The organism is Halobacillus litoralis (assembly GCF_009856445.1).
Classification (GTDB): domain Bacteria; phylum Bacillota; class Bacilli; order Bacillales; family Halobacillaceae; genus Halobacillus; species Halobacillus litoralis.
In genome coordinates this window covers 1-57671 of record NZ_WMFA01000003.1, presented here as the reverse complement: position 1 = coordinate 57671, position 57671 = coordinate 1, and the positions used below count along the sequence as shown (strand labels likewise).

51 protein-coding genes and 3 riboswitches (1 of these 54 running past the window's edge) are annotated in these 57671 nt (G+C 46.3%); of the genes, 5 read left to right on the top strand and 46 right to left on the bottom strand.

The features are described 5' to 3' along the window. Positions 1-60, bottom strand: the 5' end (the start) of a protein-coding gene (locus GLW00_RS10765) for an adenine deaminase C-terminal domain-containing protein (RefSeq protein ID WP_160913922.1). The gene continues 1686 nt to the left of window position 1, outside the view; 60 of the gene's 1746 nt are visible here — the first part of the coding sequence; the start codon lies at positions 58-60; its stop codon lies off the left edge, out of view. Between the two features lie 73 nt (positions 61-133). On the opposite strand from GLW00_RS10765, the gene GLW00_RS10760 reads away from it, so the two are divergent. Next, on the top strand, positions 134-388 hold the full coding sequence (locus GLW00_RS10760; protein ID WP_160913920.1) for a YgaP family membrane protein: 255 nt from the start codon (positions 134-136) through the stop codon (positions 386-388). Between the two features lie 195 nt (positions 389-583). Continuing rightward, on the top strand, positions 584-691 hold the full coding sequence (locus tag GLW00_RS20895) for an EYxxD motif small membrane protein (protein ID WP_335808466.1): 108 nt from the start codon (positions 584-586) through the stop codon (positions 689-691). On the opposite strand, the gene purD is transcribed toward GLW00_RS20895, so the two are convergent. From purD to GLW00_RS10690, 14 genes are all read right to left on the bottom strand, one after another. After that, positions 653-1936, bottom strand: a complete 1284-nt coding sequence (gene purD / locus GLW00_RS10755; RefSeq protein ID WP_160913918.1) for a phosphoribosylamine--glycine ligase — start codon at positions 1934-1936, stop codon at positions 653-655. The two genes, GLW00_RS20895 and purD, sit on opposite strands and share 39 nt — an antisense overlap. Positions 1937-1954: 18 nt before the next feature. Continuing rightward, a complete protein-coding gene (purH, locus tag GLW00_RS10750) occupies positions 1955-3487 on the bottom strand; it encodes a bifunctional phosphoribosylaminoimidazolecarboxamide formyltransferase/IMP cyclohydrolase (protein ID WP_160913916.1) in 1533 nt (510 codons plus the stop codon). Continuing rightward, on the bottom strand, positions 3484-4062 hold the full coding sequence (purN, locus tag GLW00_RS10745; protein WP_160913914.1) for a phosphoribosylglycinamide formyltransferase: 579 nt from the start codon (positions 4060-4062) through the stop codon (positions 3484-3486). Before purN ends, purH begins: the two co-directional genes overlap by 4 nt. Further along, positions 4059-5063, bottom strand: a complete 1005-nt coding sequence (purM, locus tag GLW00_RS10740) for a phosphoribosylformylglycinamidine cyclo-ligase (RefSeq protein WP_160913912.1) — start codon at positions 5061-5063, stop codon at positions 4059-4061. Before purM ends, purN begins: the two co-directional genes overlap by 4 nt. Before the next feature lie 12 nt (positions 5064-5075). Next, complete coding sequence (gene purF / locus GLW00_RS10735) at positions 5076-6488, bottom strand: amidophosphoribosyltransferase (RefSeq protein ID WP_160913910.1); 1413 nt, start codon at positions 6486-6488, stop codon at positions 5076-5078. Next, the gene (gene purL, locus GLW00_RS10730; RefSeq protein ID WP_160913908.1) at positions 6464-8689 is read right to left on the bottom strand and encodes a phosphoribosylformylglycinamidine synthase subunit PurL; all 2226 of its coding nucleotides are present in this window, start codon (positions 8687-8689) and stop codon (positions 6464-6466) included. The genes purF and purL overlap by 25 nt, the downstream gene beginning before the upstream one ends. Next, positions 8673-9356 (bottom strand): phosphoribosylformylglycinamidine synthase subunit PurQ, encoded by a 684-nt coding sequence (gene purQ / locus GLW00_RS10725; protein ID WP_160913906.1) that lies wholly within the window; start codon positions 9354-9356, stop codon positions 8673-8675. The genes purL and purQ overlap by 17 nt, the downstream gene beginning before the upstream one ends. Position 9357: 1 nt before the next feature. Beyond that, positions 9358-9603 (bottom strand): phosphoribosylformylglycinamidine synthase subunit PurS, encoded by a 246-nt coding sequence (purS, locus tag GLW00_RS10720; protein ID WP_089651512.1) that lies wholly within the window; start codon positions 9601-9603, stop codon positions 9358-9360. Next, the gene (gene purC, locus GLW00_RS10715) at positions 9591-10313 is read right to left on the bottom strand and encodes a phosphoribosylaminoimidazolesuccinocarboxamide synthase (protein ID WP_160913904.1); all 723 of its coding nucleotides are present in this window, start codon (positions 10311-10313) and stop codon (positions 9591-9593) included. Before purC ends, purS begins: the two co-directional genes overlap by 13 nt. 130 nt (positions 10314-10443) lie before the next feature. Beyond that, a complete protein-coding gene (purB, locus tag GLW00_RS10710) occupies positions 10444-11736 on the bottom strand; it encodes an adenylosuccinate lyase (RefSeq protein ID WP_160913902.1) in 1293 nt (430 codons plus the stop codon). Positions 11737-11746: 10 nt separating this feature from the next. Continuing rightward, positions 11747-12874 carry a 5-(carboxyamino)imidazole ribonucleotide synthase gene (purK, locus tag GLW00_RS10705; protein ID WP_160913900.1) on the bottom strand — a complete coding sequence of 376 codons (1128 nt, stop codon included), beginning with the start codon at positions 12872-12874 and terminating at the stop codon, positions 11747-11749. Continuing rightward, a complete protein-coding gene (purE, locus tag GLW00_RS10700) occupies positions 12864-13355 on the bottom strand; it encodes a 5-(carboxyamino)imidazole ribonucleotide mutase (protein WP_160913898.1) in 492 nt (163 codons plus the stop codon). Before purE ends, purK begins: the two co-directional genes overlap by 11 nt. A 107-nt stretch (positions 13356-13462) precedes the next feature. Further along, positions 13463-13563: riboswitch (purine riboswitch) on the bottom strand. Between the two features lie 81 nt (positions 13564-13644). Continuing rightward, positions 13645-13845 carry an NETI motif-containing protein gene (locus GLW00_RS10695; protein ID WP_160913896.1) on the bottom strand — a complete coding sequence of 67 codons (201 nt, stop codon included), beginning with the start codon at positions 13843-13845 and terminating at the stop codon, positions 13645-13647. After that, positions 13814-14383, bottom strand: coding sequence for a DUF2179 domain-containing protein (locus GLW00_RS10690; protein WP_160913895.1), 570 nt, complete (start codon positions 14381-14383; stop codon positions 13814-13816). Before GLW00_RS10690 ends, GLW00_RS10695 begins: the two co-directional genes overlap by 32 nt. A gap of 143 nt (positions 14384-14526) precedes the next feature. Between GLW00_RS10690 and GLW00_RS10685 the strand changes: the two genes are divergently transcribed. Further along, complete coding sequence (locus GLW00_RS10685) at positions 14527-14952, top strand: Hsp20/alpha crystallin family protein (RefSeq protein ID WP_160913893.1); 426 nt, start codon at positions 14527-14529, stop codon at positions 14950-14952. A gap of 293 nt (positions 14953-15245) precedes the next feature. On the opposite strand, the gene GLW00_RS10680 is transcribed toward GLW00_RS10685, so the two are convergent. The 25 genes from GLW00_RS10680 to GLW00_RS10560 form a co-directional block, all read right to left on the bottom strand. Continuing rightward, entirely contained in the window at positions 15246-16580 is a 1335-nt protein-coding gene (locus GLW00_RS10680; protein WP_160913891.1) for an NCS2 family permease, read from the bottom strand. A 270-nt stretch (positions 16581-16850) separates the two neighbouring features. Then, positions 16851-16953, bottom strand: a riboswitch (purine riboswitch). A 79-nt stretch (positions 16954-17032) separates the two neighbouring features. Then, the gene (gene guaA / locus GLW00_RS10675; RefSeq protein ID WP_160913890.1) at positions 17033-18571 is read right to left on the bottom strand and encodes a glutamine-hydrolyzing GMP synthase; all 1539 of its coding nucleotides are present in this window, start codon (positions 18569-18571) and stop codon (positions 17033-17035) included. A 110-nt stretch (positions 18572-18681) separates the two neighbouring features. Continuing rightward, a riboswitch (purine riboswitch) is annotated at positions 18682-18783 on the bottom strand. A 34-nt stretch (positions 18784-18817) separates the two neighbouring features. Further along, positions 18818-21013: a transglutaminase TgpA family protein gene (locus tag GLW00_RS10670; protein WP_160913888.1), complete on the bottom strand. Its 2196-nt coding sequence runs from the start codon at positions 21011-21013 to the stop codon at positions 18818-18820. Further along, a complete protein-coding gene (locus GLW00_RS10665) occupies positions 21013-22278 on the bottom strand; it encodes a DUF58 domain-containing protein (RefSeq protein ID WP_160913886.1) in 1266 nt (421 codons plus the stop codon). Before GLW00_RS10665 ends, GLW00_RS10670 begins: the two co-directional genes overlap by 1 nt. Then, positions 22275-23240 carry an AAA family ATPase gene (locus GLW00_RS10660; RefSeq protein ID WP_160913884.1) on the bottom strand — a complete coding sequence of 322 codons (966 nt, stop codon included), beginning with the start codon at positions 23238-23240 and terminating at the stop codon, positions 22275-22277. The genes GLW00_RS10665 and GLW00_RS10660 overlap by 4 nt, the downstream gene beginning before the upstream one ends. Before the next feature lie 479 nt (positions 23241-23719). Beyond that, positions 23720-24793: a HAMP domain-containing sensor histidine kinase gene (locus GLW00_RS10655; protein ID WP_160913882.1), complete on the bottom strand. Its 1074-nt coding sequence runs from the start codon at positions 24791-24793 to the stop codon at positions 23720-23722. Further along, complete coding sequence (locus tag GLW00_RS10650; RefSeq protein ID WP_160913880.1) at positions 24780-25463, bottom strand: response regulator transcription factor; 684 nt, start codon at positions 25461-25463, stop codon at positions 24780-24782. The genes GLW00_RS10655 and GLW00_RS10650 overlap by 14 nt, the downstream gene beginning before the upstream one ends. 10 nt (positions 25464-25473) lie before the next feature. Further along, positions 25474-26037, bottom strand: coding sequence for a redoxin domain-containing protein (locus GLW00_RS10645; RefSeq protein ID WP_160913879.1), 564 nt, complete (start codon positions 26035-26037; stop codon positions 25474-25476). 16 nt (positions 26038-26053) lie between these two features. Further along, positions 26054-26806, bottom strand: coding sequence for a cytochrome c biogenesis CcdA family protein (locus GLW00_RS10640; RefSeq protein WP_160913877.1), 753 nt, complete (start codon positions 26804-26806; stop codon positions 26054-26056). A gap of 74 nt (positions 26807-26880) precedes the next feature. Then, positions 26881-27468 carry a hypothetical protein gene (locus tag GLW00_RS10635; RefSeq protein ID WP_160913875.1) on the bottom strand — a complete coding sequence of 196 codons (588 nt, stop codon included), beginning with the start codon at positions 27466-27468 and terminating at the stop codon, positions 26881-26883. Positions 27469-27594: 126 nt separating this feature from the next. Further along, positions 27595-28908: a class I SAM-dependent methyltransferase gene (locus GLW00_RS10630; RefSeq protein ID WP_160913873.1), complete on the bottom strand. Its 1314-nt coding sequence runs from the start codon at positions 28906-28908 to the stop codon at positions 27595-27597. Continuing rightward, positions 28905-29633 carry a hypothetical protein gene (locus GLW00_RS10625; RefSeq protein WP_160913871.1) on the bottom strand — a complete coding sequence of 243 codons (729 nt, stop codon included), beginning with the start codon at positions 29631-29633 and terminating at the stop codon, positions 28905-28907. The genes GLW00_RS10630 and GLW00_RS10625 overlap by 4 nt, the downstream gene beginning before the upstream one ends. A 13-nt stretch (positions 29634-29646) precedes the next feature. Then, entirely contained in the window at positions 29647-30381 is a 735-nt protein-coding gene (locus GLW00_RS10620; RefSeq protein ID WP_160913869.1) for a cytidylyltransferase domain-containing protein, read from the bottom strand. Between the two features lie 16 nt (positions 30382-30397). Then, positions 30398-31450: a pseudaminic acid synthase gene (gene pseI, locus GLW00_RS10615; RefSeq protein ID WP_160913868.1), complete on the bottom strand. Its 1053-nt coding sequence runs from the start codon at positions 31448-31450 to the stop codon at positions 30398-30400. Then, positions 31410-31982 carry a UDP-4-amino-4,6-dideoxy-N-acetyl-beta-L-altrosamine N-acetyltransferase gene (pseH, locus tag GLW00_RS10610; protein ID WP_160913866.1) on the bottom strand — a complete coding sequence of 191 codons (573 nt, stop codon included), beginning with the start codon at positions 31980-31982 and terminating at the stop codon, positions 31410-31412. Before pseH ends, pseI begins: the two co-directional genes overlap by 41 nt. Continuing rightward, positions 31975-33021, bottom strand: a complete 1047-nt coding sequence (pseG, locus tag GLW00_RS10605) for a UDP-2,4-diacetamido-2,4,6-trideoxy-beta-L-altropyranose hydrolase (RefSeq protein ID WP_160913864.1) — start codon at positions 33019-33021, stop codon at positions 31975-31977. Before pseG ends, pseH begins: the two co-directional genes overlap by 8 nt. Continuing rightward, positions 33018-34226, bottom strand: a complete 1209-nt coding sequence (pseC, locus tag GLW00_RS10600) for a UDP-4-amino-4,6-dideoxy-N-acetyl-beta-L-altrosamine transaminase (protein WP_160913862.1) — start codon at positions 34224-34226, stop codon at positions 33018-33020. Before pseC ends, pseG begins: the two co-directional genes overlap by 4 nt. Before the next feature lie 14 nt (positions 34227-34240). Beyond that, on the bottom strand, positions 34241-35185 hold the full coding sequence (locus GLW00_RS10595) for a dTDP-glucose 4,6-dehydratase (RefSeq protein ID WP_160913860.1): 945 nt from the start codon (positions 35183-35185) through the stop codon (positions 34241-34243). Between the two features lie 65 nt (positions 35186-35250). Beyond that, complete coding sequence (locus GLW00_RS10590) at positions 35251-36660, bottom strand: CDP-glycerol glycerophosphotransferase family protein (RefSeq protein ID WP_160913858.1); 1410 nt, start codon at positions 36658-36660, stop codon at positions 35251-35253. Between the two features lie 21 nt (positions 36661-36681). Next, a complete protein-coding gene (locus GLW00_RS10585) occupies positions 36682-37686 on the bottom strand; it encodes an SDR family NAD(P)-dependent oxidoreductase (RefSeq protein WP_160913857.1) in 1005 nt (334 codons plus the stop codon). 202 nt (positions 37687-37888) lie between these two features. Continuing rightward, the gene (locus GLW00_RS10580; protein WP_160913855.1) at positions 37889-39268 is read right to left on the bottom strand and encodes a hypothetical protein; all 1380 of its coding nucleotides are present in this window, start codon (positions 39266-39268) and stop codon (positions 37889-37891) included. Next, positions 39265-40503 (bottom strand): surface carbohydrate biosynthesis protein, encoded by a 1239-nt coding sequence (locus tag GLW00_RS10575; RefSeq protein WP_160913853.1) that lies wholly within the window; start codon positions 40501-40503, stop codon positions 39265-39267. The genes GLW00_RS10580 and GLW00_RS10575 overlap by 4 nt, the downstream gene beginning before the upstream one ends. Positions 40504-40629: 126 nt before the next feature. Further along, complete coding sequence (locus GLW00_RS10570) at positions 40630-42060, bottom strand: capsular polysaccharide export protein, LipB/KpsS family (protein WP_160913851.1); 1431 nt, start codon at positions 42058-42060, stop codon at positions 40630-40632. Between the two features lie 12 nt (positions 42061-42072). Further along, complete coding sequence (locus GLW00_RS10565; RefSeq protein ID WP_160913849.1) at positions 42073-43479, bottom strand: hypothetical protein; 1407 nt, start codon at positions 43477-43479, stop codon at positions 42073-42075. Positions 43480-43624: 145 nt separating this feature from the next. Further along, positions 43625-44602 (bottom strand): ring-cleaving dioxygenase, encoded by a 978-nt coding sequence (locus GLW00_RS10560; RefSeq protein ID WP_160913847.1) that lies wholly within the window; start codon positions 44600-44602, stop codon positions 43625-43627. A gap of 246 nt (positions 44603-44848) precedes the next feature. Here GLW00_RS10560 and GLW00_RS10555 point away from each other — a divergent pair, with 246 nt between their 5' ends. Further along, positions 44849-46243 carry an L-cystine transporter gene (locus GLW00_RS10555; RefSeq protein ID WP_160913845.1) on the top strand — a complete coding sequence of 465 codons (1395 nt, stop codon included), beginning with the start codon at positions 44849-44851 and terminating at the stop codon, positions 46241-46243. A gap of 92 nt (positions 46244-46335) precedes the next feature. On the opposite strand, the gene GLW00_RS10550 is transcribed toward GLW00_RS10555, so the two are convergent. The 5 genes from GLW00_RS10550 to pgsB all read right to left on the bottom strand — a co-directional run bounded on the left by GLW00_RS10550 (position 46336) and on the right by pgsB (position 52452). Beyond that, the gene (locus GLW00_RS10550; protein WP_160913843.1) at positions 46336-47445 is read right to left on the bottom strand and encodes a polysaccharide pyruvyl transferase family protein; all 1110 of its coding nucleotides are present in this window, start codon (positions 47443-47445) and stop codon (positions 46336-46338) included. Positions 47446-47602: 157 nt separating this feature from the next. After that, a complete protein-coding gene (locus tag GLW00_RS10545) occupies positions 47603-49450 on the bottom strand; it encodes a gamma-glutamyltransferase family protein (RefSeq protein ID WP_160913841.1) in 1848 nt (615 codons plus the stop codon). Between the two features lie 13 nt (positions 49451-49463). Then, positions 49464-50720 (bottom strand): CapA family protein, encoded by a 1257-nt coding sequence (locus GLW00_RS10540; RefSeq protein WP_160913840.1) that lies wholly within the window; start codon positions 50718-50720, stop codon positions 49464-49466. A 13-nt stretch (positions 50721-50733) separates the two neighbouring features. Continuing rightward, on the bottom strand, positions 50734-51183 hold the full coding sequence (gene pgsC / locus GLW00_RS10535) for a poly-gamma-glutamate biosynthesis protein PgsC (RefSeq protein WP_160913838.1): 450 nt from the start codon (positions 51181-51183) through the stop codon (positions 50734-50736). 21 nt (positions 51184-51204) lie between these two features. Further along, entirely contained in the window at positions 51205-52452 is a 1248-nt protein-coding gene (gene pgsB / locus GLW00_RS10530) for a poly-gamma-glutamate synthase PgsB (protein WP_202412472.1), read from the bottom strand. A gap of 367 nt (positions 52453-52819) precedes the next feature. On the opposite strand from pgsB, the gene GLW00_RS10525 reads away from it, so the two are divergent. Next, positions 52820-55339 (top strand): cyanophycinase, encoded by a 2520-nt coding sequence (locus GLW00_RS10525; RefSeq protein ID WP_160913834.1) that lies wholly within the window; start codon positions 52820-52822, stop codon positions 55337-55339. An 86-nt stretch (positions 55340-55425) separates the two neighbouring features. Here GLW00_RS10525 and GLW00_RS10520 read toward each other — a convergent pair whose 3' ends face one another. Then, entirely contained in the window at positions 55426-57429 is a 2004-nt protein-coding gene (locus GLW00_RS10520) for a penicillin-binding transpeptidase domain-containing protein (RefSeq protein ID WP_160913832.1), read from the bottom strand. Positions 57430-57671 lie beyond the last annotated feature (242 nt).

Here is a 57671-nt window from a genome sequence, read left to right as displayed (position 1 = left end):
AATGATGGCTGCATGTTCACGCAGCTGACGGTTCCGCCAACGGAAACGTGTTTCGTTCATGGAGCGTACCTCCCTGAGATCATTATGTTCTATGGTAACACAGGATATTCCATTCTGGTAAGGAGGAAGCACAATGAAACCGAATATCGGAATCATCAACAGTATGGTCCGTATCACCGCAGGTCTTAGTATGCTGACCTATTTGACCATCCGTGGTTCACGCAGAGAGTGTGATTCTTCTCATCCGCTTCTGATTATGTTGTCTGCATTGAAAGTTGCGGAAGGAATTGTACGTTTCTGCCCTTTGACCGCCGTCTATGAAGAAATGTCTACAGAAAAAGACGGCATCGAGCAAAGCTGGCAGCAGAATATTCCGCAGGACCAATAAACGCGGAGGTGTCCGGCATGTTTCTGCCGATGATTTTCTTGTTCCGTCGATATATTAAAAATTGGGCCGATAAAAATAAAGTTTAGCCGATATATCTATATTTTAATTGATATAACCAGATTTTAATTGATATATCACCATCACCAACAAAAGAAGAGCGGGCGGCCCCGCTCTTTCTTCAAAAGGATGAAACGTATGGATTTTATGGAATACTTCACAGATGTCGGTTTCGTCATTGTCACCATCATCGGATCGATTGCCGCTTTATTCTATGTCGGCATGAGAAGCCGCAGAAGAGACTGATGATCGTCCGATATCCCTTCGATAGAAAAAGTCGCTCTGATCCTCAAACGGCTGTAGCGATTGATACGTACGGTCCAGCGCTTGCGCCAAGTCTTCTCCTTTACTTCCAACTAGAAGAACGCGCCCGCCGCTGGATACATAGTTCCCGTCTTCCCAAGCGGTGCCTGCATGGACGACAAAGCCATCTTCCGCTGCTTTCAACTCAGGTAACGGACGCCCTTTTTCATAAGCCCCCGGATAGCCTTCAGAAGCGATGACAACCCCTGCACAGTAACCCTCCAACCACATCAGGTCAGGATTTTTCCCGTCCAGCACATCGATCATCACTTGTACAAGATCATTTTTCAGTAAAGGCAGGACAACCTGCGTTTCCGGATCACCGAAGCGCGCATTGAACTCAATCACTTTTGGACCTGTGGGAGTTTCGATCAGGCCTGCGTACAGGATGCCGGTAAACGATCGGCCTTCCTCTACCATCGCTGCCGCTACTGGTTTTACGATTTCCTCGACGGCAAACGCGTACGACCAATTATTCAATCCCTTTACAGGAGCAAAAGCACCCATCCCGCCTGTATTTGGACCCTGATCTCCATCATAGGCCCGCTTATGATCTTTCGCAGGGAGCATCGGATAGACTTCCGCACCATTCACAAACGCCATCAGGGAGAACTCATCCCCTGCCAAAAATTCCTCCACGACGATTTCCCGGCTCGCATCACCGAACTGGCCGTTTTTAAGCATATCCTCCACTGCTGTCAGCGCTTCGTCCACAGTTTCAGCTACGACCACACCTTTTCCAGCTGCCAGTCCATCCGCCTTCACCACAATCGGTGCGCCTTTTTCTTTAATGAAGGCTTGAGCGGCTTCTACTTCTGAAAAAGCAGCGTACCCAGCAGTCGGAATCTCGTATTTGTGCATCAGCTGTTTGGCAAAATGTTTGCTTCCTTCGATAAGTGCAGCCGCTTTGGTCGGACCGAATACCCGCAGGTCCGCTTCCTGAAAAGCGTCCACCAAACCATCAAGCAAAGGGTTTTCCGGCCCTACTACGGTCAGTTCTACATTGTTCTCGCGGGCAAAAGCAACCAGCCCTTCGAAATCTTGCTCACTCGTATCGATGCATTCAGCAACCGTACTCATCCCTGCATTTCCAGGGGCAGCGAAAATGCGCTCGACCTGATCACTTTCTGCAAACTTCTGCACAAGGCTGTGCTCACGGCCTCCTCGACCGACGACCAATACGTTCATAAGACTCCACCCTCTCCATTAATGTTTGAAGTGACGCATTCTAGTAAAGACCATCGCGATGCCATGTTTGTTGCAGGCATCAATGGAATCCTGGTCACGTTTGGAACCGCCTGGCTGGATGATCGCAGTCACGCCTGCTTCCGCTGCGGCCTCCACAGTATCCGGCATCGGGAAGAAGGCATCGGACGCCATGATGCTGCCTTCCGCGTTCTCACCTGCCTGTTCGAAGGCGATTTTCGCTGCACCGACACGGTTCATCTGGCCGGCGCCGACACCAAGTGTACGGTCCCCTTTTGCAACGACGATCGCGTTCGACTTCACATGCTTAACGACCTTCCAGCCAAGCTTCAAATCTTCAAGCTCCTGCTCAGACGGCTCACGTTCTGTCGCCACTTCAAGCTCGACATCATCCAGAGACCCTTCATCGGCATCTTGCACGAGCAGCCCGCCGTTGACGGTTACGAGTTTATGAGCCGGACGATCCGCTTTTTTCATATCCACTTTCAGCAATCGAAGGTTTTTCTTCGTCGTCAGGATATCCAGTGCTTCTTGACTGAAGGACGGAGCGATGATGATCTCAAGGAAAATTTCTTTCAATTTCGCCGCTGTATCAGCATCCACTTCCCTGTTCAAGGCCACGATGCCTCCGAAAATAGAAACAGGGTCGCCTTCATACGCTTTTACATACGCGTCATACAAGTTCTCACCAACTCCGACACCACACGGATTCATGTGCTTGACCGCGACCGCTGCTGGCTTATGGAACTCGAGCACGACTTCAAGGGCCGCATTGGCATCCTGAATGTTGTTGTAGGAAAGTTCTTTCCCGTTCAGCTGTTCCGCTTCGGCGAGAGAAGTTCCTGCGAAATTCGCTTTCTTATAAAAGGCAGCGTTCTGATGCGGGTTTTCTCCATAGCGTAACGATTGCACTTTTTCATAGGTCACAGAGTACGTCTCAGGAAATGGTTCTTCAGTTAAACCGGAAAAATATTCGGCAATCATCGCATCATAATTGGCGGTATGACGGAAGACTTTGGCTGCTAGCTTGCGTCGGGCCTCATAAGAAAGCGCGTCGTTCTTGAGACCTTCCACGACCTCATCGTAATCGGAAGGATCCACGATGACCGCCACGTCTTCAAAACTCTTTGCAGCGGAACGCAGCATCGTCGGTCCACCGATATCGATGTTCTCAATTGCATCCGTTTCTGTGACGCCTTCTTTCGCGATCGTTTCCTTGAACGGGTACAAGTTGACGGCCACAAGATCGATGGTCTCGATGTTCAGTTCTTCAAGCTGCTTCATATGTTCTTCATTGGAGCGCTTAGCAAGTAGTCCACCATGGACCGAAGGATGAAGTGTCTTCACACGTCCGTCCATGATTTCCGGAAATTCAGTGACCTCGGAAATGGATTGCACCGGGACTCCTGCTTCCTCAATGGCTCGTTTCGTGCCACCTGTAGAGATAAGTTCAAAATCGAGTTCATGTAGTTTTTTTGCAAAATCAGTCAATCCTTGTTTGTTGGATACGCTCAGTAAGGCACGTTTCTTCATTGAGATTCCTCCTTGATGAATAATGATTGAATCACTTGTGGGTAGAGACGGTGTTCGACCGTCTGGATTTTGTCTTTCACATCGTCCGCTGTGTCAGTCTCTTCGATATCGATGGCTTCCTGAGCGATGATCGGTCCTGTATCCATGCCGTCATCGACAAAATGGACCGTCACGCCGGTCACTTTCACTTTCTTCTCCAGCGCCTGACCGATGGCATCTTTCCCAGGAAATGCAGGCAGCAGGGACGGGTGGATGTTGACGATGCGGCGTTCATAAGGCTTCAGTAACGTAGGTCCGATGAGTCTCATATACCCGGCGAGCACGATGAATTCAATCCCCCGCTGCCGGCAGTCCTCCAGCACGGCCTGTTCATAAGCCGCCTTGTCTGAAAAACTTTTCGCCCGGTAAACGACGGTATCGATTTCATGCTTCTGTGCCTTTTCGATGACAGGGGCACCGATGCGGTCACAGACGAGCAGGGCGATGTTCGCTTCAAGCTCTCCGGATTCCACTTTACTGAAGATGGCATCGAAATTCGAACCGGTGCCGGAGGCGAAGACAGCGATGTTGATCATATGCCCTGCACTCCTTCCTCGTCCGTCACTTTTCCGATGACGACCGCATCATCACACGCTCCAAACGCGGCGTTCACATCAGAAGGATCAAGCACGACGACCATGCCGATGCCCATGTTGAACACTCCGAACATTTCCTCATCGCTGATCGACCCTTTTTCCTGCAAAAAGCGGAACACCTCTGGGACCTGCCAGCTGTCTGTATCGATTTCGCAGCCTAGTCCTTCCGGAAGTGTGCGTGGAAGGTTTTCGTAAAAACCGCCTCCCGTAATGTGTGCGATTCCTTTAATGGCAGTGTTTTTCTTCAGCGATTGAATTTCAGGAACATAAATCCTCGTCGGCGTCAGCAGGGCTTCCCCCAGTGTTCGGGTCCAGCCCACAGGTACCATATCCAGATCCAGGTCTGCGATGAGTTTCCTGACGAGAGAAAACCCGTTCGAGTGGACACCAGAGGAAGGAAGACCGACTAAGACGTCTCCTTCTTTGATTTCATCTCCTGTGATGATCTGCTTCTTTTCTGCCATCCCAACGACAAAACCGGCGAGGTCGTATTCCTCTTCTTCATACATCCCTGGCATCTCTGCCGTTTCTCCACCGACTAGCGCAGCCCCGGACTGTTCACAGCCATCCGAAATCCCTTTGACGATCTGCTCGATCCGGGCAGGGTCATTACTTCCACAGGCGATGTAATCCAGAAACAGAAGCGGATCTGCGCCTTGGGCGACGATATCGTTGACACACATCGCAACGACGTCCACACCGATCGTATCATGCTGATCCATCTCGAACGCCAGCTTCAGCTTCGTTCCGACTCCATCTGTTCCTGTCACAAGAACAGGTTGTTGATAGCTCATGCCGCTCAGGTCAAACAATCCAGCGAATGAACCGAGTCCACCCATCACTTCCGGCCGCATCGTGCGGGCGACATGTTTTTTCATCCGTTCGACCGCTTCGTAACCAGCTTCGACATCAACGCCCGCCTGTTTATACGATTGACTCATCTCGCTTCCCTCCTATGCTTTTTCATATGGATGCATCGTGTTCGGATAAATTTCTGTCGGATAATTACCTGTAAAACACGCCATGCAACCGCCGTGTTTCAACGACTCTTCTCCTTGATAAATGCTGTCGTTCAAGCCCTGGACCGATAAAAAAGCAAGGCTGTCCGCGCCGATCTGCTCTTCAATTTCCTCGACGGAATTGTTCGCAGCAATCAGCTCTCCGCTGTTGGATGTATCGATGCCATAATAACAAGGATTTTGAATCGGAGGAGACGCAATCCGCACATGGACTTCCTTCGCCCCCGCTTCCTTCAGCATCTTCACAATCCGGCGGCTCGTCGTTCCCCTCACGATCGAATCATCGACCATGACGACTTTTTTACCCTCGACAATACCCCGGACAGCAGAAAGTTTCATTTTCACCCCTTGTTCACGGAGCTCCTGGGACGGCTGAATGAACGTACGGCCGACATAGCGGTTTTTGATTAAACCGAGCTCATAAGGAATTCCGGAAGCTTCCGCATAACCGATGGCTGCCGAAATGCTTGAGTCAGGCACACCTGTTACGACGTCCGCTTCAATCGGAGCTTCTTCTGCCAGCGATTTGCCCATCCGTTTGCGGGAAGCGTGGACATTCTTTCCATCAAGGTTGCTGTCGGGTCTTGAAAAGTAGACATATTCCATGGAACAGAGCGTGCGCTGGATCGGAGCAGAGAACCGTTTGGATTCTATGCCCTCATCCGATATGATCAAGAGTTCACCAGGGTCGATTTCCCGGTCATACTCAGCGCCTACTACATCAAAAGCACACGTTTCTGAAGAGACGACCCATGATTCTCCAAGATGGCCAAGACTGAGCGGACGCAATCCACGCGGGTCATTGGCGACAAACATACGGTCCTCCGTCATGACAAGAAACGCATACGCGCCTTTGATCATCGAAAGAGCTTCCATAATCGCCTGCTCAAGAGGCAGATGTCGCGCGCGTTTGATTAAGTGGGCAACCACTTCGGTATCCGACGTCGTCTGCAAAATGCTCCCCTGTGCCTCCAGCTGATTTTTCAACGCCTGAGCGTTCACAAGGTTTCCATTATGAGCAAGGGCCAAGCCGCCTGTCTGAGAACGGAAGTGGAGCGGCTGAATATTCTCATAGCCGCCATCCCCTGCCGTTGCATAGCGCACGTGGCCGATTGACGCATGACCACTCAAATCTTCGAGCTTATTTTCAGAGAAAACTTCATTGATGAGGCCGTGTCCTTTGGCAAGCTTCAGCTGTTCACCGTCCGTTGTGACGATTCCAGCTCCCTCCTGACCGCGGTGCTGGAGGGCATGTAAGCCGTAATACGTCAGCTGGGCCGAATCCTGATGCCCCCAAACGCCGAAAATGCCGCACTCTTCATTTAACCCTTTGATTTCACCAAGCATCCGATCGCTCCTTTCCACGCTTCTTTTAACACTGATGTCTTTTCTTCCAGAACGACGTCTTCCTGCTTGATTCTGTACACCCCGTTTTCCGTAACGGTTCCGATCAGACGAGCGTCTGTGACACTCTGCTCGAACGCGCCCTTTTGTTCCGGCGCGACGGTGACGATAAAGCGTGACTGCGATTCTGCAAACAACGCTGTGACCAGTTCACCACCGAGAGTCACTTCACAACCGAATTCGTTTTCAAACAGCTTTTCTGCAAGAGCAACTGACAAACCACCTTCGGATACGTCATGAGCAGAGACGACAAGTCCTGCACGTATCGCGGTTAGCAGTTGCTTTTGACGGTTGTACTCTGTCTTCAAATCAAGCGCAGGAGCTTTGCCGAAATGTTTCCCTTCAAGCATCCCCTGCAGTTCACTACCACCGAATTCTGCGTGCGTCTCTCCAATCACATAAATCAAATCCCCGGCGTTCTGAGCATGAGATCGCGTGATATGGGCGACATCATCAATCAAACCGACCATACCGACGATCGGTGTCGGGTAAATCGCCTGACCTCCGAATGATTCGTTATACAAGCTGACATTCCCACCGATGACAGGCGTTTCAAGATCACGGCACGCCTCGCTCATTCCGTCGACGCTTTTTTCCATCTGCCAGAAGATTTCCGGATTTTCCGGTGATCCGAAATTGAGACCGTCCGTAATTCCCAGCGGACGTCCACCCGAACAGATGATGTTTCTTGCTGCTTCGGCGACAGCGATTTTCCCACCGACCTCAGGATCGACATAGAGATAGCGGGAATTGCAGTCGGTCGTCATCGCGAGCGCTTTACTCGTACCGCGTACGCGAAGCACAGCCGCATCGGATCCTGGAGTGACGACAGTATTGGTCTGGACCATGGAATCGTACTGATCGTACACCCATTCCTTACTGGCGATCGTCGGCTGTTTCAATAGATTCACCAATGTTTCCCGGTAGTCTGTGACTTCAGGTTTATAGTCTTCCATTCTTTGAAACTCTTCATAGTAAGCAGGAACGCGGGACGGCTGGTGGTAAACCGGTGCATCCTCAGCAAGAGAATCGACTGGAACATCCGCTACGACTCCCCCGTGATGCTCAAGGCGGAAGCGCTTCGTATCCGTCACTTCGCCAACAGCTACTGCTTCCAGGTTATACTTCTGGAAAACTTTCGCAATCTCATCTTCACGTCCTTTTTCTACGACGAGAAGCATGCGTTCCTGTGATTCAGAAAGCATCATTTCATAGGCTGACATATTTTCTTCACGCTGCGGGATGTGATCAAGGTTCATCGTCATCCCCGTGCCTGCTTTACTTGCCATTTCGCTTGCTGATGAAGTGAGACCCGCTGCCCCCATATCCTGAATACCGACAAGAGCATCGTGCTGAATGACATCCAAACAAGCTTCGATGAGCAGTTTTTCCATGAACGGATCTCCCACCTGTACGGATGGACGCTTTTCTTCGGACTCTTCCGACAACTCTTCCGATGCGAAGGTAGCGCCGTGGATGCCGTCGCGGCCAGTCTTGGCTCCTACGTACATGACAGTGTTCCCGATTCCTGCGGCAATCCCTTTTTGAATATCTTTATGATCGATCAATCCGACACACATCGCATTGACGAGCGGATTCCCATTGTACGCATCATCAAACTGGACTTCTCCACCGACCGTCGGGACGCCGACACAGTTGCCGTAACCGGCGATGCCGCGGACGACTTCTTCAAAAAGATACTTCACACGGGGCTGCTGCAAGGAACCGAACCTGAGTGAATTCAGAAGCGCAATCGGACGGGCCCCCATCGAGAAGACGTCACGCAGGATTCCGCCGACGCCTGTCGCTGCCCCTTGATAGGGTTCAACCGCTGAGGGGTGGTTGTGGCTTTCAATTTTGAAAACGACGGCCTGATCATCACCGATATCGATGATTCCCGCACCTTCTCCGGGACCTTGGAGCACGTGTGAACCTTCGGTCGGAAATTTTTTCAAAAGTGGTTTGGAGTTTTTATAGCTGCAGTGTTCTGACCACATGACCGAAAACAAGCCGGTCTCTGTGTAGTTCGGACGACGGCCGAGAATTGAGCAGATCGAGGCATACTCGTCATCCTTCAGCCCCATCTCTCTATAGACGTGCTGTGCTTCGATTTGTTCTGGACTGATCTCAAGCATTGATGGCATGGTGTTCCCTCCAGTGTGTCAAAATCGATTCAAATAGACGAAGACCGTCATCGTGACCAAGAAGCGCTTCGACCGCCCGCTCCGGGTGTGGCATCATGCCGAGCACATTTCCTTTTTCATTGGTGATGCCGGCTATGTCTCCGACGGACCCGTTCGGGTTCTGGTCATACGTAAAGACGATCTGCTTGTTGTTTTGGAGCTTCTGAAGCGTTTCTTCGTCACAAAAATAATTGCCGTCTCCGTGCGCAATCGGAATTTGGATTTTTTCCTTTTGCTCAAAATGACTGGTGAACATCGTGTCGGCATTTTCAACCGTCAAGGTTTCAAAATGGCACATGAACTTGAGCTTTTCATTCGGAAGCATCGCTCCTGGAAGAAGTCCCATTTCGAGGAGGATCTGGAATCCGTTGCAGACACCAAGGACTGGTTTTCCTGCCTCAGCCGCTTCCCTGATTTGTGCGATGACATCAGACGTCGAGGCAATAGCACCAGAACGCAGGTAGTCGCCGTAAGAGAAGCCGCCCGGCAATAGAATCCCGTCATAGTTTGCTAGATTCGCTTCCTTATACCAGACAAGATCCGCTTCTGCACCAAGCTGGTCCTTCACAGCAAAGTACATATCACGGTCACAATTCGACCCTGGAAAAACGATGACAGCGAATTTCACGTTAACCCGCCTCCTCAATCGTGTAGCTGTAATTTTCGATGACCGGGTTGGCAAGAAGCTGGTCACACATGCGGTCGATTTCCGCTTCAAGGTTGTCACTGTCTTCAACCATCACTTCCATGTATTTGCCGACGCGGACGTCCTGGACGTTGTTGTACTCCAGCGATTGCAGTGAATTGTGGACGGCTTTCCCCTGGGGATCAAGGACACCTTCTTTTAATGTGATGTGGATCTTTACTTTGCGCATATGTTCTCCTCCAGTCGATGTAAAATTTTTGTGTACGTATCGATCAAGTCACCGGTACTTTCCCGGAAGACGTCTTTATCCATTTTCTCGCCTGTTTCCTGGTCCCAGAGCCTGCACGTATCCGGGGAAATTTCATCAGAAAGGACGATGGTGCCGTCTTGGAGGCGGCCGAATTCCAATTTGAAATCGACAAGTGTCAGTCCTGCCGAGCGGAAAAGCTTTTGAAGTTCTATATTGATGTCTAGGGCCTGCTGTTTGATAAACGTGAGTTCTTGTTCTGTGATGTCCGTCAGATGATAGGCGTGGACATCGTTGATGAGCGGGTCATTCAATTCGTCTTTCTTGTAAAACAATTCAATGATCGGTGGAGTGAAGCTCGTTTTTTCTTCAATACCGAGCCGGCGTGTAATGCTGCCAGCCGCCTGGTTGCGGACAACGACCTCAAGAGGAATGATGTTCGTTCGTCTGACCAGTTGTTCGGTGTCGTTCAAAGCTTCGATAAAGTGGGTCGTAATGTTGTGCTGGTGTAAGTATTGGAATACTTTCGAGGTAATCAAGTTGTTGAGGCGTCCTTTGCCTGTGAACTCGTCTTTTTTCTTTCCATTAAATGCTGTAGCGTCATCTTTGTAAGATAAAACGAGCTGATCCGACTCATCTGTCGTATGATAAACCCGTTTCGCTTTCCCTTCGTACAATAAAGAACCCTTCATACAATAACACCTCGCTAAGGAATTGGGATTTTTTGTATGACCTGGTACACCAGTTTCTGGTGTACCAGGTCATACAGTATTTTCCATCATCATCTAACCTTCATCTCACGGTGATCTTTCCGCTTTCGTCTTATAGTCCGATGCGGTCGAAGATGCGGTCGACTTGTTTCAGGTGGTGCTTGTAGTCGAAGCAGGCATCCAGCTGTTCTTTGGACAGGGTGGATGTAATCTTGTCGTCTGCTTCAATCAGTTCACGGAACGGGATGCCACGTTCCCATGCCTCCATGGCTTTCGGCTGGACGAGGTCGTAAGCTTCTTCGCGCACGAGACCTTCATCGATGAGCGTCAGCAATACACGCTGGGAGAAGATCAGTCCGTATGTTTTCTCCATATTTTCCTGCATCCGTTCAGGGAAGACCGTCAAGTTCTTCACGATGTTGCCGAAACGGTTCAACATGTAATTCAAAGCAATCGTTGCGTCAGGCAGAATGATGCGCTCTGCAGAAGAGTGAGAAATGTCACGTTCATGCCAAAGCGGTACGTTCTCAAAGGCCGTCAGCATGTTACCGCGCAGCACGCGTGCCATTCCGGTCATATTTTCAGAACCGATGGGATTCCGTTTATGCGGCATCGCGGAAGATCCTTTTTGACCCTTCGCGAAGAATTCTTCCACTTCTCTTGTTTCCGTTTTTTGCAATCCGCGGATTTCCACAGCAATTTTCTCAATGGAAGTGGCAACCAAAGCAAGCGTGGATACATAATGAGCGTGACGGTCCCGCTGCAGCGTCTGCGTCGATACAGGTGCTGGCTTCAGGCCAAGCTTTTCACACACGTACTCTTCAACAAACGGATCAATGTTGGCATAGGTCCCAACCGCACCGGAAAGCTTTCCGAACTGGATGTGGTCCATGGCAAGATCCAAACGCTCCAGATTCCGCTTCATCTCTTCATAATAAAGCGCAAGCTTCAAACCGAACGTCGTCGGCTCAGCATGAACCCCATGGGTACGCCCCATCATGACCGTATGTTTGTGTTCCTTCGCCTTTTCACCAAGGATCTCGATGAAGTTGACAAGATCTCTGCGAATGATTTCATTCGCCTGTTTCAATTGATAGGAAAGCGCCGTGTCTACCACGTCTGTTGAAGTCAGTCCATAGTGGACCCACTTCCTTTCTTCTCCGACCGTTTCAGAAACGGCACGCGTGAAAGCTACAACGTCGTGACGGGTTTCTGCTTCAATTTCATGAATACGATCGATGGAGAAGGAAGCACCTTCGCGCAGCTTCTTCATGTCTTCTTTCGGTATGACCCCAAGTTCACTCCACGCTTCACACGCTAAAAGTTCAACCTCAAGCCATGCCTGGTATCTATTCTCTTCTGTCCAAATCGCACCCATTTCCGGGCGTGTATAACGTTCTATCATTGTCTTCCTCCTACCATAAATGGATCTGATTTTCTGTGATGATTTTGTCGATCTCTTCTAAAGTTTCGCCGATAAATGTAAGGTGTCCCATTTTACGGGTCTGACGAGCTTCCCCTTTTCCATAATCGTGAATATGAAAGCTGTGATAGTATTCCAGACGATCCAGCAAAATGCCTCGATGTTTGCCGAGCACATTCACCATCACCGCGGCCCCCAACGAATGGACCGGTAACAGTGGAAGGCCGCAGATCGCACGGACGTGCTGTTCGAATTGCGATACGCTGCACGCTTCAATCGTATAATGGCCGGAGTTGTGAGGACGCGGTGCCATTTCGTTGATGAAAATGTCATCACCCTTCACAAACATTTCCACAGCGAATGTACCGACCACTCCGATTCGTTCCGCCAAAACCTCGACAGCTTCACGGACGCGCTCTTCCACTTTCCCAGAAATGGTTGCCGGAACCCTAGATTCATGCAAAATGTGGTTCTTATGGATATTTTCCGCAATCGGGAACGGGATGATACGCCCATCCATCCCTCTTGTAAACACTTGAGAAATTTCCAGATCGAATTCAAGCCACTGCTCTACAATGTAAGTGCCGCCTTCTTTCATAAAAGAACGGACATCTTCAAGTTGCGTTTCATCTTCGATTCTCTGCTGCCCCTTGCCATCATAGCCTCCGCTCACCGTCTTGATGACAGCCGGATAGCCGGTGATGGTAAGCGCTTCTTCCACCTCTTCAAAAGTGTTCACAATGCGGTACTCGGGAACAGAGAGTCCTGCTTCGACCGCGATTTCTTTCTCTTTAGCCCTGTTCTGGGTTACTTCAAGCGCAAAAGCTCCTTGAGGCAGCTTCCCTTTTTCTTCAAAAAGCCGCGCCACATCGAGATCGACGTTTTCAAATTCGTAGGTGATCACGTCGCTGACGGTACTCAATCGCTCTGCTGCTTCTATGTCATCATATGGAGCTACAATATGTTTTTCAGCAATCGAGGAACAAGGGCAGTCTTCTGCAGGATCAAGAACAGCGATTTTATAGCCCATATGCCTTGCCGCGACCGCCATCATGCGACCGAGCTGGCCGCCTCCTAAAATCCCGATGGTCCTTCCTGGTCTTATCACATCAGGTTTCACGAAGGTCCCTCCTCATTCCGTCGACTTTATCAACCATCTGCCGACGATAGTCTGATAGTTTTGAAGCAACTTCCTGGTCGAAAGCCCCGATCATTTCTGCTGCCAGGAGACCCGCATTTTTCGCGCCTGCCTTTCCGATCGCAACGGTAGCGACAGGAACGCCCCCTGGCATTTGCACGATGGATAAAAGAGAATCCAGCCCTTGCAAAGCTTTCGATTCTACCGGAACGCCGATGACCGGTAGTGTGGTTTTGGAAGCGACCATCCCAGGCAGGTGAGCCGCGCCCCCTGCTCCTGCAATAATCACTTTCAACCCTTTTTCCAGGGCCGTTTCCGCGTATGTGAACATATCTTCAGGTGTACGATGTGCGGAGATGATTTCTTTTTCATAATCGATCGAAAGTTCATCCAAAACGCTGCACGCTTCTTTCATTGTCTCCCAATCTGAAATGCTGCCCATAATCACGCCTACATTTGCCATCGAATCCCTCTTCTCTTTCGTAGCATTAAAAAAGCCTGCTCGACGCCCCTCAAAAAAATGAGAGGAGTCAAACAGGCACACGTGTGTCCGGTCTGAGAAAGCTTCTTCACAGCTTAAACTCCCCTCATAGTCCGGAAATTTACGGTTCCCAGGTAGAGACGTACGGGCCATATCCCCGTCATATATGAGGTCGTCTATGCAATTCTGCCTTCATCATATCAAGTTCTGTTCACAGATGTCAACGCAAATGTCGAACATTGATGAAAACTTAACAATAAATTGTTCGGTTTTATTCCTTTACTGCATGAAATACGATCGTTTTCCCTACAGGTTCCATCACTATTTCCCCGTCACGGGTTTCTTCACGAAAAACGGGCTCTTCCGCACGACGGACCGGAGTGTAACCTTCTTTTTTCATGCGGTCGAGGCATTGACCGATCGTTTCATTTTCGCTAACTTCAAAGCGCTTCTTGCTGTTCTTTTTGGGCATCACGAATCTTTCCTCTCTTGACGGATTTCACCCAGAATCCACCATGAATCTGCTTCGGTTCATACGCCACAATAAAGGCTTTCGGATCGATGTCCCGGATCGTTTCATACAAAGACAGTTCATACTTCCGGGGCGTCAGGATCTGCATGGCCAGACGGTCGCCTTCCATTCCATACGCATACCAGCTTGTCACACCATATCCTTTTTCACGAAGTCTGCGGGTGAATTCGATATCTGGGTTTGAAGATATCACATTAACTGTAATATACCCGAGAGCGAGCTTCTCTTCAATCTTCATCCCGACGATAACACCAAGACCATACCCGACGGCATAGGCAATGACATTTTCAATTTGGTCCAGACGATCGAGGACAAGGCCCAGCCCGAAAATGTACGTCACGATTTCGAACATGCTGATGAACGCAGCAAAATACCGCTGTCCCTTCAGTGTAAAAATCATCCGGAGGGTAAAGAACGAAACATAAACAATGTTGACAGCTAAAATGATCCCGATCAGCAATAATGGGTTTTCAAGCATATTAGAGAGCCTCCTAGGCCGAGGTGTGCCCAAACCGTGACATTCACCCAGACAATGTTCTTTGCATACACTATAAACCATGAGAAGAGACGTGCACAACAGATTTGTGACGCAATCTATGACATTTTTTGGAGGATGATGACATGAATCAATTCAAAGATTGGAAGACCAACCTCGACCGCTTCTTCGGGCAGGATTTCTGGGGAGACTTCGACGGTATGATGAAGCCCTCCGTTCCCGCCATCAACATGTATCAATACGACAATGAACTGCTTTGCTTCGTCAACATCCCGGGCATGAATCACCCGAAAAATGTTGACGTCCTGGTCGACCATTCAACATTGACCTTAAGTGGGAAAATTGAAATCAACAACCGCGGCGGCCATCAGATCAAAGCTGAAATCGCTGACGGTGCTTTTGAAAGAAGCATTGATCTTCCCTTCCCCGTTCGGCATGACAAAGTGGAAGCGACGTATAAGCATGGCCTGCTCGTCATTCAGCTCCACCGCTACATTTCAGATTCAACGAAACAGCGTCCGATCACCATCCGTCATTTGGAGGATGAATGATGAATAAAACCGGCAGCCGTACGAACGGCGCGCCGGTTTCTTTTTTGCCTGGATGAATCTAGCCGCTACCAGGCTATATGAGCATCTTTGAAGCTTTTATTAGCGGATTTTGCCATTATATTAGCAGGTTCATCGAATATATTAGCAACTTTCAGCCATATATTAGCGAGTTTTACTATTATATTAGCAACTCCATCATATCGGTGACATTAGCCACTTTATCGATGGCTTTCCACCATTTTTCGGTCAGTTTCACTAGTTTATCAGTGACTTCAGACCATTTATCAGTATCTTTACGCCAGGAAGACAAAGTACAGCACAAAAATCACAAACAGGAAGTACATAATCGGATGAATCTCTTTGCCGCGCCCCTTCAACATCATCGTAATCGGATAGAAGATGAACCCGATGGCAATACCCGTTGCAATGCTGTAGGTCATCGGCATTGCAGCAATCGTAAAGAAGGCAGGAACCGCGATTTCAAACTGATCCCAATCGATATTTTTCAGAGTTGAGGCCATAAGCACACCAACGATGATCAAGGCAGGCGCTGTCACTTCCGCAGTAACCACAGATAGTAGTGGCGAGAAGAACAGAGCCAGAATGAAGAATCCGGCTGTAACAACAGATGTGAAACCTGTACGTCCACCAGCGCCGACACCAGCTGTGGACTCAATGTAAGAGGTTGTCGTAGAAGTACCGACAGCGGCACCAACGACGGTTGCTGCTGAATCCGCAAATAACGCACGGTTGGCACGTGGCAATTTATTATCTTTCATAAAACCTGCCTGTGTCGCTACCGCTACAAGCGTTCCTGCTGTGTCGAAAAAGTCGACGAATAGGAATGTTAAAATAACGACCAGCATTTCAATCGTGAAAATTTCACCAAAATGCGTAAAGGCAGCACCGAAGGTCGGCGCAACGCTCGGAGCTGTGCTCACAATATCTCCAAACCCTGCCGGCGGCGCAATTAAACCTGTCACGATACCTGCAATAGACGTCAGGACCATACCGTAAAAAATACCGCCTTTTAACCCCATAGCCATCAGCATGATACTTACGATGATCCCGAAGATGGAAAGAAGAGTCGGGCCTGCCGTCAAATCGCCAAGCTGAACTAATGTCGCATCACTGTTCTGGACAATTCCTGAGTTCTGAAATCCAATGAATGCGATAAACAAGCCGATTCCGGCACCGACCGCGAGCTTTAGGTTTGCTGGAATCGCATCGATGATCATCGTCCGCAGGCCTGTCACGGTTAATACAATAAAAATAAGTCCTGAAGCCAAAACGCCTGCGAGCGCTGTTTCCCAAGGAATCCCGAAACCTAAAACGACGGTGTAAGCGAAAAATGCATTCAAGCCCATACCCGGCGCAAGAGCGATCGGATACTTGGCGAACAATCCCATAATCAGTGTACCGACAGCCGCTGCGATCGCCGTCGCTGTGAATACGGCTCCTTTGTCAATCCTCGTTACACCTTCCGGAAGCTGCTCAATTCCATCAAGTGCAAGAGTAGATGGGTTGACGAACAAAATGTACGCCATCGCGAGGAAGGTCGTTAAACCTGCCATAAACTCTCTGCGATACGTCGTCCCAAACTTTTCAAACTTAAAAAACTTACTCATAACCATTTCCTCCCCTTTTCCCTCATTCTCTAGGATCAGTCACTCTCTTTATTTTTGTCCCTGACCCTTCACCTTCTTTTTTTGGTGCCTGGCACTAAACTGTCTCTCTCCGGTGCCTGGCACCAAACTGCCTCTCTCTGGTGCCTGGCACTAAACGTAAGGCATCAAACGGAAGCACAAGAAAATAAAAAAGACACTCTCGGAAGCTCCAAGAGTGTCTACATCTATACGAAGGAAACGGACGAAAGGTAGAACCTACAAAGGTCTCCCTCATCGTCTATTCACCAACGTAGTCAGACCGATTTACGGTAGTCTGGTAGAAACTCATGGGCCTTATCCCCAAAATTATACGACGGTGTTGCTTTATTCATTTGTCTCTATCTTACAAGGTTCGACATCATTAGTCAACCCTAAATCCGAACATTAAATCACAAATATAAAATAATGTTCGATTATTCCCATTCAATCGTTGCAGGTGGCTTACTTGTCACATCGTAAACGACGCGGTTGATGTGGTCGACTTCGTTAACGATTCGAGTGGAGATCTTCTCAAGGACATCCCATGGGATACGTGCCCAATCCGATGTCATTCCATCAATGGACGTAACCGCACGAATTCCGATGGTGTAATCGTACGTACGCTCATCACCCATGACCCCAACGGAACGGATGTCAGGAAGCACGGTGAAGTATTGCCAGATGTCACGGTCAAGTCCTGCTTTTTTAATTTCATCACGAAGGACATGGTCTGATTCGCGGACGATTTCAAGCTTCTCTTCTGTCACTTCCCCAAGAACGCGGATCGCGAGGCCGGGACCTGGGAATGGCTGGCGCCAAACGATATGTTCAGGAACACCAAGCTCTGTTCCAAGCGCACGCACTTCATCCTTGAACAACGTGTTCAGCGGCTCGATCAATTCGAACTGCATGTCCTCAGGAAGACCGCCGACATTGTGGTGGGATTTGATCGTCTGCGCGGTTTCTGTACCACTTTCGATAATATCCGTGTACAGCGTTCCCTGTGCGAGGAAATCAATTTCTTTCAATTTTTCAGCTTCATCATCGAAAACATATATGAACTCATTGCCGATGATTTTTCGTTTCTTCTCAGGGTCGGATACACCTGCAAGCTTGCTCATGAAACGGTCTTTGGCATCTATTTTGATGATGTTCATGTTAAAGCCGTCACCAAGGGTACGCATAACTTCATCCGCTTCATTTTTACGAAGAAGTCCGTGATCGACGAAAATACACGTGAGTTGATCGCCGATGGCACGGTGAATCAAAGCAGCGACAACAGAAGAATCCACGCCACCACTTAAGGCGCACAACACTTTACGGTCGCCGACTTTTTCACGGATTTTTTCCACTTCCATTTCCACCACATGTTCCATTGTCCAGTCATCCTTCGCTTCACAAACGTCGAAGACAAAGCTGCGCAGGATGTCATTTCCATATTCGGAATGACGGACTTCCGGGTGGAACTGAACCCCATACATGCGGGCTTCATCATTACTGATAGCGGCTACTGGGCAGGACGGGCTCGTGGCATCGACCTGGAAACCCTCCGGAGCTTCGATGACTTTATCGCTGTGGCTCATCCAAACCGTTTGTTCTCTCGGTGTTTTAGCAAAAATCACCGGTTCTTTGGCCACATTGATGTCCGCTTTTCCATATTCACGCTCTTTCGCACGTTCGACTTTCCCACCGAAATGATGGGTCATCAATTGCATGCCATAGCAGATTCCAAGGACTGGAATACCAAGTTCAAAAATCTGTTCGTCACAACGGAAGCTTTCTTCCCCATAGACGCTGTTCGGTCCACCGGAGAGGATAATCCCACTTGGGTTCATCGCTTTAATCTCTTCGATGCTCATTTTGTGAGAGTGAAGCTCACTATACACTCCGAATTCACGGATTCTACGTGTAATCAATTGGTTATACTGGCTCCCGAAGTCCAGCACGAGAATCATGCCTTGTACTTGTTCCATCTGTTCCACTCCTTGATCTATAGACTATTATTTTTTTCATAAAAAAATGGATGGATCCCCCGCCTCAATCCACGACGACGAAGGCAGAAATCCATCCATGTACATACATGTCACGTGATTCCCACCTTCATAGTCAGGGCGTTTACGGTGCCCCGGTAGAGACTCTCGGGCCATATTCCCGAGGATATACGAAGGAAGAATGCATCTGATAATTTTCATTCATTCTATCAACCGCATGAAAAGGAATCAAGACAATGTCTTTTTGATTAAATTTTCCCATAATTCAGTGACTTTAGGCCAATGGGCACTTTGAGCTTCATTCCGGTAGATGACACGCTCATAATGATTGGTCAACCGCCTCATGTCATTCGACTGATAATGCCGATCGACCGAAAGCGCAAACTCACGCAGGGTTTGTTCAGGCTTCCGCTTGAACCCTTTATGATCAAGCACTTTTAATAAATAATGATAGGCTTTTTCGTACGTTTCTTCATCTTTGTTTTTCCGGTACTTACGAATGAGCAGCGCAGTCATCCAACGGTACCTTGTAAAGTAAAGAATGATCGCTGCCACAAGGATTGCGCTTAACAGCACCCATAACCATGTGTAACTTTGGCCGGATGCCCCCGTGGCACCTGCAGCATCCGAACTTTCTTCCTCTTCCATTTGCTGCGGGTTCCCCATTTGATCTTCCGGTGTTTCACTATCCGGAGCACCAGCTGGGTCTTCTCCTTCTTCTGTTTCTACATCTGTATAGAAGTCCGTGTTGTTCGTAAATCCTTTGGTCGGCTCAAAAGGTACCCAGCCGATCTCAGGGAAATAAACTTCTACCCAGGAGTGCGCGTTGCCACTTGTCACCTGATAGACATTTTGCACTCCATCACTAAGGTCGGTTTCACGCGTATCGATGCGTTCTCCACCGGTGAAGCCTTTCACCCAGCGGGCTGGAATCCCTTCAGAACGAAGCATGACGACCATGGATGTGGAGAAGTTATCGCAATATCCGAGTTGGGACTCAAACAAGAACTGAGCGACATAGTCTTCATTTTCACCAGGTACCGGAACATCCGTCGTCGAGTACTCAAAGCCATTGGAAGAAAAGTAAGACTCGATCGCTTTCGCACGATCATATCGATTATCTTCAGCCTCAACGATTTGACCAGCCAGGTTTCTCACTCGATTCGGCAAACCATCCGGAAGCTGAAGGTAACGATCACGGATTTCCTGGGGATCGTCATCTCCCGCTTCCCGCAGTTGATCGTACGCAAAGGAAGGATACTCATAATTGGCGATGAATTCATTCACCTTCGCCGGTGAATCCCCTTTCACGGTATCCATCTCCCCCGTGTTCTCGTGGACAAGGAGTTCATAGTCGTTCGGGAACCGCACGAGTGAGGACAGGCCATAGGGATAGACCAACTTTTGAAAAGAAGCCTGCCGGGACATTTCAATCATGACCGTCTGCTCTTCCACTTCTACATTGTCCGTAAACAATTCGTAGCTGATGTTTTGCGGGTCCATATTGGTCACTGGCTCTTCCAGCGTATCTTCCCACCCTTTTCCTGTGTACGTATCCTTGGACTCGATGCGCCAATAACGTTCACCATCCGCCGTCGCCCGGAACACAGGGGTGTCATCTTGAATGAAAGAACCACCAAGACGGCTGTCGTCTTCTCCATAACCGACTTTTTGGACGGTTCCGCCGCCACTTCCTCCCGGGCCAGCTCCGCCTGCAGCACTTTCTATATAAGGGACAGGGTCCGGCCACTGCGGATCAAGTTTTGGTGAGGCGTATGCAGCCGCCGAGGAAAACAAAATGATCGCAAGAAGCGGAATGGCCCACATTTTAGCATTTTGCAGTCCTTTAAAGGAAATCGACTCTTGGTCCATCACTTTGGCAAAGCTGGATAATCCGAGCGCAACCATTCCCAGGATGAATGTTCTTACAATCGACCATTTACCATCGAAGGCCGTAAAGGTATCGACGACTGTGACATAGATGAGTGTCAATAAGACGAAAAAGAACATCCGGCGGGCTACGACGAACCAATAATAAAGCAAATAGCTCATCAACCAGAGAAGGATCAAAAACAGCAGACTCCGGAAGAGCGGCGTCATCTGCCACCATTCCTGTGATTGAATCATCTGGATGTTGAAAAGCACCTGTTCATATAAGACAGTAAACCAGTCCCGTGAAAAAATGCGTTCCGCAATATAAAGTCCATCAATGATGAACGCAAGTCCAAGCCCTTTCAAAGGGATGGATAGATACCACGGCACTTGTAAAAAGGAGACAAAAAAGCAGAACGTCGCGTAGATGAAGAATACACGCACATCATTGGTTTCCGAGATCTGCTCCATCGGCCTCATCCATTCACAGAACAATAGAAAGCCAGTAATATAGAGAATCAGTTTATAGATGAACGATTGTCGCTCTTCCATCATGTGTTCACCTCGAATTGTTGTTTCGTCAGCTGTTCCTCATTCAATAGGTTGACAACGACGCCCTGACTTTTCATCTGCTTCACAGCTTGATGGTCCTGGAACGACATTTGTCCATGAGGACGCACATAGAAAAAGACGACACGCTTGCTTCTTTTTGCCAGTTTGCTAATGGCAACCTGGATTTCCTTATCCAAGTGATGACTTACAAGCATGAGCATCACACCACTTGGGATCAATGACTTTTCACGCTCCAGCTGCTGCGCAAAAGGAATGCGTCCGACAGGTCGGATTCTAGCCAAATGCCCCTGCATCTGCTGCTGATGTGCGTAGTCCTGATGGAAAGGAAAGTATTGACGACCGTCACCGAGGGACATGAATGAGAGTGGAGAGGAGTTTTTATGGAACTCCTTCATCAAGGAAGCCGTGAATTCCACCGCTCCTTCAAAGCTCAATTCACTCATCTCCGGATGATAGACGCCATTCAGGATAAGCATCATGTCGACACTTTTTTCCTGTTCAAATTCTTTCGTCATCATTTCATTCTTCTTCGCCGTGGTTTTCCAGTCCACCCAGGCAAAGCGGTCCCCAGGCATGTATTCACGGACACCGGTGACCATGTTCGTGTTCTTTTCATTTATCTTGAAAGAAGGACTTGCACCCTGTTCAAAGCTGTAGACACGGTCTTTCATTTTCACAGGACGAACATAAGGAAAGACAAGCAGTTTGCTTTCCTTATGATAAACGTGTTCTTTTTTTACAAAGCCGAAAAAGTCACCGGTTTTGATTCTAAGTGCCTTCAGCTTATGGTCTCCACGAGGGACTTTATTCAGTTGGTACCGGTACGTAATGGTCTTGCTGAACCAAGGAAAAATAACCTTTTTCACTTTACGGGGGTTATAAAAGCGGTCCACTTTACCCATATCCTTGTATTTATCTAAGTGTTCGTCCACTTTATTCAAGGAATCCGGCAAGTGTTCTTCGATGATGCAGTAATAGATGGGGAAAGGAACTTTCCTTTTTAACTTCACTTCAACATCGATGGTTTCACTCCCCATCGCCATTCGTTTAGACAGGTTCCGTTCGATCTTCCAATTATCGACCGGATAAATGAGGACGGCGGCCATGTAAAGGAGGAATGGCAGAAATGCATAAAAAAGGAACCAACTGACAAACCCGCCCTGAAACATGGCGTAGGAAAAGAGGATGACAAAAAGGATCGCTACGACAAGGCTTCTAGCGATGATTCCAAGTTTCCGCCTCATTCACTGATGTTCCTCTTCACTGGAATGGACGTGGAGGATAGCAGGCTGTCAATAATCGACTCCGCTGTCTGTCCTTCAAACCTCGCTTCTGATGTAAGAATCATACGGTGAGAAAGGACAAAAGGAGCCATGAATTGAACATCATCAGGTACCACATAATCGCGGTCATGAATGAACGCATAAGCCTTGGCTGCTTTCATTAAGGCGATCGACCCACGCGGGCTGACCCCGAGATAAACGCCGTCATGGGCCCGGGTTCCTGTCACAAGGTCGATAATGTAACGGTTGACCGTACGATCGACATAGACTTCCAATACTTCTTTTTGCAATTCAACAAGCTCTTCCCTTGTCAACACAGCGGAAATATCTTCGATTGGGTGGCCGTTCGAAGTTCTTGAGAGCATCTCCATTTCCTGCTTTGCAGAAGGATAACCCATCTTCATCTTTATCAGGAAGCGGTCAAGCTGAGCTTCCGGTAATGGATAAGTCCCTTCATACTCAATCGGGTTTTGAGTCGCCATGACAAAAAACGGGTCACTGAGAGGAACGGTATTCCCATCCACCGTAATACTCGTTTCTTCCATTCCTTCCAAAAGAGCGGACTGCGTCTTCGGGGATGTCCGGTTGATCTCATCCGCCAAAACGATATTGCCAAGGATCGGCCCAGGCCTGAATTCAAACTCCAAACTCTTCGGATTATATATCGATACACCCGTCACATCAGAAGGAAGCAAATCCGGCGTGAACTGGATACGTTTAAAGTCACAATCCAGAGATTTAGCCAGCGTTTTCACAAGCATCGTTTTCCCGACACCTGGAACATCCTCCAAAAGGACGTGCCCTTTCGCAAGTAAGGCGACAAGGCTCAACATCGCGGCTTCTTCCTTCCCGATCATGACCTTCCTCATATTTTTAAGTACTTCCGATATTTTCGGTTGATACAAAAATGTCTGCTGAGTCATTTGGTGTACCCCTTTCTCCCTAAGATACTATTTTTTCTGAAAAATCAAGCTCCTTTTAACTATACTATATTGCAGGGGGTTGAACAAAGGTTGATGTCCATTGGATATTAAAGGAAATGGCGTCAATACAGGGTTTATCCTTCATAAAAAAATTTGTCGATAGGAGAAGAATAAGATTACTGATCATCCCCTTTCTTTTTTCAAAAAAATGGTTAACTTCCATGACTATTTATGGTATCTTGAATTTGAGCCATCTTAATTAAAGATAAAAGAATTCAAAGAGACGAAAGTTTGTATAGGTATAGGTGGCGGGGCCCCAGCGTTGAGCTGGGGCTTTTAATATGTTTGAGTTTGTGAAAATATGAACAGAAAGCCTGACACCTTTAAAAGCAGATGTGGTGCCTGGCACTGCATCCCTCTTCACCGGTACCAGGTACACCTCTCCCACTACACCCACAAAAAAAGCGCAAACCATTCGTTTACGCTCTCATTGGTAAGGTTATAAAAAAACAGTGCTTCCGACCATCGGTTTCCAATTGAATCTGACCGCCATGGCGTTCCACAATCTGTTTACTGATGGCAAGGCCAAGCCCAGACCTCCCGTCTGACCGGGAAGGGTCCACACGGTAAAAGCGATCAAAAACTAGATCCTTTTCAGTTAAAGGTATCTCCTTTCCTTCTCCACTTACCTTGATCACGTATTCTCCGCCTTTTACTCTTCCTATAACCTTAACCCCATCTGTACCCTCATGATACTCCAGAGCATTTCTCAATAGATTCGTCAGAACCTGCTGGATCCCTTGTCTATTTACAGGCACCTCCGCGTCTTCCAACTCACTCTTCAATCCGATGCCTTTTTTCTCAAATTCCAAAGTGAACATTTGGATTACTTGAGAGATGACCTGGGTCATTTCCTCCTGACTGACCTCCAGTGGCTTCGAAGGGCTCATCGTCGTCCAGGCTTCCATGTCATCCAGCCGGGCAAGCAGTTGAGAGACTCGGTCGGTTTCTTCTGCGAGAGAGCGGTAAATCGTCTGATCCCCTGGAATCACCCCTTTTTCAAGGGCCTCTAGATAACCTTGCAAGTTGGATAACGGTGTCCGTATTTCATGCGATAAATCACGAAGCATTTGATGCCGCGAACGCTCCTGTTCCTGCATACGACGGTTCATACGATTGAAGTGAACGACAAGCTCTCCTATTTCATCGTTGGTTTGGACGTCCAGATCTCCAGGATAAGTCCCTGATTTCATCGTTTCCATGGCATTTGTCAGCTCTTTGACAGGTACAAGCACTTTCCTTGTTACCGTTGAATATAAAAAAGCCCCCATCACGATGACGACGCCTCCGATTACCCATGCGTAAATTAAGAGAGAACGATTGAAGGTCAACTGGGCTTCACGCTCGACACCTGTAATGTCAGCAGCAAGAAAACAGGCTGTCTGATAAAGCGTCATTCCTGTAACGATTACGACTCCAATCAGGAGGGCAATATTTACGATCGTCATCTTCACCCAAAGTTTCGGCGGCAGGAGACGTTCAATGAGACGCATATTTATACCCCATCCCTCTCACCGTCACAATCCTTTTCGGAACAGATGCATCCGCTTCTATTTTCCGGCGGAGCTTTTTGATGTGCGCATCAATGGTACGGGCCATAATATCCGCTTCGCCGTTCGGGTGGATTTGCTCGAGCAGCTGTTCTCTCGTAAACACTTGATCTTTGTGATCCATCATAAAATAAAGCAAATTGAACTCATAGTGCGTCAACTCCAGCCGTTCCCCGTTCAACCATACTTCCCCTTTACGCGGTTTCACTTCAAGTCCTTCATGGGAAAGCTTTTGACACACATGCCCTGTCCTCCGTAAGACGGCTTCCACGTGTGCCATCAATTCTTCAGGGCTGAACGGTTTCGTCATGTAATCATCAGCGCCGAGACGCAGTCCTGTAATACGGTCTTCCGTCGTTCCTTTCGCAGATAACATAATGACGCCGGGGGGATCTTCGCTGTCTTTCTTAACGAAGCGACATAATTCCTCCCCGCTCCATTTAGGCAGCATCAAATCAAGGATCAACAGGCAGGGGCGGTGTTGAAGATAGAGCGTTCTGCCCTCTTCCCCGTCATAAGCCTGTTTGACGCTGTACCCTTCATTCGCTAAGTAAATGCTTATGAGATTTGAAATCTTCCGATCATCTTCAACGATCAGTACTTCCGTTTTCATGTAATCACCCTTACATTCCTTCCATCCTTTGTACCATCATATCGTAATTCATCGCCCCGAGCATGACAGAACTGATTTTGCCTTCTTCATCGACAAAAACGGATGTAGGGACGGGATTGACCTCATATTGGTTGGCGACGGAAACGTCCCGATCAAGCAAAATCGGGAACGTTAACCCGAATTCGTCTACAAAGTCCTGGACACCTTGTACACTCGCTTCGGTTTCCGTTAAATTCACGGCCAGCACCTGGATATCTTCATTTGCCGAAAACTCCTGCATGTCCGGCATTTCGGCTCGACAAGGCGGACACCATGTGGCCCAGAAGTTGATCATGACTTTTTCTCCACGGTAATCGGACAAAGAAACCTCTTCGCCACTGAGCGTCTGCAGCGTGAAATCCGGCGCCTGCTGTCCTTTTTCCAAACCAATGTCAGCTTCCTCTGTAGCTGGCCCTTCAGCAACCATCTTCTCGCCTTCAGCCACCTGTTCTTTGGTTTCCCCTTCATATACAAAATCATAAATTGCCCAACCAAATAAGGCGGTTACAATGACAATGAGCCCCCATTTCTTCATTCAGCCCTCTTCCTTTCTATAAAAATATCATGCCTAGATTGGCAAACCATGTATCCTGAACCAAATTCAAAAGCAATGTCGAGATTCTCGTCATATACCCGGTATAGAGAAACGCTCCGGCTAAGATCATCGCCACTCCACCGACTTTCATGATCTGCTCACTATATTTCAAGATGGCCCGGGTGGATCCTATGAAAAAGGAAAACAAAAGAAACGGCAGGGCGAATCCGATGACATAAACAACGGTGTACAAGATCCCCTGTGTCGGGTTGCTTGCGGACAACAGGAGAATGGATGCAAAAATCGGGCCGATGCAAGGCGTCCACCCTGCTGCAAACCCCATCCCTGCAAAAAAAGTTCCTGCCAGGCTAAGGGACGTTTTCGGTTTCGTCTGCACCCTTTTCGTTTTCATAAACCAGCCGATCTTCAACCATCCCGCGACGAACAGACCCATCAAAATAATGAAAACTCCAGCCAGCCGCTGCAGTAGCAGCCCTGAGCTTCCTGTTAAGATATTTTGTACAGCACTTCCTACATAAGAAGCACCAATTCCTAAACTGATAAAAATCGAAGAAACACCTAGAAGAAAGAGAATAGAATGCGTGAGTAACCTCTTCTTCACCTCAAGACTTCGATTCTCTTTCATCTCTTTCACACTCATCCCGGTGATATAAGATAAATAGGCCGGGAACAAAGGCAGGGTACACGGCGATAGAAAAGAAATGATCCCTGCTCCGAGTGCCAGCCAAAGCGTTACATCAGTCCCCATTTTTCAAACCTCCTTAAAATGTATTCCTCAGAACATCGACTTCCTTATGTTCTCCTATCTATGTAAACATGTTTTCATGCCCGTTTTCTCCCGCTTAAAATATAGCCCCATACCATCAGGCTGAGAATGACATAAAACCAAACGCTGATCCTGTATCCCATGAGATCCGGTGCTTGATACAGCCATCCACAGACCATTCCAATTGTGGATGCAGCGGCGATTTTCACAGCAGGTTTGATCAAAAATAGCACCAGAAGAAAAAAGACAAAAGCAAAAGCCACATCAACCAGATTCCCCTGAGCAAGCACAAGCTGACGTAAGAGCGCAAATGCCAGCAGACTAGTCGCAAGAACCAAAATGGAAGAGCCGGCAAAACGACGGTGTACCATCCTTTTGCGCCATTCAAAAACAATAGTCAAACATGTGGCTATGTACAGTTCCTTCGCCCCGCCAGGGTAAGAGAGGACGGATAAAGGATAGTCAAACACGAGCTCCCATCTCGTCACAAACTTCGCTCCTATAAAAGCGAAAATCCAAGTGGTCAACAAGGATAAGAAAATTTCGATCTTTTTCTTCTTCTCATTCTCTTGCAAAATCCATAGAACCAGCACCCCGGCGGCAATGGATACCGCCCGAATTACCAGTATAGGCTGTATAATCATAGGTTTCCTCCGCTCGAACCTGTTAAATTTACCGTTCCAAAATCCAGTATAAAACAAGTTTATGAAAATATGATGAAAGACAAAACCCTTTCACCTGGAATGGACCCGGCAAAAGGGGAAGTTTGTTCATCCTTTTTCATTATTAAAATACATAAGAGGCCGCTTTCCGAGCCCTCTAATATTATCCGAATAGGTCAAAATCTCAGGCTTTTCAGCTTGCAAGAGATCGTTAATTCCTTTGACAGTATAGCTTCTACAGCCTCCATCTGCCTCTTCAAGAGCAGAAGACTCAATAAAAAGATGCTTCGAATGGGCGAATAGCACCTCTATGACTTCCTCATAGTTATCGAAATGATGCAGGACACTCAATGCGAGAATCACATCAAACTTCTTATTCTTGCAGAGCTCTTTCAATTCCTGTACTTCCACACGCCTGTTGATGAGTGTTACATTCGGGTTTTCATTCATATCGTAAATCTTTTGGGCTTCCTTTTTCTCCTCAATCATCGTTACCGGCACATTAAAGTCTTCCGCGATCCGGTAGGAAAAATAGCCGTTGTTAGCTCCGAGATCAAGGACCGTAAAGGGATCACGCCATCCCTTCATCTTTTCCTTTACTTTTTCATACCTGTTTGCACACTCTCTTTGACCCTTTTTGACAAGTTTCCCTTTCACCCATAGATCCTGATACACGAATCGATTCCCCCTAATAAAGTATTTCGTTTCTCCTGATTCCACCAAACCATACAAAGACGCCTTTTCCCTGCCATTGGACTCAAAGTACATATGAAACACGTGCGACGCCACTTCTAATGGGTAAACCCCATTTGCAACTTGCTCCCACTCCTTAATTTCATCCAAGTCTATGACTCTCTTTCTTTTCGGGGGAATTCTCGCCAAAATCGATTGACTCCCCAATACTGAAAGAGCTGCTATACGATGCTGTCCGCCTGTAATCAAAAAACGGTAGTCCTTTCCCTTCTTCAGAAAGTGGCCTTTAATGAATCCATCATGAAATTGTGTAGGTTGGTACCCTTCTGCTTTCAATTTTTCATAGACATGAACCAATCGTTTGTACTCTTTTCTTATGAATGTTTTTGTATTGGGGCCATAGTGTTGGCTACCCTCTTTCTGTACGCGTCTATGATTCATCCCCCAAGGCAGTGGCACCCAACGTTCCTGATATATTGGGTTAAAGGCATCGCCACACATAAAGCATTCAAACATCGAGGCAGGTTGATAGAGAGAATAATATTTGAAGAGAAAGGAATCCCTGTAAATCATTTTCGGTTTTTTCCTGTATTCTTTGAGCGTTACACACAAGTAATGCCAACCCTGCTCCGTATAAGAAAACCCTTGCCAATCCACACATTTGTTCAAAGGGACCTGAACTGTTGGTGAGGAGCTGATTAGAGCATCCTTTCCATAAGGTATAGTCATCTACCTGCGTCTCCCTTTTTAAGAATTCTATATTTCTCAGCTTTCTCTTTCCCTGTCGTTTGAAAATAACAATGAAACACTTTCTGTGCTGCCCTCACACTATACGTTCCGTTTTTCACTTGCTCCCATTGATCAATATGACGAATATCGATGACCCTTTTCCAGTCCGGCTGAAGTTTTACATCCAAATCCGTTTGCCCCAGCACGCCTAAGACAGCCATCCGATGCTGCCCACCTGTCACTTTGAAACGATAATCTTCTCCGTTCCTCAAAAAATGCCCACGGACATATCCGTCACGATGATTCAAAGGCTGATATCCTTGCACCCTCAACTTATGGTAAAGAGTAGTGATTCTTTCAAACTCTTTTTTTATGAACGCGTTGGAGTTGGGCCCGAAGTGCTGATTATCCAATAATTTCACTCTAAACGATTGGTCCCATGGAAGAGGAACCCATGGCGTTGTGTGGTGCTTAGAATTAAACTCTTCCTCACACAGAAAACATTCAAATGTGGAACGAGGCTGATATTTGTCATAGTACTCCTTTAGTATAGAAATGGAGTAATGGAGGTCAGGGTTTTTCTTGTATTCCCTTAATAATGCGCTGAAATAATGCCAGCCTTCCTTTGCGTACATAAACCCCTGCCAGTCGCAGCACTTGTGCAAGGGAACATTGACAACCTCTAAAGAACTCTCCAATCCCGTTAGCCCTTTTGGAACAGTCACATCCATCCGCCCCTTAAGTTTCACCTTTCTGTTTGACTTGACGATTGATCTCCGTCCATTGCGGATTCTTCCTTAAAACATCCAAAAGGTCCTGAAAGGTAAACGCCGGGTTGGTTGGATACAGATGCTCGAGAACGGTAGAGACAAATTGGAAATCTTCCAATGTATCAACGGTCCAGCGGTGATGACTTTCATCCGTGTCATGAGTAACCTGTGCAACCCCCTGGTCTCCGACTCTCTTGACAATGAATGGCGTCACATGTTCAAGGTCATGGGGAGAGTTTGCATTCATATAGGCATCTTTTAGAACTTCATAAGGGAAAACTTCTGTATCCAGACCTCTTGGATAGGAACGGGTCCTTGTGTTCGACACATACAGGTAATTTGGATAGTGATCTAGAAAATACGTGATGACTTTATCGATGACACCCGGATCAATGAATGGACAATCGGCAGTCAGCCTGACTACGGCATCTGCTTTATAATGTTCACATGTCTCATAAAACCTTCCAAGTACATCTTTTTCAGATCCTCTAAAAGTATCCACATTCAAATCTTTGCACAAATCAATAATCGGATCATCCAGGGCTTTCTTTGTTGTGCTGATCACCAGATGATCGATTTTTCTTGAACGCTTCATTCTTTCCACTTGGTACTCAAGCAAAGATTTCCCATTGACTTTTTTCAGCACTTTTCCAGGGAGCCTTGTCGACCCCATCCGAGCCTGAACAATAGCTATGACTTTCATGATTCCACCTCTTTTATTACCCGATAAGGTTCCACGACATCGGCGTCCCCTTTGGCACATTTTTATTTACTTTTTTACCAAGAAGCAATTCGTAATACTTAGGGGGCAGACCGAAACCAGGCCGGATGGATCGCAGGTTATCTTCCGTCAAAATGTCTCCTGCCTTGAGGTTTTCTGTAATGTATAAGGAACGCCGGTATTGACCTGACGCTTTTTCACTGTGGGTCGGACCGTAATTCACCGTACCCAGAGCCAGCCAGGCTCGTTCTGTTTCTTCAACTAACCGGGCCATTTCATCGGGTTCCAATGAAAATTGTGCATCCACTCCACCGTCTTCGCGTGCGAGGGTAAAGTGTTTCTCTACAACGGTTGCACCGAGGGCTACGCTGGCAACTGCCACACCCGTGCCCAGCGTATGGTCAGACAAACCGACCTGGCACTGAAAAAGATCCCGCATATGAGGAATGGTCACAATATGAGAGTTTTCAGGTGTAGATGGATAACTGCTTGTGCACTTCAACAGGATCAGGTCTTTCCCTCCCGCTTCTCTGAAGGCTTGAGTCATTTCAGCCATCTCCCCTGCCGTAGCCATTCCTGTCGAGATAATAAGAGGTTTCCCTGTTCTCGCTACTCTCCGAATTAAAGGGAGGTCGGTATTTTCAAAGGATGCGATTTTGTAGAGAGGGACATGCAGGCTTTCTAAAAAATCCACCGAGGATGCATCGAATGGCGTGCTGAAACCGATCATCCCAAGCTCCCGGCATCGAGCGAATATCTTTTCATGCCACTCCCACGGGGTGTAGGCTTCCTTATAAAGATCATAGAGGCTCTTTCCTTTCCAAAGACTCTCCGGATCTTCAATTTGAAATTCGTCCCCCTTATGCTTAAGCGTCATTGTATCTGCGGTATAGGTCTGGATTTTCAAGGCATGCGCCCCCGTCTCTGCTGCCTTATCTACGATTTCCAGGGCTCGAGCGAGTGACTGATTATGATTTCCCGACATTTCTGCAATGATGAATGGAGGATGATCAGGACCGACCTTTCTTCCTATGATTTCGATTTCCATCATCCTGCCCCCTTTTTAAGATTTCACGCCTTTTGAGCCACCCATCTTTAAATAAACCCATAGGAATAACATCTATGAATTTCCCTTCACGCACTATTTGTTCGATCAGCCGCCCTTCAGGAACGAATCCAAGTTTTTCATGAAACCGAAGACTGGCAACATTAACATCCAGGACTTCTGCACAAACTTTCCGGATGCCGACTGTTTCGAACATAAAATCCAGCCCCAGCATACCCATGGCCGTCCCGGCGCCTTTTGGTGCCTCACGATCACCAATATAAAAACCCCATTCACACGTTCCCTGTTTTTGATCGATATTGGTGAACCTGACAACCCCGATTGGACGCTCCTTGTAAATGAATAACTTGGTGTAAGAAGAAGGGTTCTGCTGATCCCTTTCAAACCATGAAACATGATCCTCCCAGGGAATCCACTGGTCATGATACATATGAATCCGGATGTGCTCGGCGTTCCGCCACTTCCAAATCATCGGCAGATCCGCACGCTCGACGTCACGTAAACGAAACTCATCCATCGCTTCCATCCCCCATCATCAAACGGGAAACGCCGTAAGGCTTATGGTCTTTCATCAAATGCTTTCCTGTTTCAAGAGCCTTCTTTATCAGGTCTGGTTCAGCTATGAATCTTTGTAAATGTTGAGAAAGAAGATTCACATCTACCTCTTCACTTTTCCCCAAGTAAAAGACCACACCTTTTTCCTGGAGGGTGGAGATGACTTCTCTTTGATTTGCCGCTGTTTCAATGATCAACGATGGTAGATCCATGTAACAACGTTCCCAAACAGAACTGCCCCCAGCTCCAACCGCAAGATCCGCATGTTCCATAAGCCGGGCCATTTCCTTCGTTTGTACGTGCAGCTGCATCCCTTCCTTCCTCTCACAAAAACGAGCAATGTCTTGCCTGCACGAGTGAGAGCTCCCAATTACGATATCAACCATAAGCGGAACGTTTAACTTCTCAATGGCCTTGAGTGTTTTCAACGTTTCATTGGTAGGATCACTACCGCCAAATGACACGAGGATGCGTCGTACGTTTCCATCCCATTTCCGGTTACACGTAGATTGTAAGAATTCTTCTCTTAAAAGGGTGAAAGCCGGACCAAGAAGAAGTTTCGTCCGCTCAGGAACGAGTCCTTTGTACCTTTGTTCCATATTTCTATACAGATTCTGGTCAAGAAGCAGGTCACAATCATGAGGGCGGTTCGCAAGATCATCGATGACCATTAATTTTTTAATATGATGTCCTACCGCTTTCTCCCAACGGGCGTCCAGCCCATAATGATCCACCACAAGCCATTCAGCACTCCCAATGTTCTCTAAAATATGGATCGTTCTTACTGCGTCTTCTTTCCAGGAGACATTGTAAGCCCCCGTCATTTCATAAACGCGGTAACCACTCTCCTGTATAAAGTCAACTAAATCTCCTGGCCGTCTTCTGCACATAAAAAAAACCTCTGCTCCAAGTGTTCGAAGCTCACCCGCGAGCGTGAGGCACCGCATCACATGTCCTGTGCCTCCTTTTGTAGAGGCATCTACTCTAAATCCTACTCTCATTGACCGGCACCTGCAGCCGTTTCAAAATGACGGAGCACTTTCTTCACCGCACACACAACATCTGCCACATCACTCTCTGTCATACCAGGAAATAACGGCAGGCTTACAATCCCTTCGTAAACCTCTTCGGCCACCGGACACATCCCTTTAGTATAACCACGGTCTTTGTAGTAGGGTTGGGTATGGACCGGCATGTAGTGCACATTCACCCCGATATTTTCTGCACGGAGCGCCTCAAAAATATCTTTTCGGAGGCCTTTTAGAGGTCCTGTCATGCGTAGAATATAAAGGTGATGAGAAGAGTTGGCTTCCGGTAGTTGCTCGTGAGTGATGACATTTGCCATTTGGCAGAATTCCTTGTTATATACACTGACGATAGCCCTTCGCTTCGCTACAAAAGCATCCAATTTAGTCAGCTGACTGCTACCGAGGGCTGCCTGCAGATCCGTCATGCGGTAATTGTATCCAAGAAACTGCATTTCATATTCCCATGGATGCCGCTTCTCGAGCATTTGCCCGGCGTCTTTCGTTATCCCGTGCGTGCGGAACATCATCAACTTCTCATAATACTTTCGGTTATTCGTAGTAATAATGCCCCCTTCGCCTGTGGTAATATGCTTTACAGGGTGGAAGCTGAACATGGTCATATCACTGTATGATCCCACTTTTTCTCCTTTGTACTCCGCCCCTAAAGCATGAGCGGCATCTTCAATGACGACCAGTCCATGCTGATCGGCCAGGGCTTGAATCTTTTCATAATCCGCCGGCTGGCCTGTAAAATCCACAGGAATGATCGCTTTGGTTTTGGATGTCACTAAGGATGCAGCCGAAGATGGATCAATATTATACGTCTTCGGATTAACATCAGCGAACACCGGCTTTCCTCCGGTGTACAACACACAATTGGCACTCGCAACAAACGTCAAAGGAGTCGTAATCACTTCATCTCCTTTGCCGATTCCCGCAGCAAAACAAGCGGCATGCAACGCTGCTGTACCATTGGAAAAAGCTACAGCATACACAGCTCCTACGTAATCAGCCACCCCTTTTTCAAATGCGTCGATGGCAGGTCCTGTTGTAATAAAGTCACTTTTCAAGGCATTGACAACGGCTCTGACATCCTGATCGTCGATGGACTGCTTCCCGTAAGGAAGCAGCGAATCACGGACGGGTTCTCCCCCGAAAATCGCTAGCTTTTCTTCCACATTTTTAAACTCCTTTAAATTAAATTCGTGCGGTCAATCCATTCTTCTGTTCTCCGAATTCCTTCCTTTAAAGAAATCGAAGGCTCCCATCCCAGGAGACGTTTGGCTTTATCATAGTCACAAAGCAGTTTAGGAATCTCACTTTGGGGATGGATATGTTCGACATGCAGGATATGATCAGGGCTCTTTGCAATCAACTCGGCAAGATCATTAATCGCAATATCCTCCCCTAACCCCGCATTGACAATTTCTCCATTCACTTCATCCCTGTAGCCTGCCTGCACCACAAACCGTGCGCAGTCTTCCACGTAAAGCAGATCACGGGTCTGCTTTCCATCTCCATAGATTTGCAAAGGGAGTCCGTTCAACTTATTTTTAATAAAGATGGCCACGACACCACCTTCTCCTCCTGTTTTTTGATAGGGGCCATACGTATTGAATGGCCGGATCACCGTTACTGGAAGCCCATACGCATAATAATAGGACAGAACCATATTCTCAGCGGCGATCTTCGCCCCTGCATAAGGGGATGCCGGTTTAATTGGATCTGTTTCTGATATCCCATCTTCATCTTCTGCCCGGTCATAGACCATACATGTGCTCATGAACACCATTTTGACCTTATGCTTCCGGCACTGCTCCAGTAAATAAAACGTCCCGATTGTGTCATTGTTGAACGTTGTTTCTGGATCATCAATGCTATCCTGGACATTGATGCTTGCTGCCAGGTGATAACACAAATCAATACCTGGATAAAAAAGACTCTCGACGGTGTTCCTGTCTTTGATATCCCCATGAATGAATGCCTTGAAATTTTTATGCACGAGTAGGTCCTCAATGTTTTCTATTCTTCCGTTCGACAGGTCGTCGAGCACCCATACATTGTGCTGTTCATCCAATAATCTTTTAACGACCCAGCGTCCGATAAAGCCGGCTCCACCTGTCACTAGAATATTCACGGACACACCCCTCCCTTATATTCCCATTCATATTTTTCTATGCTTGGCCTTATGCTTGCTTTCGATCAAACCCATCTCTTTAATAGATTCATCAATCGTTCCCCTGATGACCGTTTTGCTGCGTAAGCATAAGCAACAAAATCTTTCACTTTCTGCTCCGCATACGACTTCATCTTATCTGCACGAATGTATTCAGAGAATATCCCCGCTAATTTTCCTGGATCCTTCTGAGCGAGATCCCCCATTTTTGTGTAATAACCTGAATAACCCCCAAAGGGACGATCCAGTATAAAGACTGTTTTGCCCGCAAGCATGGCTTCGAGAGCGACCGTTGAAAAATAGGTGACAACGACGTCGGCCATAGCAATGAGGTCGTACAGTTCATATCCGACTGAGCTGTGAACGTAGGAATGGTTTTTGATCAGAGGATGATTGGAGCGATTAGGAAAATCTTTGAGGATGATGTTGAGCTTTTGTTTAACGGTCAGTTTTTTCAGAAACTGATCCCATTCTTTGTATTTTTTCTGACTGCGGACGATTAACAGAACATTTTTTCTGGAGGGGTGTAACCTGAGTTTCTTCATCATCGAAGCCCGGCTTACTTTCGGGACTCTCGTAATTTCATCAAACCTTGGGTGCCCCACCTCCATGATTTCCTCTGCTGCCACTCCCCTCGCCCGGAACCACTCCGTTTCAAAAGGACCGTAAACGGCATCAATGTCTGCAATCTTCGGAATAAAGCCCGATTCCCCTGATATGATGCCATGCTGCATAGAAACCGTCGGTATTCCATACTTGGATGCTACGATGACCAATGTTCTTGATTCAGGATAATGAGTAGAAGGGACCACGATGGCGGATACATGCACACGCTTAAACAATTGCATGGATTCATTGATTCGATCCATAATTTTCACGATCTGAAGCATCCATCGGGTTTGAAAGGTTTTGTGAGTGTACATGGGGTGACCAGGATGAGAGGCTATGATTTCTCTTGCTTTTCTTTTCACTTTTTTCACAGCAGTTGAGATATCCACTTGATAGTCCGTAAAGCATTTGTACTTAAATCCACTGGCACGTGGAAATGATTCTTTCTTCTTCTTCATTCCTTTTTCTTCAAAAATCAGCGTTTTGGATGGAGGAAAATGATTTTTCAGCGTCTTCTCCGGAAAACGAAGGAGGTCATAGACATCGTGAAGAACAATCATCCCGCCTTTTCTTACGCGCTGCTTTTTTCTTACAGACGCTCTAAATGTATTAAATTTCTGCTGAACCGCTGCCGTTGTCTGGATCTTATTCTTTATGGTCCTGGTAAACTCAGGGGATTGTAAATCTCTCATCAATCTCTTATTCCCAATAATCAAACTCCGGTAATGACTCAAATAAGCAATAGGATAACCTTGATAGATCAGTTCTTGGAAGTCATCCAGGAAATCAAGGTACAGTCCCCAATAATTCTTAGAGTACGTATCCAATCTCTCCCTCCTCTCTTTTCTTTAAATTAATCCCTGGCTTTTAAGAAGTTCATATAATTGAACAGCACTGATCGGGGGCTGCCCGGAAGAACTGTACATTCCCGGAGCGGCTTTCCTGGCGTTTTTATAAGGAACATCTTTTTTGAAGGAATAAGGAATTACGTACATGTCATCCAGTTCCCATGCGGTCAATGACTCTTCGTGCGTCATTAATTCTTCGTACATTTTTTCCCCTGGGCGCAGCCCTATTTCTTCCACTTTGATTTGTTCAGGGTCTTTGCCCAGCTGAGTACAGGTTTCTTTAATGACCAATGAAGCCAGGTCATTAAGTGCAACCACCGGCATTTTCAAAACAAAAATCTCTCCGCCGCGCGCTTCCTCAAGCGCTTTTATCGTTAAGGAGGTTGCTTGTTCCAAAGTCATCATGAATCTCGTCATCGTACGGTCGGTTACCGTAATTTTCCCCTGATTGAGAATCTGTTTCTTGAACAGGGGGATGACTGACCCGCGCGAGCCCATGACATTTCCAAAGCGAACACTCGCAAAAACCGTCTGCCCCCGCCCTTTGCTGTATTCGGCAGCAGTGATCAGACGCTCAGCGGTAAGTTTGGTCGCACCATAGGCATTTGTCGGAGAAATGGCTTTATCCGTACTGGTGAACACCACCTTTTTCACTCCTTGCGCAAGTGCTGCCCTGACCACATTGTTCGTTCCATGAACATTTGTCAGCACCGCTTCATAAGGGTTGTATTCACACGATGGCACATGCTTCATAGCCGCCAGGTGAAACACATAGTCGATGCCCTGCATCGCAGTATGGACACGATCGTAATCCCTGACATCTCCGATTAAATAGCGGAGGTCTTCTCTTTTTCCCCATTCATTCTGCAATTCATGCTGCTTATGTTCGTCTCTGCTGAAAACACGGATGACATCCGGTGACTGCCCAAGAATCGTCTTGACGATTCCGCGGCCTATTGTTCCTGTACCTCCTATGACTAATACCTTCTTACCTTTAAAGAACACTTGCTTCCTTCTCCCTCTTCACGTAATCTAGTACCTTCACCCAGGGAAGGCAGTCTATTTCATCGTTGCTGATTACTATATATATTCAAAAACTAGAATTCGGTGAAAATAATAGGTTTCAACCTATGAAAGATAAATACCAGGTGAATTCTTTTTCCTTTAAAGGCTCAGAGCATATAAAAAAAGCGTTGAACTTCCTACGCTATGAGGTGCGTAAATAAGCGATCAACGCTTTCAAGAGAAGGGTCGATTTTTGATGGGAGGGAATGTAAAACCGCTCACGAAGCTGAACTGACTGTTGTCCGGATCGGTCACTCCTTTTATTTAAAAAGGTTCGCACCTCCTCGACAAGAGGTTCGGCCGTTGAGTAGGTCAATACCGGAAGCTGGGTAAAATAATCTGTCAAGCACGGCTGTTTCAATTTCCATACAAAGTTTTCTCTTCCATATAACATAGATTCCAACACAACGGTAGACTCGTAACTGATGACCGCGTCTACATTGGGGAGCATATCATAGAGGTGCATCCGTCGGATCAGGTGGACTCTTTTATGCTTGGCATAGCCATTAAAAGCACGGACCCCTTTCTTAATCTTGACGATTAGTTCTACTTCAGGGGCAGTGACTAGTAATAGGTCCAAAATCTGATGGGTCATTTTTTTATCCGTATGATGATCAATGAGAAGAATTCTTTTCCGTGAGGGATGAATCCCTAATGTTTTATTGAATGACGAAGCTCGGAGATTGTTTCTGGTTACCATTTCATCAAAACGGGGATGCCCGAGGATCGGCAGAAAATCAGGATCTACCCCACGACTTTCGTAGAGAGTCTGTTCATATCTCCCGTAAACCCCTTGATAGTCAGTCACTTTCGGCAGATAACCAAAGGGGGAGATGACCGCTCCGTGCTGAAGACAGAGGGTAGGGATCCCTTTTTTCCTTGCCGCCAGGGCGAGTGCTCTCGTGTCTATACTGTTTGTTTCACCAAAAACAATGAGAGAGGTATCCACCTCCATAAGGAAACGCTCGGTTCCTTCTATAAAATACAGGATTTTTTCTATCTGCTTCTTTATAGCTAAAAGGAAATGTCGGTTTCCGAACAACGGGTGGTTTTTATGCTTTCCTGCTATTGAATGAAAACGCTTGATTTCCTTCCGGGCCTGCCCTTCTATATCCGCGGCATACTGACTTAATCCTTTTATGACAGCCCCATCGATCTGCTTCTTTTTCACATTGGTGATGTCCGGTTTAAGGATAAGTGATTCAGCTGGTGAGGACAGTTGTTTGTAACTAGAAGGAGGAATACCGAGCAATGGGTCATAGTAAACGACTTTCCCATGATTCACTTTAACTGCTTCTTTTATAGGAAGGAAGGCTTCAAATCGACCTTGAAGAACCTTTCCATCAGACCATGATTTTGCATAGGATGAATCTACAAGAGACTGTTCCAACCCCGCCATCCCATTGATCATGGTGGGAAAGTGTACACACAAGGAAAGAGGGAGGTTATGATATTTCCACTCACGAAAAGCGGTCAGGAAATCCAGGTACAGCCCCCAATAGTTTTTCTCATACGTATTCATGATGATCGCTCCGCTGTCAGTAGGAACAAGCGGTCGGATAAAGGAATAATCTGGACAACCAGGTTATTTTGTTCCACTTCATTCACCTTTTGGAAGAATGTTTGAATTTCTCCTTTTGATAGAGAAGGAAAAAGATAACGTATTTTTCGTCTCTTGTCTTTCTGATAGCGGTGCGGAATAGATGGAACCACGGCATGCAGGGGAAAATTAATGGTTCTCATTTGATCTAATATATTCTTATACGCATACTCTTCTTTTTCCAAGTTCCCATATGAGTCCATCAACAAGGAAGGTGTGTTTCTTTTTTTGACGGTTTTATCTTTCAATAGTAGAACAAGCGCTTCTAAATCTTTGATGGCTACACTAACGTCCCGTGGAAGGGGGACATCATAAAGAGGGGAAGTCACAGGTTCATAGGAATATACAGGGCGACCAAGAAGATACCCTTCAATACCAGTCGTACAACCATTATGAATCAATGCCTCAGCACCCATGATCCATGGAATGACTGCTCCTTCGTCTTTTACAAGGACATTTCCGTACCCTTTTAGATCTTCCTTATAGCTGTTTTTGCTCTCAGAAGGGTGGGGGCGTAAAATAATCTCCTTGTCCGGCAGCTCCTGGCTGATTCGTTTAATCAAACAAACAAAATGGCTGTAGAGGTCCCGGATGTATCGTGCCTGAGGCGTCAATCCATTCTCTTTCTTCCCTTTTATTGTGTTGTACAAAGAGAATCTGGTATTTACCATAATGTATGGTCCATACGTTTTCTTCAGCTGATCCGCTTCCTTTTGATACATTCTTCTGTACTTAGATGTAAGCAAGTCGAAGCGTGGGTTTCCAGTAATCAGGCACCGTCCCTTTAGTTCAGGATACTCCTCTTCGATCATTCTCTGCTGCCTCGCCCCCCAGCAGTACACATAGTCATGATAAGGCACCCACTTCCTGTTCATCCTCGTTTTTAAATAAATGGATTCATCTGTATAAATCAATCCTTCCTCATCCAGATTCACTATGACATGACCGGCTTGTTTTGCCCCTACTACCACACGCTTCATATAACCACTGGGATATCCTTTGCACAGAAAAATACCGGTGGGATAGATACGGGCCGCTTCTTCTACTTTGCTGTGCTCTCCGAGGATGACACTGTCCCCTCTCAGTAGAGCATGATAGGCAAGGAGGAGCTTTCCGTGCAGCTCCCTCGCCTTTACTTCAACAGGTAAATAGAGCATAGAACTCCTCCTTATCTCGCTGTATGCCGTTCTTTTGTTTTTTCATAAACAAAATTCCGCTTCCTTTACTCACTATTGAAACGTTTACCATCAGAAGCCAACAAAAGGCGTGATGAAGGAGAACCATCACGCCTTTCCCTGTCCTTTCGTCATCTCTGCAATCAGTTCGATCAATCTCTGGCCGGAACTCTTCACATTAGGATAAGCGTAGGCAAGGAACTTCTTCCTCTTCGAAGACTCCTTAGCACGAAACTTCTCACTGACAAAATAGCGATTCACCAGATTCGCAAGTCCTACGGGTTCTTTCTGGACCATCTGTCCAAGCCGGTCATAATAGCCCGAATACGTGGGTGCAGGGATAGATAACAGAAATACAGGTTTACCGGCAATCATCGCCTCTAGTCCTACCGTAGAAAGGTAAGCGACAACCACATCCACATGTGGGAGAAGCGTGTACAGATGATATCCCTTTGATGAAACAGCAAAGTCATAGTTTTCCGTCAAGGGATGAGGGGTTTGAGCAGGAAAATCCTTGATGATGACATTGTATTGATCATGCCCATCCCATTCATCCAATAACTTTCTCCAATGCTTTATATAGGCATTACCGCGGACAATTAAGAGAATGTTTTTCTTCTTGGGATCAAGGCCCAGTTTTTTTGTCAGCGTCTCTTTTGTTATTGTCGCCTCTTTGTTGATCAAATCAAAGCGAGGGTGACCGATTACTTTCACTCCATCATCGGCTACCCCTATACTTTTGAACCAGTCGACTTCGAAATGCCCATAAACCGCGTCCACATCCGCTATTTTGGGCATGTAGCCATTCTCACTTCCCACAATTCCGTGCTGCATGCAGATGGTTGGGATATTATGTCTCGCCGCTACGATTGCTAGTGTACGACTTTGATAATAATGAGTGGAAGAAAAAACGATACAGGAAATGGGTAATTTCTTAATCATGTTCGTCGACTCAATAATACGATGAGCAATACGTTCCACTTGTGCGTTGAATGCTTCTTTGAAGGTGGGATGCCCGAATAAAGGGTGTTTTTTGTGTTTCTCAATAATCCCGGCCACCTGCTTTTGAATCAACTCTACATGATGGTCGATGGATTCATCGTAATCTATTAAAAAATAGGCCGGCAGCCCCTCCGCAGTGATCGGTCTGGGTGAGGTTGTTTTCCCTCGAATGTCCCGAATAACAAAACTGTGTTCCGGTTTGAAATGCTTCTTTGTAATCTCAATTGGAAAGCGAAGAAGGTTCGCTGCATTGTATAAAGCCACTTTGCCGTTCGCTTTCCTTTTCACTTTGTTATTGGTATGCATCTTCTTAAATTCAGTAAACCGTTGTTGAAATAGCTTTTTGTCTTGGACCGTTTGGTAGAGCTGCTGACTAAATGATTCCGAGGAAAGGTTCTGCTTCAATTCGTGATGGTTTGTAAAGAGACTTCGGAAATGACACAAATAAGGAATGGAGATACCTTTATACTTGACCTCACTAAAAGCTTCTAAAAAATCTACATAAAGAGACCAAAAATTCCTCTCGAATGTATTCATCATTTCACCCTCTTATTTTGTAATCGAGTTCACTAAAGCTTTTAGTTTCGCGCTGCTGGTTCCTGATTTGTGTGGATAATGAGTAGCAAGAAACTGCTGCCTCTTTTTCAACCAGGTTTTATTCCTAGGGGCGTTCATAACAGCAATCATGTGATCGACAAGCTTCTGCGGATCATCATGGATATATTCACTCAGGTCTCTGTAATAATTTGTCGAACTCGCGTGCAGGCTTTTCAACCTCCATATATAAACAGGTTTATTCGCAAGCATAGCTTCAAGCACAATCGTAGATTCATAGCTCACCACAGCATCCACATTATTCAAGAGATCATACAGGTGCATGTCATCGGCAAATTTAACCTGGGGAAATTTCTTCTGCAAGGCCAATGTCTGGGATGTTTTCCCCTGTTTTCCATTCCTTTGTTTGATGATGATATTGACAACGCCTTTCCGTTCCAGTTCTTCAAGCATCGCTTGTGGAAAAGCTGTTTCAATATGATGAATTACCATCAATACGGATTTCTTAGTACTATCTAACTTGAAATGACTGGCAAATGCTTTTGGGTCGAGCGTCTTTCTTTTGACTAGTTCATCAAACCTCGGGTGTCCGATGGACTTTAATGACTGATCCGGCACCCCCTTACTGGTGTACCATTGAATATCTTCAGGTCCATACACCGCCTGGTAGGTAGAAACTTTTGGAAGGTAACCAAATTCAAGCATCACAACCCCATGCTGGAGACAAACACTTGGTATTCCATTTAAGGCAGCTGTTAAAGTCAAAATCCTTGTATCACTGCTGTTCGTTGTTCCTGTCACAAGGCAGGAGACTTTATTCTCTTCAAAAAAACCTTTCGCTGCAGCTATTTGTTTCATCATATTGGGGATCTGCTTAACAAACTCCGTTTGAAATCCCTTATTTTTATAAATAGGATGATCTTTCGCTTTCTTAAAATAAGTCCATGCCCGCCTTTGATAGGCCTGAATCGTTTTAGATTGAACTTTGTGATACCTTTCAAGACTGTCGACAGGAATTTCCTTTTGTGACTTTGCTCCATGAACATTCGACTTCCTCTTAAGAATGAGGGATTCAGCTGGTGAGAAATTCGACCTCATAAGTAGATCAGGAAAGCGCAGGACATTATCATAAAAAACAACTTTCCCTTCCCTTTTGCTTTCCTTTTTCTTAAAAGCAGAGAAATGAGCATCAAACAATGCCTGGATTTGGTTAGCGCTGGTTATTTTTGCGTTCAACTTTGTGGTTTTATTTTCTAGCTTACTCAAAATATCCTTCTTCCCGTTTACAAGAACATAATAAGGACAAACGAGGGAAAGTGGTATCCCTAGGTAAGCAAAATGTTTAAAATCCTGAATAAAATCCAGACAGGAGGCCCAATAATTACGTTCGAAATGGTTCATCGTATCCTGACCCCTCCTTCCATCCCATAAATAAGAATGGTTATTAGCTAACATCTATACTGAATCATCTTATGTAGATGTGTTCGGAAAAATTAACCAAAGTAAAAAGCCAGGGTGCAACCCTGCACCCTGGCTTCCGTTATTCCTATTCTTTTTCTATTTCTTTCGTACTCCTCACTGTGTCGATCGGACGTACATAATTCTCAATTTCTGTTCTTTTCGGTTCAAGTTTAGGTGGAAGGGATAATTTCTCTCCAAGAGTTTCATACGGCTCATCTTCCATGAATCCCGGTCCGTCCGTGGCCCATTCAAAGAGAATTTGCGGAGCAACTTTAGCGTATAAAGAACCAAAATAATGACGATTGACGAATCCTGAGTTCCTCAAACCGAACTTCGATAAACGTTCAATCCAAGCCTCCAGTGCCTTTTTATCTTCTACACGAAAAGCAGCATGGTGAACGGTGCCATATCCTTGACGCGCCGGCGGAAGAATCGTGTTGTATTCCACAATTACTGAAGCACCGTTTCCACCTTCTCCCACTTCGAACAGGGTGAACGCGCCTTCTTCATCCGCTTCCCTGAAATTCATGACTTTCTCAAGCATTTCCTTGAAGTATTCCTGATTGTCGACTCTCACGTATATGGGTCCAAGACCGGTAATGGCGTATTCTAATGGAACGGGACCTTTCTGCCATGGTGTACCTGGGGCTACTCCATCATCGTTTTCGTCGGATACCAGCTCATAAGCTTGATCATCAAAATCGATAAAAGGAAGAACCTTCTTGCCGAACCGTTCCTGAATTCCTTTGTGTTTCACTTCCAAACGATCAAACCTCTTCACCCAGTAATCCAAGGCCTCATCACTCGGAACACGGAAAGAAGTTTTCGCAATTTCATTCGTTCCATGGGAGCCTTTCGGAATGCCTGGAAAATCAAAGAAGGTCATATCCGTACCTGGATGCCCTTCATCATCTGCAAAAAATAGGTGGTACGTTTCAATATCATCCTGATTGACTGTCTTTTTCACAAGACGCATGCCAAGGGTATAGGTGAAAAATTCATAATTTTTCTCTGCACTGCTTGTTATGGCGGTGACATGGTGAATGCCTTTCAACTCATTCATTCGATCCCCTCCCAATTTATTTATGACTGCAACATAATTATCTCAGTTTCAAGATAAATATATATCATGAACCTTGCATTGTCAATTTATTAAGTTCATACAAGAGGCCTCCTGCTCATACCTTCTGTATATGGAGGCTCCATTTATTATTTTTCATGTTGACAGCTGTTAAATACTGGTGTAAGTTTAAAACCAACCTTTTCCATCGGTTTAATAAGTTAATGTCTAGAAGGAGGTAATGAAATCATGGAAACATTTCTTGTAATCGTCAACATCGCTCTTATTTTTGCGCTTATTCTTGTCCTCATCCGTATGCAGCAAAAACACATTTCTTTCAGTAAACGTGTCTTTGCAGGGCTTGGGCTTGGAGTACTCTTAGGTGTGTACTTACAATTCGTATTTGGAACCGATTCCAGTATCACAGCACAGACAACTGATTGGTACAACATCGCAGGACGTGGGTACGTACGCTTACTTATGATGATTGTCATTCCGTTAATTATGGTGTCCATCATCCAATCCATTATCAATCTCGAAAAAACATCACAGTTGGGAAAAATCTCCCTATGGATCATCGGTGTACTCGTAGGAACTACAGCGATTGCAGCACTTGTGGGCATCGGGAGCTCCTTTTTGTTCGATTTGAATGCAGGTGAAATTGAAGCCGGTCAAGCAGAAGAAAGCCGGGGGCTATATTTAGAAGAACGCCTGACAGAAGTTCAGGATATGTCCACACCACAAAAAATTCTTGAATTTATTCCAGCCAATCCATTTCTTGATATGACGGGAGATCGCGCAACATCCACTATTGCCGTGGTCATCTTCTCCGCTATTATCGGTATCGCTGTTCTCGGGGTACGCCGCAAACAGCCGGAACAAGCTAAATTGTTCGTCAAAATCGTCAACTCTTTTTACGCAGTAGTCATGCGTATTGTCACACTTGTCCTACGCCTCACTCCCATCGGTATTTTAGGACTGATGGCTACCACCGTAGCTCAGACGGATGTGGGAGGAATTCTGGAGTTAGGGAAATTCGTGCTTGCTTCCTATGTCGCATTAGGGGTGATGTTCATCATCCACCTTGTATTGATTGGGATCTTCGGGTTAAACCCATTCACATATTTACGAAAAGTGCTGCCTGTTCTTAGTTTTGCTTTCACATCAAGATCCAGTGCAGGAACGATTCCATTGAATATATCCGCTCAGAAAAACAGCCTCGGTGTCGAAGAAGGGGTCGCAAACATGTCTGCCTCTTTTGGTGCAACCATTGGTCAAAATGGCTGCGCAGGCATCTACCCAGCCATGCTCGCTGTCATGATTGCTCCTTCTGTGGGAATTGATCCGTTGAGCCCTGGATTCCTGGTTCAGCTTGTGTTGATTGTGGCCATCAGTTCATTTGGTGTGGCTGGTGTCGGAGGCGGAGCAACATTCGCCGCACTAATCGTCCTTTCATCCATGAACCTTCCCGTCGCTTTGGCCGGATTGCTCATTTCCGTTGAGCCTCTGATTGATATGGGCCGTACCGCATTGAATGTCAATGGGGCGATGACTTCAGGAACCTTGACTTCACGTGTCTTGAAGACTTTGAACCTTGAGCGCTTTAACGATAAAAAAGCGGTTGAGAAAGATATTGCTGTGTAAGCTTGAAAAAGGTGACCTTATATAAGGTCACCTTTTTATATTCAGCTTCTAAACTTTCCTATCCCATCAAAAACCATGCATTTATAGCAGAGTTAATCGGGAAGCATTTGGAGTAGAGGTTCCATTTTGTTCACCCATAATCGATCAATGGTTTTCAGCGTTCTCTTGGTAACAGGATAACCAGATAAAATTTCTTCCTTCACCATCTGAAGAGGGTCAAAGTCAGGAAAGGATGTTTTCATCGTTTGATACATCGGGTCATGGATATGAATCATCCTCGGCTTATCCTTCAAGTAATGCGCCGGTACCACAGAGTCTCCAAGTCCACGAAACGTTTGCAAATGGCCATACCCTCTTCCATCTTCTCCTAAAAGGAGACTGGGCTTCCGATTACGAAGGAACCAAATATGTCCATGCAGCCGGAACCCTACGTGAAGGTCGCAATCTTTGTAATAGGAAAGGTGGTTGGCATCCCCCGAAAGATCCACCAGAGGGATATCGTTATGTTTCCATAAAGCTCTTCTTTTTTTACTCCATCTGCTATGCAAGGTAATTGAAACATGACAGGAAAACTCCTGCTTGATTTTTTTCGCTAATTCATAGGCATAGACAAAATGGGGTGGATTATGCGGCATAGAAACAGCTACTTTTTTGATTTCATCAGGAAGTTCCGGTTTAGCAAATAACTGATTAATATCAAATAGTGCACAATCTCCTACCGTCCCGTAAGTTTTCACCCCATTATTCATAAGAAGTTGATCTGTCGGGTGATCTCTTGTAGATAGAACGTTTTGTTGAAGAGGTCCGTCTGCATAGCCAAAAGTCCGGACAAGCTGATCTTTCTCCACGTCATCCAATTGAAGCAGTCGGCTCTGTCCCTTTGTACCTGGATATACCGTCCAGCCCGATCCAAATACAAAGACCGGAATAGATCTTTTCACTGCCTCCTTGAAATACCGGTTACGATATTTCGGCGCCACTCCGGTACCCTCTATTCGGGGGGCAAATCCTGCAAAAATCACCGCCTTATATTTATCGAAGTCCTCCACCTGATCCACATCTTCCTCCGCCAATCGACGGGTATCAATCAATGGATTTCCTTTCACATTACGAATTAATTGAATAAGGCTCTGTGTAATGAAGGCATCGCCCGAATTTCCAGAACCATTCGCAGGGAATGTAGAAAGTACTAGATAGGTCATGAGATCTCCCTCCTTCCTGACCGTACCCTGTCTCTTCATTACTATTTTGATATAGGCGGAGCTATTCATGTAAAAGGCTTCGGTGATTCTAAAAAAAGCCTTCTCTATAAAAGATCACAAAAAAGGACCCGCCCTACAGGGAGAGTCCTTTTTTCATCTATTGTGCACTACTCACATCATCCATACCGTTCTGATTCCCAATCTGCCATGTTCCTAAACGGCGGGGATCTCCACCGCCGTACATTTGGAGGACATCTCCGTTCGTGCGTATTCCCAGTCCCTGAATACCACCATAGAAAACAGGAGAGTCATGTTCAATGACAGAGTAGCCTTTCAAATCCCTTAATCGGGCGATGGGCTGCTGCTCAATCAGGTTTTCAACATGGACGACGTTATCTTCCGTGTAAAAACGGCTGCGGCTGATTGCTTGCTGCAACGTCAGCTGCTCGCCAGTGTCTTCACTCCGCCCATATTCGTATTGGATCAATGTTTGGATCAGCATGGCCGGGATCCTTTTCCCGCCAGGAGAACCGATGCCGAGGACTGCTTTTCCGTCTCTTGCGAAGATCATCGGTGAGACGAACGAACGCGGGCGCTTGCCTGGTTCATAAGCGTTCATCGAATCTTCGGCAGTATCAAAGTTGTTCATTTGATGATTTAAGAAGAACCCATCCACGTACAATCCTGAACCGAAAAATTTCCCGAGTGAGTTCGTCGCGGACACCATCATCCCGTTCTTATCAACAACCACAAAATGTGTTGTATTGCGGTGATCCGCTTTCTCACCTGGTGCGGTGTACAAGTCCGCAGAGCTTGTCAGTGCCTCACCACCGACAGAAAATTCCTCTTCAAACAACTGATTTGTATATTCTGTTGAGGTCAATTTCTCCTGCTCGACTTCCTCAAACTCAGGGTCGCCAAGGGTGTAGACCCTGTCGGTGTAGACTTTGTCGACGATCTTATTCACAAGGTGGATATAGATATCTTCATATTGTTGATCATTGACAATCTGTTCCATATTCTCAGGAAGGTTGCCATCAAGGAACGCTGGCCATCCGCCACCAGGCAGGGCATATTCCTCTTCCAGCACTTTATCCAGGTTCGCTTCCAACTGTTCCAGCATCTTCAATGCCTGGATCACAATGATCCCAGATGTCGGAGAGGAGCCCGCATACAAGGTCTGGCCCTTGAACTCACCTTTTGGCGCAGGGCGCTTACCGACTTCATAAGCTCCAAGATCTCCCGGTTGGAAACCGATCTGGCTTGTTAATGAGTCAGCAATCTCCCCTTCATAAAAAGATTCTGCCCCTTGCTGCTGCAGTGTTTTCAATGTTTCCGCAAGTTCTGCCTGTACAAGAGTATCATTGATCTGTAACGGCCGGTCTTCAGGGTAAAACATGTTGTAAATGGCCGGATCTTCATTCCCTGATTGAATGAAACGTCTGGAGTTCTGAAGCTGCTCATTAAAGATCCGCCCGACTTTGATGCCTTCTTCACTGTGAGTAACGGCATCTTCCAGCAACTCATTCCACTCCATTTTGTCTCCGTAATCTTCGTAAACCTCGCCCATCCCTTTCACAAAGCCAGGCACAGCAATTCCACGTTGTGGGCGCGCACCGCTAACAGGAGCCGCTTCCCGATAATCATATGTGATGGCGCCTTCGTCCGGTTCGTGGACAATCATCTGTCCACCTCCGCCGATACCGGAGCCATAGGGTTCCACGACATTCAGAACAAAAGAGACAGCGATCGCTGCTTCAGCAGCATTCCCTCCCTCATTGAGCACTTTCATGCCCGCTTCTACCGCGAGTGGGTGCACAGCACTGACGCCGTACACAAAGGCTTCTTCCTCTGAAGAAGTATCCACTTCAACCGTCTCCTCACGCCCCTGAACTTCATAAGGCTCACGGAACTGGTCAAATTCTTCTTCAAAATATACATTCCATCCAACTAAGCCGACGAAAATAATGCCGGCAAGTATATAGGTCACTTTCAAATCATTCAAACCTGCGGACCTCCTATCCTTCAATGACGCCGGCTTTTTTCAAATCGATGACAAGTCTGCCGTCTTCCATCCGCCATAGTTGATCGTCCAGTTCTTTTCTAAGCGTCCGGAAAATACGATAATCACGGAACGGCTTCAATATTCCATCTGTTTCCCTTGGTCTCGTATCGGATATTTGCATAGGTATGAAAGAAAGTTCTGCTCCTCCACCCTGTAAAAAGTCAAGTTGAGCAAGGGTCGAGTCTTTCGTTCGCGACCATCCCTGGTCGAAGACGAAATTCCCAAGACTGTTCATGACGATCGACGTCTTATCTTCACTCTGTGGATCATCCGGGTCTCTCTCGATATGTACACGAGTGATGGGTTCAAGCACGTGAGAGTGGTGGCCGATAATGACGTCCGCTCCCATATCGGTCATCAAATACGCAAGTGTTTCCTGTGTATCATTTGAACCGACCTGGTACTCGTCTCCCCAGTGGGTATGAACCATAACGATATCTGCCTGCTCTTTCGCTTCACGGATTCTACTTTGCAGCACACCAAGCCCAGCATTCGTCAAAACCCCGCCGACATACTCACTGGCACTATAACCCTGAACAAACACATCCGTGAAGCCTAGAATCGCGATATTTCTTCCGTTCGCATCGAAATAATGAATTTCACCGGCATCGGTCAATGTTTCCTCTTCCTCAAACATTCCTTCAGCAGGATCTAATGCACGACCAATTCCCAGGAGGTCAAGGTCGAGGTCTTCCATATGTTTAAGTGTTTCTTCTAATGAAAGATTCCCATAGTCCATCATATGGTTGTTTGCCAGATTGACAGAGTCGAAACCAGCATCCACCAGCGCCTCTTCGGCTCCTTTATCTGCATACAAATGGATATCCTTATTACGCAGTTCAAAATCTTCCATGACGGCTTCAACTTCAGGATTCTCAGCGTCAATGACCGGGTTTTCAAAATTCCCTGTGACATAATCAGACTCTTTAAAGTATGGAGTCACATAATCAAACACACGTCCAATCGGTTCGCCACTCCTGACAGCGGCATCACGAACGTGACGACCGAGCATCATGTCCCCGACCATCGAAATTCTGAAATCGACATCATCCGGGCGTGTCTCTTGTGGCATGTCCGGTTTATCGATCCATTGGTGACCGAAGAAAGGAACCGCCAATAGAGCTGCGAGCACCATGGAATGGAAAGGTGCTTTCTTTTTATGCTTCTTCGTCCATACTTTCATCTTATATTTAAGGTCTTTTTCTTCCATTGAAAAATCTCCTCTAAACCAAATGGTACGCCGTAATCAATACAAACGTTGCGAACGCAATCAGGAAAGTAGCACTAAAGGTAGGCAGCACTCCCTGCTTCTGTATTGAGTTTGCGATCAATCCAGGGACAATGACTCCAATTCCCCTTAATTCCATGACAGGAAATGGGGTGAGGGGATATAAATAATCCATCGACATCTTCATCAAAACCCCGACGGTCAACATCGCAGCAAATTTACGACGGCCGTAAAGAACCGTAAACCTTGATAGAACTTGAGAAACGAGTAAGTATGTAACCAGGCTGATCAATCCAACAGCTAATACGTACATCACTTGATCGAATATCAACGCTATGTAGCCCGGGACAACCAGACCCGCGGGCACGATTCCTGTTTTTTCTGCATACAACAAGCTTAATAAAACACCTATGACAATCGCGATATATAAATCAGTACCGAACACGTGAACTCCAACTCCCTACCGTTATTTGTTCGTCTGCAAAACCTTACGAGTAAATGATCGGCTTCCTTCCGATTCTTCCATGATCTCCCATCCCGTTTCTTCTCGGGAAGAAGGGCGGAATTCAAGCTCTTCGACAGCCGCTGCCACCTTCTCACCAGCTCCGACGATGTTACCGATTCCGTAGATGACACTATCATCCGGAAGTTCTTTCAATTGATCGACAATAACTTCCGTCGATGCTTTTTCCAGGTTTATAAGATTAAGAGGCCTGATTTTGCCTTCTTCATAGGCTTTCGTAATCGGCCACACACTTTCTCCCATGACAATCAACCGCTCCATTTCAATATGGGGCAGGACATTTTCAGCGAAATCAATCGTCCGCTCTACTCTGTCACTCCGGCAGCTCATGACGATTGTACGCTCCTGGTCGGGGTAATCCAACTGCTGGATTCTTTCCCAGATGTTCAACGTTGATGTCGTGTCATTCGCAGCGAAACCGTTAAAGAAGTATTTAGGCGCTTCTTCCTTACCGAAACGATGGACACGCATCGCTCCTGGATCGACAGGTGCCTGCAGCATTCCCTCAAGCGCAACTTCACGATCGATATCCAAAATTTCCGCAACAGCCATCGCAAGGGCTGCGTTTTGAGGAAAAATCATGAATGGGAACTTCTGCAAGTATGCTTCGTCTATCCAGCTTTCATCCGCAACGACGACTTTCGAATTCTTCTGGCGTGCGATTTTCTCAAAATACTTCTGATAGGGGGTTTCCGGTATGATGACGTAACCGTTCTCCGGAATGGTCGAGCCGAAAGCTTCCGCTATATCATCAAGCGTCGGACCCATTACATCCATATGGTCTTCAATGACATTGGCGATGATTGTAATGTTCGCCTTAACCAGCCGCTCCTGGAAGACCTGCTGATATTCCGGATTCACAGCCATACATTCACTGACAAAAGCATCTGCACGTCGTTTCACCACTTGCTCCGTGATCCTCATTTGTTCATTAATGTTCGGACCTTGCAGACCACGGACAATCGGTTCTTCCTCATCCTTATCCCAATAAAACATCCGTGCTGACGTCCCTGTCGTTTTTCCAACTACTTTCTGCCCATCCTGTTTAAGAATGCCCATAACAAGACGGGTGACCGTTGACTTCCCACGAATTCCATTGACGAGGATCCTGGTGGGGATTTTTTTCAGACGACGATCAAGCTTATATTTTTCCCAAAGACCTATAACGAGCACAACAACAAAGAAGATCATCAGGTACGCTAACTCATCCACTCACATTTCACATCCTTATCTAGTTCCAAAGATACCATGAACTCATCTTCTCTAAAACTAACAGATTATTACAACAAACGCCACCACTCGGCATAAGTCCTAGTATATTACCATACCCTAATGGTAGATTTTTAATTGGAATTTTCAAAATACTTTTGTAAAGATATTTTTTAAACCAAGACTCCCCCTATCCATTCCCAGAAGAACAATAGGTGCTAATACAGTTTTTCTATTACAGCCATTAATACCCAATAAATCATAAACCCTTATTCTTAACGCCTCCTCTTTTTTGGCATGAAAGTTGCTTGATAAATATTGAATAGAAAATTTGAAAGGAGCATGAACGATGCACAATCGAAAATGGCTGTTCATAGTATTCGTCACGGTTATGACTTTTTCGTCTTTCGTCCCTTCCGTCTCAGCAGGAAAAAGTGAAAAAGAGGAAATTAAAGGGAACTTGGTCATTGTAGTAGGTGCTCTTGGCTCAAGCAACAGTGACGTGTATAAGGAATTTATCAACCTTGCTGGAGGAGAAGAAAACGCACGCATCGGTATCGTCCCAGCCGCTTCAGGCTCCTTGAAATCCTCCCAACAGTTCAAAGAAGATATGGTCACTTACGGAGTGAGCCCATCAGATGTGGAAATTCTTGAATTATCGAACCACGACTTTAAAGACACAGAAGCAAATGAACGAAAATGGAAAAGCAACGCTCAAAAGAATAAAGTGTCCGATCAAATCAAGGATCTTACAGGCCTTTGGTTTGTCGGAGGAGATCAATTAAAAATCACCGACACTCTTCTCAAGTCGAACGGAAAGAAAACCAAAGCCCTTGAAGCGATTTGGGAGATCTACAAGGATGGAGCCGTTCTTGGCGGGACAAGCGCAGGAGCTGCCATCATGAGTGATGTCATGATCACAGGGGGAGACAGCCTTGGTGGATTCAATCAATCCTTCATTTACGAAGATGTTTCAAATCCTTCCGAGGAGTCTGTCCCTGTTTACATTGAGCAAGGTCTCGGGTTCTTTCAATGGGGAATTGTGGATCAACATTTCAGCGAACGATCAAGGCTCGGCAGGTTAGCCGCCACTGCGTTGAAGTATGAAAACCAGGGGAACTACGCCTATGGAATTGATGAAGACACCGCAATGGTAGTATCTAACAAAGAAAAAACCATTGAAGTGATTGGTAGAAGTACCCTCACAGTTGTTGATGTTTCCCAAGCTACTGTGGAAGGTGATTCCATAAATGGATTGGACTTAAGCTACCTCGCAGCAGGAGATCACGTCAACGTAGAGGATAAAAGCTTTCACATAGATGAAGCACGCAGCCTCGAAACGACAGGCAATGAGTATTTCAATTTTGAACCTCTACCGGCTACTGGTGTTCTGACTTCCTATGGTACACTGCCGAATTATCTTTCCTACTCTCTTGTAGATAACGCAGCCGCTGATAAAGTAGAAAGTTACCTCTATGACAATTCAGGGGAAGGGTTTAAACTTACTTTTAAACAGACAGCGGATACGAAAGGGTACTGGGGATATGAAGATGGTCAAAAAGATTCCTATTCGATCACTCATGTCACGATGGATGCGATCCCTGTGAATGTACAGTTTAAAGACGAGGCAGACCTTTTCGAAGCGTTTCAGCCCTCCTCGTTCACCGCGCCGGACTCTTCCTTCAAGGCTGATACTAAAGGGTCGTTGGTTATGGCAGGTGGTGCTTTAGGAAGCTCAAACGAAGAAGTTTACGAAGCGTTCATCTCAAGGGCAGGTGAGGATGGGAAATATGGAATCATTCCTGCTGCAAGTTCAAGTCTCAAAAGTTCCCACCAATTCAGGGAAGACTTAATTTCCTATGGAGTCCATCCGGATAAAATAGAGATCCTTCCTCTATCGAATCATGACTTTAAGAACACAAAAGAAGATGAAAGTCATTGGTTAAAGAACCGGAATGATGAGGAATTGGCAGACCAAGTAAAAAGCTATGACGCGATATGGTTTGTCGGTGGCGATCAGACCGATATTACCGCCTCCCTGCTGAATGATGATGGATCCCAATCTAAAGTCCTAGAAAGCTTATGGACCATTTACGAGGAAGGAGCCGTATTAGGAGGGACCAGTGCAGGAGCAGCCATTATGAGCGACGTTATGCTTGCGGGTGGTGGAAGCTTTGATACATTAAGCAAAGGATTTACAAAAACCTATGACAGCATGTCCCAGCAGGAAGGCGGCCCTGCTTATCTTGAAAAAGGACTGGGGTTCTTCCCTTACGGAATCATCGACCAGCATTTTGATAATAAAGCACGACTAGGTCGTCTGATTGCGACAGACGCTGCTCATGGGGAAACAGATGAATATTCCTATGGCATTGATGAGGATACCGCTCTAATTCTGGACAACAAAGAAAATGCTTTAAGTGTAGTCGGGCGTGCAGGGGTTTCTGTCATCGATATCAATGATCAAGAAGAAAACGACGGGTGGAAAGGTTACGAAGGGATCCGTCTATCCTGGCTTACTTCCGGCGATCAACTGAACCTTAACACGAACGAATTCTCGATCAGTGACCATAAAGTATCAACTAAAGACTACGAGTATTTCGATTATGAAGCGGCTCCACACTCAGGTGTGCTGACTCCTCATGCAAACTTGAACAACTATCTATCCTATGCTCTATTGGACAACGTTCGCGAAACACAGGTGAAAAGCTACAGTTTTCATAAAGGGAAAGGTTTCGAATTGACCTTCAGAGAAGAAGAAGACACAGAGGGATTCTGGGGATACAAGGATGGCAGCAAGGATGACTATTCTTACTTGCATGTCTATTTGGATATTCAACCAGTAGAAGTGAACATCCAAGACCGTTAAGAAAAAGACACCATTCTTTTCGAGGCCATAAAGGTTATAAACCAATAACAAAAGGTTCTTCCCGGGGAAGGGAAGAACCTTTTGTTTTATTGCAAATCACTGAAAACATCTTTCACTTTCGGTACAACATAGTGGCTGCCGCCTTCAGCCTCTTCAATCATCATGGACACCATAAGGTCCCTGTTCTCAGTATCCCAGGCGATGAACCATCCATTCTCCTGTCCATCCTCCTCCTGGGATTTTTTCAATTCTGCCGTTCCCGTTTTCCCCGCAAGATTCAACCCTTTTTCGACGGGCTTATAAGCGGTCCCTGCTGGGTCATCGACCACAGCTTTCAAGTCATTCTTTACGATTGAAGCTGTCTCTTCACTCATCACTTTCTCATGCCATACCTGCCCTACTTCTTCAGAAGAGACCAACCTTGGTTTCATGAGGTCTCCTCCTGTCACGAAGGGGGTATAAGTGAGTGCTAAGTGAAGGCTGCTCATTTGAATCTCCCCTTGTCCAAAACCCGTGTCCCCGAGTAACGCGTCCCGTTCAAATGCATCTCCGTTCAGCAACTGGGAACTTTCTATCGGGAAAGTCAACGGAAGGTCCTCCCCAAAGCCGAACTCACGAGTTTCCTGGAGGAAGGTTTCTCCACCAATTTCGAGGATTTTGCGGGCAAAATAGATATTGTCGGAACGAACGAGTGCGTCTCTAAGATTCACTTGTTCATCTTCAGCCGCTCCTGCCACCCTTGTCACCGTGTATCCGTTCTGCTCATAGGTCGTTCCCTTAATCGAGAGCTCTTCTTCTGGTGTAATGACTCCTTGTTCAAGGCCGATGGCTGCTGTGATCGGCTTGAATGTGGATCCAGGTGAATAGGTGCGGTTGAATTTGTTCAAGGTCGACTTTTCGTTACGTCCGAGGACAATCGCATTCGGATCATAAGCAGGGGCGCTGACTAGAGCAAGGACATCACCTGTCATTGGATTGATGGCAGAAGCAGCTCCTGACTCTCCCGACAATTGTCTATGTAGGGATTTCTGCACTTCCGACGATATGGTCAGGTTGAAATCTTTTCCATCCTTTGCCTCTGTTTCAGCTAAGACTTCTTTCGTTTCTCCCTCGTCTGTCTGAATAACGACTTTTCCACCTTCCTCCCCTCTCAATTGCTCTTCAAGAACACTTTCAAGTCCGGTTTTTCCAAGTTGATCAGCCGCTGTATAACCTTCACTTTCCAACTCTTCAAGTTCCTCCGCTTGAATCGGACCTACATATCCAATTAAATGAGCGGCTGCCTCTCCTAATGGGTAGCTTCTTGCTTCTTGATCCGGTTGGAATTTCACTCCCCGGGGCAGTTCATCATCCTTAAGTGCCTTGATCGTCTCTTCATCATTTTCAGCGACAGCTCCCACAGGTACGAACGTATCTGCTGCAACCCAGGATTGATTCAACTGTTGATCAATATGCTCTATGGTTGTATCCAAAATTTCAGCGACCGCTTTTTTTAGTTTTTCTGTTTCTTCTTCCGTGTTTTCTTCCATCCAGCCGGGTACGATACCGACATTAAGGACACCTCCGTTGACAGCCAGCGGACTCCCATTTGCATCAAACATTTCACCACGCTTAGGATCCAGGGTCCAGGCTCTTACCTCGTCTCCTTCTTCCATTTGAGGAAAAATCATAGAAGAGTTCCACTGCACTGCCCAGCGAGCATCGTCATTCTCCTCCTCTTCTTCATAGACGAGGGTTGTCATGTTGGAAAACTCAATGGCCCCTCCTAACGAATCCAACGTACCTTTAAATTCAAAGGAAGGCGTATCTTCGGTTTCATACTCTTGTTCTTCTTCTGGAAGTTCGTATGTAAATGAGAGGTTCGCCATATCAATTCCTTCATAAATTGTTGTATAACGATCAACAAATTCCTCTTTATTCAAAAGCTGCTTTGAATTCTCACTGAGATCCTCATACATTTTTTCATATTCACCATTCTCCCAACTCTCCATATAGGATTGAAAAGCATCTTCCGGCCTTGGTTGATCCGAGCAACCCGCCAGTAATAAAATTATTCCAATTCCGACAAACATGAATCGCCACCACTTCATATTTACCTCCCCCTTTACATAAATAGACAAAAATAACCTATTTTCATCATAGTACACTCGGGGATAAATGAACAGAAAGCCACCTTTTCTATAAAAAAACCCCCTTCATAAAAAATAGAGTGACCTAATAAAATGAGACTTAATAAAACACCTTCAAAGTTGTAATACTACTTACACTTGGAGGTGTTTTTCTTATGGGTAAAAAAGTTCATTATCCTGAAGAAGTTAAGAAGAAAGTTGTT

Bases quoted from the DNA above. Each gene is read 5' to 3' on its own strand.
- GLW00_RS10760 (WP_160913920.1), top strand. From the start codon at position 134: ATGAAACCGAATATCGGAATCATCAACAGTATGGTCCGTATCACCGCA.
- GLW00_RS20895 (WP_335808466.1), top strand. From the start codon at position 584: ATGGATTTTATGGAATACTTCACAGATGTCGGTTTCGTCATTGTCACC.
- purD (WP_160913918.1), bottom strand. From the start codon at position 1,936: ATGAACGTATTGGTCGTCGGTCGAGGAGGCCGTGAGCACAGCCTTGTG.
- purH (WP_160913916.1), bottom strand. From the start codon at position 3,487: ATGAAGAAACGTGCCTTACTGAGCGTATCCAACAAACAAGGATTGACT.
- purN (WP_160913914.1), bottom strand. From the start codon at position 4,062: ATGATCAACATCGCTGTCTTCGCCTCCGGCACCGGTTCGAATTTCGAT.
- purM (WP_160913912.1), bottom strand. From the start codon at position 5,063: ATGAGTCAATCGTATAAACAGGCGGGCGTTGATGTCGAAGCTGGTTAC.
- purF (WP_160913910.1), bottom strand. From the start codon at position 6,488: ATGCTTGGTGAAATCAAAGGGTTAAATGAAGAGTGCGGCATTTTCGGC.
- purL (WP_160913908.1), bottom strand. From the start codon at position 8,689: ATGCCATCAATGCTTGAGATCAGTCCAGAACAAATCGAAGCACAGCAC.
- purS (WP_089651512.1), bottom strand. From the start codon at position 9,603: ATGCGCAAAGTAAAGATCCACATCACATTAAAAGAAGGTGTCCTTGAT.
- purC (WP_160913904.1), bottom strand. From the start codon at position 10,313: ATGAAGGGTTCTTTATTGTACGAAGGGAAAGCGAAACGGGTTTATCAT.
- purB (WP_160913902.1), bottom strand. From the start codon at position 11,736: ATGATAGAACGTTATACACGCCCGGAAATGGGTGCGATTTGGACAGAA.
- purE (WP_160913898.1), bottom strand. From the start codon at position 13,355: ATGGCAAATGTAGGCGTGATTATGGGCAGCATTTCAGATTGGGAGACA.
- GLW00_RS10695 (WP_160913896.1), bottom strand. From the start codon at position 13,845: ATGCCCAAAAAGAACAGCAAGAAGCGCTTTGAAGTTAGCGAAAATGAA.
- GLW00_RS10690 (WP_160913895.1), bottom strand. From the start codon at position 14,383: ATGCTTGAAAACCCATTATTGCTGATCGGGATCATTTTAGCTGTCAAC.
- GLW00_RS10685 (WP_160913893.1), top strand. From the start codon at position 14,527: ATGAATCAATTCAAAGATTGGAAGACCAACCTCGACCGCTTCTTCGGG.
- GLW00_RS10680 (WP_160913891.1), bottom strand. From the start codon at position 16,580: ATGAGTAAGTTTTTTAAGTTTGAAAAGTTTGGGACGACGTATCGCAGA.
- guaA (WP_160913890.1), bottom strand. From the start codon at position 18,571: ATGGAACAAGTACAAGGCATGATTCTCGTGCTGGACTTCGGGAGCCAG.
- GLW00_RS10670 (WP_160913888.1), bottom strand. From the start codon at position 21,013: ATGGAAGAGCGACAATCGTTCATCTATAAACTGATTCTCTATATTACT.
- GLW00_RS10665 (WP_160913886.1), bottom strand. From the start codon at position 22,278: ATGAGGCGGAAACTTGGAATCATCGCTAGAAGCCTTGTCGTAGCGATC.
- GLW00_RS10660 (WP_160913884.1), bottom strand. From the start codon at position 23,240: ATGACTCAGCAGACATTTTTGTATCAACCGAAAATATCGGAAGTACTT.
- GLW00_RS10655 (WP_160913882.1), bottom strand. From the start codon at position 24,793: ATGCGTCTCATTGAACGTCTCCTGCCGCCGAAACTTTGGGTGAAGATG.
- GLW00_RS10650 (WP_160913880.1), bottom strand. From the start codon at position 25,463: ATGAAAACGGAAGTACTGATCGTTGAAGATGATCGGAAGATTTCAAAT.
- GLW00_RS10645 (WP_160913879.1), bottom strand. From the start codon at position 26,037: ATGAAGAAATGGGGGCTCATTGTCATTGTAACCGCCTTATTTGGTTGG.
- GLW00_RS10640 (WP_160913877.1), bottom strand. From the start codon at position 26,806: ATGGGGACTGATGTAACGCTTTGGCTGGCACTCGGAGCAGGGATCATT.
- GLW00_RS10635 (WP_160913875.1), bottom strand. From the start codon at position 27,468: ATGATTATACAGCCTATACTGGTAATTCGGGCGGTATCCATTGCCGCC.
- GLW00_RS10630 (WP_160913873.1), bottom strand. From the start codon at position 28,908: ATGACTATACCTTATGGAAAGGATGCTCTAATCAGCTCCTCACCAACA.
- GLW00_RS10620 (WP_160913869.1), bottom strand. From the start codon at position 30,381: ATGAAAGTCATAGCTATTGTTCAGGCTCGGATGGGGTCGACAAGGCTC.
- pseI (WP_160913868.1), bottom strand. From the start codon at position 31,450: ATGATGGAAATCGAAATCATAGGAAGAAAGGTCGGTCCTGATCATCCT.
- pseH (WP_160913866.1), bottom strand. From the start codon at position 31,982: ATGGATGAGTTTCGTTTACGTGACGTCGAGCGTGCGGATCTGCCGATG.
- pseG (WP_160913864.1), bottom strand. From the start codon at position 33,021: ATGAGAGTAGGATTTAGAGTAGATGCCTCTACAAAAGGAGGCACAGGA.
- GLW00_RS10580 (WP_160913855.1), bottom strand. From the start codon at position 39,268: ATGAATACGTATGAGAAAAACTATTGGGGGCTGTACCTGGATTTCCTG.
- GLW00_RS10575 (WP_160913853.1), bottom strand. From the start codon at position 40,503: ATGCTCTATTTACCTGTTGAAGTAAAGGCGAGGGAGCTGCACGGAAAG.
- GLW00_RS10570 (WP_160913851.1), bottom strand. From the start codon at position 42,060: ATGAATACATTCGAGAGGAATTTTTGGTCTCTTTATGTAGATTTTTTA.
- GLW00_RS10565 (WP_160913849.1), bottom strand. From the start codon at position 43,479: ATGAACCATTTCGAACGTAATTATTGGGCCTCCTGTCTGGATTTTATT.
- GLW00_RS10560 (WP_160913847.1), bottom strand. From the start codon at position 44,602: ATGAATGAGTTGAAAGGCATTCACCATGTCACCGCCATAACAAGCAGT.
- GLW00_RS10555 (WP_160913845.1), top strand. From the start codon at position 44,849: ATGGAAACATTTCTTGTAATCGTCAACATCGCTCTTATTTTTGCGCTT.
- GLW00_RS10550 (WP_160913843.1), bottom strand. From the start codon at position 47,445: ATGACCTATCTAGTACTTTCTACATTCCCTGCGAATGGTTCTGGAAAT.
- GLW00_RS10540 (WP_160913840.1), bottom strand. From the start codon at position 50,720: ATGGAAGAAAAAGACCTTAAATATAAGATGAAAGTATGGACGAAGAAG.
- pgsB (WP_202412472.1), bottom strand. From the start codon at position 52,452: ATGATCTTCTTTGTTGTTGTGCTCGTTATAGGTCTTTGGGAAAAATAT.
- GLW00_RS10525 (WP_160913834.1), top strand. From the start codon at position 52,820: ATGCACAATCGAAAATGGCTGTTCATAGTATTCGTCACGGTTATGACT.
- GLW00_RS10520 (WP_160913832.1), bottom strand. From the start codon at position 57,429: ATGAAGTGGTGGCGATTCATGTTTGTCGGAATTGGAATAATTTTATTA.